Source organism: Microcystis sp. M20BS1 (assembly GCF_020245305.1).
GTDB classification, from domain to species: domain Bacteria; phylum Cyanobacteriota; class Cyanobacteriia; order Cyanobacteriales; family Microcystaceae; genus Microcystis; species Microcystis ichthyoblabe_A.
On sequence record NZ_JADBUZ010000031.1, the window covers coordinates 1 to 42,925 of the forward strand.

Below are 42,925 nucleotides of genomic sequence, written 5' to 3' on the forward strand. Positions count from 1 at the left end.
AAAGTGCCAGCCGTTGCGGGGATCGGGGGGAAAATTCAGGTACTTTTTCCCTGAAAATTAGGTAATTGACTACCTCAAAATCGGTAAAACCCCACACCCCACACCCCACACCCCACACCCTGCCCCCAGGAAAAGCTTTTTGCCGCAAACGCTATTTAACGATTTCTGCCAAAAAGATTGACTAAATCTCGCAATCTATCGCTATATTCTCCGGTTAAAGCTTCCTGACGATAGCGCCATGACCAATTCCCTTCTGCGACACTGGGGGTATTCATCCGCGCATCCGATCCTAAACCTAACACATCCTGTAACGGTACGATCGCCTGATTAGCCACGGAACTATAGGCCAGTCGAATCAGATCCCAAGCCACTCCCTGACCACTGGGAGCGCCAAGATATTGATATAGTCGCGCTTTTTCGTAGTCATTGGCGTTATCCTGAAACCAGCCCACAGTAGTATTATTATCGTGAGTGCCGGTATAAATCACACAGTTGCGTTCGACGTTAAAAGGAAGATAGGGATTACCCGCATCACCCCCAAAAGCGAAGTGGAGAATCTTCATCCCCGGGAAGGCAAAGTGATCGCGAAAATCTAGGACTGCTTGGTCAATATCGCCCAAATCTTCGGCAATAATCGGCAATTTACCTAAACGAGCGCCAATAGTATTAAAGAGATCATAACCTGGGGCCTTGAGCCAATGACCATTAATAGCGTTTTCCTGGCCAAAAGCCACGGCCCAATAGGACTCTAATCCGCGAAAATGATCGATACGGATAATATCGACTAGGGAAAGAACCCCTTTTAAACGGCGTACCCACCAGTCAAAGCCCGTATTTTTGAGATAATCCCAGTTATAGAGAGGATTGCCCCATAATTGCCCCGTTTCTGAGAAATAATCCGGGGGAACCCCGGCCACTTCCAAGGGATTACCGGTTTGGGTATCTAGTCGGAAAACCTGCGGATTTGCCCAAACATCGGCGCTATTATGGGAGACATAAATGGGGATATCACCGATAATCTCGATACCGAGGGAGTTAGCATAGCGTTTTAGGGCTAACCACTGCTCAAAAAACTCAAATTGCAGGAATTTGTGCAGAAAAATCTCCTCTTGTAACTCCTGTTTCGGTGTTTCCAACGCACCCCAATGACGTTCGCGAATTTCTGTCGGCCATTCCATCCATGCTTTACCCTGGTAAGCGTGGGATAAAGCCATAAATAGGGCGTAATCCTCCAACCAATCGGCATTGCCAGCACAAAAGCCGGCAAACTGTTTGTAAAGAATTGTGTCAGAACCCTTGACAAAATTGCTCGCCGCCTTTCTAAGTAGGGGAATTTTCCAAGCGATCAATCGCTCAAAATCCACTTGATCGAGGGGAAAATCGGGAATATCCTCGAAATCTGCGTCACTAAGCAGGTTTTTCTCCCGAAGAAGATCGAGACTAATCAGGAGATGATTGCCGGCAATGGCGCTAAAACTCATGTAGGGAGAGTTACCGTACCCTGTGGGGCCTAAAGGGAGAATTTGCCAGAGTTTTTGACCACTTTGAGCCAAAAAATCGATAAATTGATAGGCTTCCCTACCTAGTTCTCCAATCCCGTAACGGCCGGGGTGACTGGTGGGATGAAGCAAAATACCGCTAGAACGGCTAAAAGCCATGAAAAAACCCCCTTATCAGTGATTAGGTTAGCAGTTATTAAGTGTTTAAAGCTGAATGCTCACTGCTATCTCCAAGCTAACCCGATCTCGATCGATAAGGGCAATACTTAACAACTTTATTAGACCTATAGGACACAATCAGGCATTACAGCCGTACATTAACAGATCGTCTTTCCAGTTAAAAAGATTCCTTCGGATCACGTTCCACGTTACCCCGGAGGAAAAACCGATCGCTTGTCAGTTATTGCGCCAATGATAGGGGCGCATCGTGGTCAGTGAGTTGATCGAACTGCGTGCGCCCAAAATGTAATATAGATATTTCGACCAAATTGAAATGCAGCCGCCGAAAATTCAAGAGCGATTCACTTACTGTCAGTAAGTCCCACTTCTTGTAACCTCCTCTTCAACCCAGACCGGTTACTGTACTGCTCGTAAATCCGGTTCAGGCGCTCTTGAAAAACGGGCAACCGGTTTTGATATTCGGCTAAATCTCTTAATTTGACCAACAATTTAACAGCCTCATCGTAGGATTTAGACTGGGCTTTCTGAATTAGGGACTCGACTTGCTGCCAAACTTGCGCTTCCCGTTTAGCTAAAGTTTGTAGTTCCTCAATTCGCTTGGCTTCCGCTTCTTGTTGTCGCCGTTTTTCTGCCTTTTTTCCTTCCTCAGCAGCAGCCTCAAGAAGTTCTTGGATCGTGCGTCGAGGCTGGTTAGAAGCAGCAGAAGTAGGGATTAATTGAGACAGCTTTTGTTTTAATTTAGCAGATAAATTATGTTCTCCTTTAGCCAATCTTAATAGGAAATCTTGGCGTTCAGAAGCCGATAATTGGCTAATAGCTTGTTGCCAAGTTTGCTCCGAGATAGTTGTTAGTTTACCACTGGATGCACAAGCAACATTTAATAAGTGTTCGTCCAATTCAAAGATTTCCGTAAAAGCCTTTTGAGCGGCAGAAAGTTGCCCTAGTCCGGGGGGTAAAGGAGGTTCTAGTTGGGTCTTATCGATGTCTATATATCCCTCCGATAAGTCAATAGCTTTCAGCCAGGCTAAATATAATCCTCGATAATCTTGCTGGAGAATTTCTTGGCGTAATCCTATCAATTCCGATAGAATCCCTTCTCCTTCTATCCAGTCATTAAAACCCTCTTCTTGACTAAATTCCCAATCTAAAATTGCCCAATCTCCCGCAAAAGATAAGCTGATATAATTATCGATACAGTAAAGTTCAATTGCTTCTCGGTTGATCAGGGATGTGGGAAAACGAAACATTAATTGCTGTGTTCCCCAGTTGGTGATGTAGTACATGATATCGAAATACCGAGCCAGCACCTGTTTGGGATCCCCGCGAAAATTGCCGTAACTATAGTTGAAACTGGCAGTCGTTGCCGTCGGTTTGACGCGACTCGATAGCTCGCAGATGGCAGCCCTTTCCTCTTGGGTGAGGGGGCGATCGATAGCTTGGAATTCGTAATATTGGTATTCACTCATGGTGTGCAACCTATCTCAAGGTTTATGATCGATATGCTGATAATTGTACGGGGATAGTTAGGGTTTAAAGATAAATTCGACAGGACGGGCGCTCTCGGATGTATTAGGAATAGCAAGAATAGGCAAATCGCCCGATCTTTACCGATAAGGAAAAAGTTCGGGTGATCGATCGGTAATTTTCCCGCATCTGTTTTTTCGAGAAATCTAATCTATTCCTTTGGATAGTGGCACGGTCAAAATCGATAAGATTATAATTTCTTTTGTTAAGCACTTTAGCGATCGCTGGATATTTCTACGATTCGTTGTCGGCTAATCGTTAAATTTTGTGAAAAAAAACTCATTGGTTGAGATTATCGGAGATAGAATCAGAATAGTTGAATAAGGGGGAAATAATTAGAGCCTTTTGGCATGGTTTATCGATAGAAAATTCTATAGATAAAAAAGCACTGGGTCTGCTTTTCCCGACTATTACCGGAAGATCGGTTTGGCGGGTAGGGCGGTGGCGTGTTTTTGAATTTAAAGTGCGATCGCTGTTCTTAGGGAGCAGTATGCTGTGGGGACAGTGACGGCGAAGATTGTTCAACCGAAACCTTTTCAATGAGTTTAACTCCCCCTTTGATGAACGGTCTCATTACTGGTTTATCTGAGAGGAATACAAGCCAAAAGGTCGCTGCCCGCAGATTGCTAAAAACCAGTTTTAGGGACAAGTATAAAAATGAGATGTTCCCAAGTTATAAGTTACTTAGAATCGGAAAGAAAAAAAGGGAGAGAGTAAGCGATTAGGAGTATCTAAACAAGTCTGTTTCTGATTAAGATCAAAATAATTGAGGAAATTATCTAATGACTAAAAATTCCAATAGTAAAAAAAATATTAGCAAACTAGAACTAATAGGATATTTATTTGCATTTTTTTCGTTTATGATGGCTATCTATACATTTTTCTTATGCAAAGAAAATGAGATAAGAAAACAGTCTATATTTTGGTTTTTTGGGTCTTTTGCCGCCGCTTCTATTTCTTATATCGATCAATTTAAAGTTGGAGATATTGAATTAAAACTCCAACAGCAAACAGAACAGATAGTCAATGAAGTGGGAGATAAACTTCAAGAACTTATCAGAGATAAACTGAGTCTAGTTGATTTACTGGAAGACTCAATAACCGAAGACCGCAGAAAAACAAGAGATGATCAGAATAGAAAGTATTTAGAATGGTTAAATAGTTTGCCAGAAGATAAAAAGTTAGCAACTCAAAAAATGAATACAATATTTCAGCTAACACAACGGAGTTTAAGAGTATCTGACTTAAAAAAAATGCTTGCCAAAGCATCCCTATATCAAGGAAATACTGAAAATGAAGAATTTGATAGAGAATTAACAAAAGCAATTGAAGAGTTCCAAAACAAATATGGATTGTCTCCTGATGGAACTTGTGGACAGATAACACTAAGCAAACTAAGTAAAGTTGTGAAGGGCTAAAAAACTAAATCTCAGGATTGGCAATTTTTCCTGCTTTCGCGTTCATCACTTAGTCAGTATTTAGGATTATCTCAACGACTCTTAGTGACAGATAATCGTACCAGTATGCCTGAACATTTAGAGGAATATTGGCAAAAAAATCAACAAATCTGGGGACTGTTTTGGATTCGTCCCACAACAACAATGGAAAAACTAGCCGAAGAATTAATTATGATTTGGGAAACTACCGAAGCAGAAGAATGGATCGATATTGTCGATTGGATTCCTTTTTAATTAATGATATAATAAGATTATTACCGTCCTTTTTATGCTTGATTATTAATTTGAATGACTCGCCAAATTCATGACCAATTTGCTAAGGAATATTTAGAGGAATTACTAACACCTCTAGGGACGATTAGAAAAAGTAAGAAAGTAAAAAGTGAGGTTCAAGAAATCGATGTCTGGTTTGAACCATTTAGCTCACCTACTCCCACTGAGTTACCTTTAGGGTTACTTGGAAAAATGGCGGCTACTTCCTGTTTGTTTGAACCTTTCCGCAATCCCCCGACCGAGGTAGAGATTCGCAGTTGTTTGTCAAAGTTATACGCGGTTCATGGGGATGTCTTGAGAAAAGCGAAACGGTCAAACAAAACTCTAACAGAAGCTGAACTACCAGTTCTCTGGATTCTAACGCCCACCTTTTCAGCTAGAATGATTGAAGATTTCGGGACTCACAGCGATGAGAGTAATTGGTTAACAGGGGTTTACTTTTTAGCGAAGTCTCTCAAAGCGGGTATCATCGTCATTCATCAATTACCAGTAAATGAAGACACCTTATGGTTAAGAGTATTAGGTAAAGGAGGAACTCAAAAACGAGCAGTAGAAGAGTTAGTTGAACTGCCAGAACGCAATCCTTTTCGAGAGAATTTATTAGAAATTCTGGCCAACTGGCGCAAAAACTTAGAATTGAGAGATAATTTAAGTACCGAAGAACAGGAGGACATCATGAATCTATCACCAGCTTATTTACAACAAAGGGAAGAGTGGAAGCAAGAAGGTACTTTAGAGGGACAACTTTCGCTGATAGCCAGTCTTCTGGAAGGACGCTTTGGCAGCCTAGATTCGGAATTATCTGGTCTGGTGGAACGGATCGCCCAACTTCCTATCTCGGAACGCACCGGATTGCTTCTTTCTTTGGCAAATTTATCCCGCGAGGAATTGTTGGAAAGATTGTAAATTTCGTTTCTCGCTCTTCTTACAGTCGTTCAACGATAACTGTTTTCCTTTTGTTTTTGCCGATAAGCTTCAAATTCGGGGTTACTGGCAAGAATTTGACGGACACGCTCGCGACTTATGCCGTATTTATCCCCTATTTGCTGATAGCTCAATCCTTGTCTATGGAGTTCTAAAAAATCGTAGCTTTTTTGCAGTTTTTCCTTTCTCTGTGCATCTCGTCTTGGGGTTGGACTCTTATCGCTAAGGTGTCCTACTATTTCCCTTCCCAACTCAGTCAAAGAATATTGAGAATCGTGGAAACTAACCAATCCTTGTTTTTCCAATTCTTTAAGTATTTTATGTACTCTGGTTAAATTATGAGCAGTTGTTGCCAATTGCCGAGATGGTTCCGAAAGTATCCGAATTGCCGAATCGATCTCAATCGGATAATCTAACATCCCTTTCAGAATCTGTTTCTGTTTTGCTTGGAGATTAGCGATCATCTCTTCTAAATGTTGAAAGTCTTCATTTTTATCCATCGGAATTATCGTTTCAATAGACCTTTCCCTAGTCTGATAAAATCACAATCAGGGGATATTGTCAACAACTAACCGTAGCTTACCCAGTCGTTTATGTCTTGCTGATGCACTTTTTTTAAAATGGTGATAAACTCAACTGTACTGGGTACACTCTCCCTATCGGATGAATTTGAGAAAAAATCGAGAGAAAAAAACGATGAACGAACGAGAAACATCCAACAAAATTGAGGCGGGCGGGGGTTTTCCCGTATTGCAATATTGGGCAGAAAAAACTCTCTCTCCTCAAGGGGTTAAACTCTGGCAAACCTTGAATCATAAAAGTGCCTGTTTAGCTTGCGCTTGGGGAACGGGAGGACAAAAGGGCGGTTTTGTCAACGAAGCGGGGGAAAGTCTGCAACGTTGTCTCAAAAGTGTCGAGGCAGTTACTTCCGAATTAATGCCAGGTATTAAAACCGATTTTTTTCAGACCTATCATCTCGCTCAATTACAGTCCTTAACCTCCCTAGAATGCGATCGCTTGGGTCGTTTCAGTTATCCCGTCCTCTTAAAAGCCGGAGAAAGTCACTATCAACGGATTAGTTGGGAAGAAGTGTATCGATTAGCCGAACAAGCTTTTCGTCAACCGTCCGAGACTATTGCCTCCTATAGTTCGGGACGTTCTTCTAATGAAGCCGCCTATCTCTTACAATTGTTTTTCCGGGCATTAGGAAGTAATAATTTAGCCGATTGTTCCGATCTCTGTCATGCCGCCTCGACCGTAGGCTTAAAACAGGTTTTCGGAACCGGAACTTCGATGGTCAGTCTGGAAAGTTTAAAACAAGCCGATTGTGTGGTGTTAATCGGTTCTAACGCTCCAGCTAATCATCCTCGCCTGATGAATGAATTAATTCAAATTCGTGATCGCGGCGGTAAAATTATTATTATTAACCCGCAAATTGAAGTCGGATTGGTCAAATTCTCCTCACCCGCTTTTCCGATTAAATCTTTATTGCGGGGCGGTTCCGATATTTCAACTCTCTACCTACAGCCGATTCCGGGTAGCGACACCGCCCTATTCGTCGGATTACAAAAATCTTTGATCGAACAAAATTTAGTGCGGTGGAATTATCTGGAATCCCATACAGAAAATTGGCAATCTGTTATAGATTATGCCCGACAAACACCATGGGAAACCATTACTAAAACCTGCGGTTTGTCCCGAGAAGAAATTGAAGCAGCCGCCGCCCTTTTCGGCAATTTAGAGCGTGTGGTTTTCGCTTGGGCAATGGGGGTTACACAACAGGAAAACGGGGTAGATAATATTATCAGTATTGCCAATACCGCTTTAATGACGGGAAATGCTGGCAAAATCGGAGCCGGAACCATGCCAATCAGAGGTCATTCTAATGTACAGGGCTTCGGTTCTATGGGCGTTACAGTGAGATTACGTCAGGAAATCGCCGAGGCACTTGCTCAACTTTTAGGAAAGCCATTAAATATAACCGGCGGTTATGATACCAGGGCATTAATTGAAGCTGCCGAACGGGGAAAAATTAACACTCTTTTCTGTTTAGGAGGTAATCTTTATGGAGCAAATCCAGATTTAACTCAAGCCAAAAAAGCCTTAGCTCAAATTGATACAATTTTTTATGTAGCTACTAAGCCAAATTTAGGACATTTTCAGGGATTAGCCCGACAAAATACGATAATTTTACCCGTATTCGCTCGTTTTGAAAATCCTCACCCGACAACCACCGAATCGGGCAATAATTTTGTCCGTTTTAACGAGCGGGGAAGCAGTCATCTACAGGGTTCCCATGTGGATATCATCTCGGAAGTAGAACTGTTAACAAATATTGCCGTCAAGGTTTTAGGCACAAACCCGATTGATTGGTCGAGATTACACGATACCGCCTATATTCGTCAGTTAATCGCCAAAACGATTCCTGGTTATGAAAAGATCGGGCAATTAGATCAAACCCAAACAGAATTTACCATTAGCGGACGGATTTTTACCGAACCCCATTTTCCAACATCGACTGGAAAAGCGCAAATGTCTGTCACGCTTTTACCCACTTTAAAAGCACCGCAAAAGCAAGATTTCAATCAACCAGAAAATGCACCCGGAATTGCTCTGATTCTCGGAACAGGACGCAGTTATGGACAACATAATACCGTCGTTTATCAAGTGGGCGATAAATATCGGGGAATGCCTCACCGTCATTGTTTATTGATCAACGCCGAAGATGCCAAAAAAGCGGGCTTTCAAGAACATCAACGAGTCACCGTTCAAGGAGATGCTGGCAAATTAGAGAATATCGAACTTATTTTCGGTCCGATTCGCGAAGGTGTTGGCTTTATGTTCTATCCCGAAACCAATGTTTTATTCAAAGCTAAAATCGATCCTCGCTGTGGGACTCCTGCTTATAAACGAGTTCCCGTCTGGGTTTTTTAGTTATCAACTCCTCTAATTTTCTTTTTTGGAAATAATGAAATAGAGTTAACCAAGCCAACCAACGAATCGAGCAGAATGAAAAAGCTATGCTCGATTTGATCGCATTTCTGCTATCCTATTCTTACCGTCATTAAAATAAGTAGGCATGGGCGAGTTTTTGCTAACCGTATTAAGCATAGCAAGTTTATTTGCCGTCGGGATGGCTACCCCTAGCATTGCCAGTCCCACATCTGCAGCGACAAACTTGCAACTAGCTCAACGTCCTAACTGTAACAATCCCCAGACTCAAAGCGAAATGAACATTTGTGCCAGCATCGCTTATCAAAACGCCGATCGCAAGTTAAATCAAGTTTATCGACAACTACTGCCAAAACTGTCAGCTGCTCGCAAACAAAAATTAATTAGCGCCCAACAAGCTTGGATTAAGTTTAGAGACAGCAGTTGCGAATTTGAAAGAAGTGCCTATGAGGGAGGCTCTCTAGCTCCCATGATTTACGGTTTTTGTTTGGCAAATGTCACCGAGCAGCGTACCAAAGATTTGCAAAGATATTTAGAAGATAGCGATCTCTAAGTCAGAATCGCCGTTGATATTACCGATAATTCCTTAGACGTTTACTGCACAACAGCCTAAGCGGGTGAGGGGAATCGAACCCCTATCATTAGCTTGGAAGGCTAGGGTTTTACCACTAAACTACACCCGCATTTTCTTAGCACTTTCGTTAGCATAACACGAATTGCCGATTTTTGCAAGTAGGGATTTTCGGTTTGTTAATCGCCTCTAGATGGTCATAGATTGCCTAAAAATCCCGATCGCTCCTTTGTATCCCCGATTTGGCTAAAAGTTTCCTCCACGCGATCGAGGTCTAGTTGGGAGAAATTATCGATCGCCCAGTTGGACACTCTCTGCATAAAATGGAAGGGGTAGGTATGAGCGATTCCCACCACCTGCATTCCCGCTCTTTTTGCCGCTTCGCAACCGACAAAAGTATCTTCAATCACCAGACATTCCCAGGGTTGCAACTGTAGATTAAAATTCCAACGATTGAATCTTTCTACGGCCAGTAAATAACCATCCGGTTGAGGTTTACTGGTGCTGATATCATCACCAGTGACAATGACACTAAAGTAATCCCCAAGGCCCGCCTGTTGCAAGATTGATTCTACTTCCGAGCGTATTGCTCCCGTCACCAAACCGATTTGTAGATCCCTGGCCTTAACTCGTTTTAAAAAAGAGTATATCTCTTCATAAATAGGAAGTTTCTCTAATTTTTCTAATCTTTCTCGGTATAAACTGGCTTTTTTGTTAATTAACTTAGTCAGATACTCCTCGGTCACTTGACGACCGCGACGGGTGAGAACATTACGCAAACAGACGCGATCGCTTCTTCCCAGACATAACTCCGCAAATTCCGACCCTAGGGGCAGCAAATTTTCCCCGAGCAAGATTTCATTGATTAACTCTTGATGGATTGGTTCATCATTGATGATCACCCCATTAAAATCGAACAGAACAGCCTTTAACATCAATCTTAGACAGAAAAGCTAATAAATACTCAGTGTTCTTGATTATACTAAAGTTTTTCGTCGAGGCTGGGGGGTCTTGTCCCTTACCCCATCTCAACAAACAATTTTAACCGGAAAATTGCCAAGGCCTTGACAAATTCCCAGATTTGTTCTATTATTTTGTTATAGTGGGAATCCGTGCTGCCCTGTAACCCCCCTATTTGGGGCTGAAATATTAGCCAAAAATATAACAAAAGAATTTAGGGACCTGCGTGGGAATAATATCCCAACCGATCGGAGGGCGCAAGCTTTGCGCCCCTACAGTAACGGATTTTGTCCACAATGTAGGGGCGAACTGCGTTCGCCCAAAAGGTACATTAATGTAGGGGCGAACTGCGTTCGCCCAAAAGGTACATTATTAAAGCGCAAGTCCCTTAGGCCATTGTTTCCGATACCCAACGACGGAATAATTCCACAGCAATCCGATAACGGCAGTCTTGGCATTCGATGACATGATGATTTTCAAGGGTTTTTAGGGCCCGGTCGAGAGTTGTGGCAGTTAATCCGGTGCTGGACAGTAAATCTGCCCGGGTTAATCCTTGCAGATGGGGAGAAAGAACTATTAAAATTTCCTGTTGTCCGGCCGCATCTTGTTTAGCCTGTTTCCAGACACCCGTAAAATAATAATTCCCCCTTTGGAAAAACTCAGCATCGATGGCTTTTTCCACATCTTCCACCTGAAAACGAATATCTTGGGGACGTTGCAACTCAAAGACCTGTTTATTATAAAAACGTACCAGATGAAAGCCGATCAGTTGTACTAGATAGGGTTGACCGTGGGTAAGTTGATAAATTTTGTCCAAAGCGGATGGGGTATAGTCTAGGGGAAAATCCTCGTCTTCCCCAACGGGATTAGCGAGGATAACGCGAGTGGACTCAGGAGAGAGGAAACTGACCGGAATCGGGTAAACACTGCCAAAAAAAGGATGAAAATAATCGGCAGTCATCTCCTCTAGGGTATGTAATCCGGCAAAAACAAAAGCTAGACGCGGACTACTCTGGACAAGGGAACGCAGATAGCCGAGGAAATTCCGGGGGAGGGTATTCGCTTCGATTAAATCCTCAATTATCTCGAACTCATCGAGGGCAATAATTAAACCGGTTTTAGCTTTTTCCGGCAGAATCTGGCGCATCAGACGGTCTAAATAACGATTAAAATACATTTCTGGATGTTGGGAGATTTTTTCCTCTTCTGGGGCATCAATTGCTAAAGTTTGGGCGATTTCCTCAGCCATAGTCAGGAGAACTTCGGCTAGGCTGGTTACTGTGGCCAAGCGCTGTAAATTAATGTAGATAACGGAGACATCTGGTGGGAGATATGCCTCCAGATTGCGTAGAATCGAAGTTTTACCCATGCGACGATGACCATAGAGAACCACGGAGGATAGGTTATCTCCGGACCACATTGACTGAAGTTCCCGCAGGATATCCTCACGACCAACAAAGCGTTGACCGATCACCGGATCACCGATAATGTAGGGATTAGGAATCGGTTGGGTAATAGTCACCGTTCCCACCGTTCCCGCGATGGATGCGCTAATGTCTGCCCATTTTAGGACGATGAAAAGGATTAATTCTTTTTCTGCTTGGGGTAAATTAGCCGCCTGTTGGTCGTTTATATCCTTTAATTCCCCGATAATCCGATTAAGAGCGAGGGATCTGGTCTGTTGGGAATAACTTCTCTGGACTAAAGCCATTTCTGTGATAACTAGATTTAAACTGCTGATAGCTTGCCAAGTTTGCGGACGTAATGACGGTTCTGCGGCAATGGGGGCAACCTTCAGGGAAGCGATACTATCGGGAGTTGCTGCCAGACTAAATCGGTGTAAAGTTTGGGCGAGGCTATACATTTCTTCCCCGTAGGCGAGGGAACGTACCACAGCAAAGGCTTTTTCGGCTTTTTCGGTGTCCAGTTGGCAAAGATACCAAAAACCGGCGGCGGCGGCGCGAGCAGGGGTATCGAGACGGATTTTGCTGTGAGGAAAAGAAAACGGTTTCGCGGACGCATATTTTAACAATTGCCAATCGGAGGGATTTTCTGCCAGACGGGAGACGCGATAGATAATTTCTGCCTCTGGGAATTGCGATAAAACGCGGTTAACGGCGACAAGGACAGGAATAAACTGGCGGCTGTACCGAAGGTATTGATTGAGGTTATTAATAGCCGTTTCCCAGTCTTGCTGTAACCATTGTTGTAGAGTCGAGGTTAACCCCGGCAGCGGTAGAGGGGTAATACGGGGAAAAAGTCGCCCTTGGGGGCCTGCCAAAAGCCCGATTAGCCAATTATCAGGACGGGGAAAGGTGAATATAAACCCCACGCCGAACCCCACGCCGGACACCACGCCCAACACCACGCCGAACCCCACGCCCAACACCACGCCCCACCCCACGCCGGACACCACGCCGGACACCACGCCGGACACCACGCCCAACACCACGCCGTACACCACGCCGAACCCCACGCCGAACACCACGCCGGACACCACGCCGAACACCACGCCGAACACCACGCCGGACACCACGCCGGACACCACGCCGTACACCACGCCGGACACCACGCCGAACACCACGCCGGACACCACGCCGTACACCACGCCCACCCAATTAACAGAAAGTCCTAAATTTGCCGCTATGCTACAGATAATGAGAGGGGTAATTACAGTTAAGAGAAGACCCTGAATCCCTAGACGCAATTGTACGGGATGGTCGCGGAGAAATTGTATTTTATCGCGCCATGTTTTCTGTTCTGTTAATTTATCGCCGCCGCCTCTCGTTTCCACATACCAGCGCACTGCTTGGGGAAAATAAAACACCCAGTACAACAGCAAAAGATAATCAAAGGGATTCCATAAAGATAAATCGCGTTTGAGTTTAGGAGCGAGATTAATTCTGGGGACGGTGCTTTCCTTCATAATTTCTATCTCTAGCTATTTACCCGGTGATGGTTTATTAAGTAGTTAGGTGTTACTCAAGGTAGGATCAAACCCCCCTTATCAAGGGGGGCAGGGTGGATCAAACCCAAAATTAAATCAACTTATTGTTTAGTTATAACCTAAGTTCGGGATGCTGAGTTATTGACTTTGGTTTGATAAAGTTTAAAACAATTTTGCATCACCTCTCGCGGCTTTCCTTGACTTTGCCTAACAAGAGAACTTATTTCCTCCTCAGTAAAAGTCACTCCAGTTTGACTTAGACGATGACTAATAAACTCTTTAATTTTAGCTTCATCCCATAATTTAATCGGAAATTGTTGACAAATTCCCTCGAAAGGTGAATCACCTCCTTTGTTATCAGGAAATAAAACATCAAGGGAACGATTAGCCGCTACTACTAATCTTAAAGGTGGATCGGGACGATTAGCCAACTCTCTTAATTGACTTCTAAGCTGATAGCTGAAATATTTTTGAGTCATATTATCTACCACATCCAATAATAACAGGATTTTGTGTTTTTCTAATTCCCTAGTTAATCTAGTTCCTTTGAGCGGTTTATCGTAATTCGCATCTATACCAATCTGATGACATAATTCATAATAAAAATCCTTATCTCCTGCTAATCCTTCTAAGTTTAGATACAAGGGTTGTCGCTGACTAAGTAAATACTCCCTTGCTTGATGGTAAATTCCCCAAAGCAGGGTGGTTTTTCCCGTTCCCCTTTCCCCGATAATAGCAGCACTACTGCCGGAATTTAAAACCTCAAAAATATCTTTAATTTCTTGTTCCCGGCCAAAAATCTGCTGAATTTCTTCAATACCTCCGGAAGTGGGTTTAAAAGGATTATGGGCATTTTTTTGGGGTTGTAATTGCGGAAAATATTTAAAAATAGTCTGAACTGGAATCGCTCTTCCTCCTAAATCACTGTACTCATCTCTGGTTTTATTCACCACTCCGCACACTTTCCCCGTGCGTAAATTTAACAGAGGTGAACCACTAAAACCGGGTTGTACTTGCCCTAATTTAAACTTGATTAAGGGGTTTTCATCCCCCGTTAAACCTATATACTCAAAGTCACTAGGATCACCGTTCGGATACTCGTTGGTATAGCCGAAAGTGTATAATTTATCTGTTAATTGTAAATCGTGATCAAAATCGACATATTTGTGATCTAAAGACGAGTTTAATTGTAAAAGAGCCAGATCGATCCCATCTAGATTCGGTAAGTTGATAATTTTAGCCCCAGAAATTTGACCTTGCCAAATTATCTCGATAGTCTCGCGATTATCCCGCACATCTTTCACCACATGAAGACAGGTCAAAATTAACCCTTGTCCCACAAAAAAGCCTGTTCCTGACCCATAGATTAACTTTAACCTGACAGTGTACGAGGGTAGAGATTCCGAGGTAAGCATTTAATCAATTTATCCCCCCCATTCCAGGGTAATTTTTAAATTTCCCTTTCCTTCACCTTCCACAATTAAAGCGGTTAGTTTACCGGATTTTACCCTGACTTCTACCCCAAATTCTACGGTGGCCTTTTTGGGCTGCACTTTACTTATCGTAGCAGCGATCAATTCAGTAACTGCCTCAATTGTATCAGCCACACTTTGAAAGTCAAATATTTGATCGGATACTTCCCGTTCACCACCGAAACTTCTCGCTTCCACTAACATGGTGACATTTTCTTTAACTTTAACTGAAATAATCTCAGATTTAGATTCTGGCATAAGGCTCCTCCAATGACCCGTTTATGGTTTTCTCGATTGGTTCTCGGACAAACTTATAGCGGAAGTAAAAATGCTTATATATATTTCGGCACGGATTCCCATTATGATAAAAAGTATAAGTCAAATCGAGGGATTTTGTCAAGTCTTTTTTGCCATTAATCTATATAATTGTCGGGCTGCTCACCAGTCATTGTCCTGAAAAAAATTATGCCCCGGTTTGTTAAACAAGCATATATGCAGCGTTTAATCAAGTCAGTCCCGATGAAAAAATTTTCACCCCCACAGATGAAAGAGGTTTCTTTCCCTACACCCCACACCCTACACCCTACACCCTCTTTCAAGTCAGGACGGGAGACAAAAACGAGTTATTGGACAGAAAGAGGCGATGGGATGTTATTATTTAAAGCCGATTCCCCGGAAGCAGCCGAATCGATCATCGGGCAGCATCCCCTGGCGAATAGTAGTGGAATAGGCTATTAAAGGAGTGAACCCTGTGCAAATATTCACAACAATCCCCGGTTTACGCACTTTTTTGGCTGATTATCGCCATGATCACAGTATTGCCCTCGTGCCAACCATGGGCGCCCTCCATAAAGGTCATGCTAGTCTAATTCGACGCGCAGTGACGGAAGCGGAGGTAACTGTGGTCAGTATTTTTGTTAATCCTCTACAATTTGGCCCCACAGAGGATTTTTCTCGCTATCCCCGCAGCCTTGACAGCGATCGCCAATTGTGTGAATCTTTGGGAGTTGCTGCTATTTTTGCTCCCAGTGCGGAAACTTTAGGAATTGGTGATTCTGAGGAGATAACCGCAGTTGTTCCCCCGATTTCTCTGACTAGCGGGTTATGTGGTGCTTTTCGTCCGGGACATTTTCAGGGAGTAGCCACAATTGTCGCGCGGTTGTTTAATATTATTGCACCGACGATCGCCTATTTTGGCGAAAAGGATGCCCAACAGTTAGCGATTATCCGGCAATTAGTCAGGGATTTAAATTTAGCGATCGAGATTCGCGCTTGTGCTACAGTGCGAGAAACATCGGGATTAGCAGTTAGTTCTCGCAATCAGTATCTATCGGTCACAGAAAGGGAAAAAGCGACAATTATCGCCCAAAGTTTGCAATTAGCCCTCGAAAGTTTTCGTTTAGGGGAAAGACAAAGGGAAAAACTACTGGCTATTGTGCAAAAAAATCTCGACAGAGTAGCAGAATTTCGCTGTCAGTATCTGGATTTAGTCCATCCCCAGAGTTTACAACCGATCGAGCAGATCGAGACAGGGGGACTGTTAGCGATCGCCGGATCGATCGGTCAAACCCGTTTAATTGATAATATTATCTTGCGTCAACGTCGGGCAGTTATCGCTATTGATGGACCTGCTGGAGCGGGAAAATCGACAGTAACGCGCTTAGTAGCGGAAAAATTGGGGTTAACCTATCTCGATACCGGTGCGATGTATCGCGCGGTGACATGGTTAGTGGTGAATTCCGGTCTGGATTTGTCCGCAGAAGCGGCCATCGCCGAGTTATTATCTTTAGCGAAGATAGAAATAATCCCGGCCGATAGTCCCGAAAATGTGACTATAGTGAAGATTAACGGGCAGGATGTGACTTTAGAGATTCGCTCTCCCGCAATTACCTCGCAAGTGTCCAGAATTGCCGCTCAAAAAGCGGTGAGACAGCAGTTAGTCACCCTGCAAAGACAGATGGGAATATCGGGGGGAATAGTTGTGGAAGGTCGGGATATTGGTACTAATGTTTTCCCAGAAGCGGAATTAAAGATTTTCTTGACAGCGACACCCGAAGAAAGAGCCAGAAGGAGATTAAAAGACTTAGAAGCGCAGGGAAATGGGGGTATTAGTCTCGCAGAATTAACCCAAGAGATTGAAAAAAGGGATTATTTGGATAGTAATCGCTCCCTAGCACCCCTGCGAAAAGCCACAGATGCGATCGAAGTTAATACCGATCATCTCACTATTACAGAAGTCACAGAAAAAATCATTGCTCTTTATCATCAAGGAGAAGAAAATCAATGGAGAAGCCTCTAGTTTTTTTAGATACTGATGTTTTGATTTCTTATCTACGAGGAGATCTTGCCAGTGTGCATTTATTTGATCGAGAAATACTCGATCGCGTTTGTCTTGCTATTAATGCGATCGTTTTACAAGAGTTATTATTTTTGGCAGAAGTTCGTAATCATCCTGAAATAGTCGATCGGATTCAAGAAAAGGTGACTATCTTGGATTTTGATTTAGTAAAACTTGATCAATATTGGCAAAATGCTAGAGATATTCGCAATATTTTGGTACACTCGAATGATGTTTTAATTTTAAGTAGTGCCGCTAATTGTGATTATTTAGTTACCTATGATCAAAAACTTAAAAAAGCCTCTAGTTATCTATATAACTCTAAACCGATGGTAGTAACACCTGAAGAATTATTAGAGGTTATCGATCAAAAAAATATAGTCCCTTCTAGCCTCTCTTGCCAAGGATATAAATCCTCAAATTTCCCCTTAAACAAGGTGATTTAGGGAGATATTTATGAAGTTAAATTATCTGAATTTATCATCTATCTGTTTAACGGTAACTTCCTTGATAATTATCGGCAGTCCAGCTATATCTTTAGCCGATCATAGATCACCAATAACTTTAGCTTCTCGGGATTTATCAAACCAGCAACAGGGAAAAAAAATTATTCTTAATGGTCGTTCTTTGCCCGTTTCTTGGCGACAGTGGACATCAGCAAATAGTACCAGAATCGCCATGGGTGACACGGGAGCAAGACAATTATTTGGCATGGATTTTCTTAGCACAAATGATCCAAAAAAGCAACCGATAAACTGGTTTAATTTACAAACTTTATCAGCTAATTTGCTCAATTCCGATCGCTGGCTGGATGTTACGGATATTTTACTAACAATGGGGGCAACAACCACTATTAATGGCGATAGTTTAACTATTAACTTTCCTGCTGCCCAGATTCAAGATATTCAGCTAGAAAATTATGGAGCAGTACAAAGGATTATTATTCAACTCGATCGCCCGACCTTTTGGCAAGTTAGTCAAGCAAAAAATGAAGCAGTGATTACCCTAGAAGGAAATGCCCAGCAATCGCTCATCTCTAGGTTTCAACCCCAAACTATCAGCAACAGTAACCAAAATAACGATGAAGATGATCTAGGCAACTCCAATAATAACTTACCCACTCAGATCACTTCCTTAGAAAATAATGGAGTGATCAGTCGTTTAAAAATTAACTTTCCCACTGCCTACGGATTACAGATCAGCAGTGTGGCTAATCCTCCCCGAATTATCATTGATTCTCGTCCCGATGCTATGGATGAAAAGCGCATTGTTTGGCAAACAGGGTTAATCTGGAATCAAAAATATATCCAGTTAGACAAAGATTGGTTTCCCGTGACTTGGTTAGAAATCGATCCCAGAAATCCTCAGATAACTATTAAACCAATTACCGCTAATTCCACCTCAATGCGCGGCACTAATCCCCTGATCACGATTAATAGCGAAAGTAACGCAGTAGCGATGATTAATGGCGGCTTTTTTAATCGTAATAATCAGTTACCTTTGGGAGCAATTCGTGTGGATGGCAAATGGTTATCTGGACCAATTTTAAACCGAGGAGCGATCGCATGGGATAATCGTGGTAAAATCAGGATCGATCGCCTCAGTTTAGAGGAAACCCTCATTACTGCCACCGGACAACGTTTTCCCCTAACCCATTTAAATAGTGCCTTCCTAACAGCCGGCTGCAGTCGTTATACTCGCGATTGGGGGAGTAATTATCATCCCCTCACCGAGCGGGAAACCGGGTTAGTCGTCCAAGGCGATCGCGTAACGGAGAAATTAAATAATCTTTCCCCACAGGATAGTATAGAAGTACCAGAAAATGGCTATTTAGTCATCTGCCGAAAGACAGATATTAATTTAAATATTGGTGAGACAGTCAACCTCGATAGCGTCACCCTACCGGGAGATTTTGCTAATTATCCTCAGATTTTAGGTGCTGGCCCCCTATTATTGCAGAATGGGCGCATAGTTTTGGATGGAAATGCCGAAAAATTTAGTCCTGCATTCCAAAATCAACAAGCTTCCCGCAGTGCGATCGCAGTTAGTCAAGAAGGAAAAATTTTGCTAGTTGCTATCCATAATCGCGTCGGGGGAAGGGGGGCAACTTTAGGCGAATTAGCCCGAATTTTGCTGTTAATGGCGGCAAAGGACGGTTTAAACCTAGATGGGGGTAGTTCCACTGGAATAACCTTAGGGGGTTATCTGCTCGATCGCTCTGCCGTTACCGCCGCAAAAGTCCATAATGGAATAGGAATATTTTTATCCCCGTCTCCTTGAAAGGTGTGAAAACAATGGATAATAGCGACTGGATTAAACAATTGCTGCTGATGGGTATTGGCACCACTTCCATGGTGGCAGAAAAGATCAAAGAAGTGAGCGACGAATTAGTCAAAGACGGTAAAATCAATTCTGATCAGGCTAAAAACTTTGTCGATGATCTGATGACACAGATGAAGTCTGAACAGGGGAGCTTCGAGAACAACTTAGAACGCTATATTCGCCAGATTTTGCAGGATTTAGGGGTTCCCCGACAATCGGAAATGGACGAACTGCGGGGAAGGATTGATAGATTAGAACGACAGGTGAGAGACTTAGAGAATAAACTCTGGCGTTAGGGAACTATGAAATCAATGCGCGAAATCTTGCTCAGTTTTGCTATCATTGCGGTTTGTGGCTTATTTTTAATCCTTGCTTCCCTCTTTGGTGGAGGGGAAAAAGCCAATGCGATCGCCGCAGAAATAGATCCACCCGCTATCACTCAAACTATTAATAAGGAAATCATCTCCATGGATTTAGATCAAGCAGTTACCACCGATTCGGGACTAAAATACATCGATATCGTGGAAGGAACTGGAGAAACTCCCCAAAAAGGTCAAAAAGTAACTGTTCACTACACGGGAACCCTGACAGACGGCAAAAAATTCGATAGCTCCAAGGATCGCAATCAACCTTTTACCTTTACCATTGGAGTGGGTCAAGTGATCAAAGGATGGGATGAAGGAGTCGCATCGATGAAAGTCGGTGGACAGCGTACCTTAATTATCCCCCCAGAATTGGGTTATGGTGCGCGGGGTGCCGGTGGGGTGATTCCTCCCAACGCGACTTTACTTTTCGATGTGGAATTGTTGGGAGTTAAATAGGTTTTTCCTCTGATTTTTCACTTCTACCCGCATCGATCCTGAATGCGGGTTTTTTGACAGATTGCTGGAAGCTAAAGGCCAAATCAGGAAGATTTAGTAAATTCTAGACCGTTTTCGCTACCGTAACGTTCCATAAAACGCATAAAACGATCCCACTCTGCGGGAGAATTAAAAATAACCGTAGCTTCGATCGCCGTGGGTTTACCGTTGATGAATTTGCCTTTTACTTCCCTGGTGACGATTTCTCCTTCTTCATCGACGAGATACATCCCCGTGATTTCCTCGGTTTGTTGATCTCCCAGGATAGTCGGTTGATCAAAATAAAATTTTGCCGATCCCTTCTCTCCCGTTTTAGTGCGACTTAAGCGGATATCGGGAACAACTGGTTCTTTTAACCCCCGGGAAAACTGAATTTCTGCCATTACTTTTCTTTATCCTTCTCATAAAATAGACATTTCTAGATCATCTCACACCAAGTCGCAAGTAAAAAGCAGATGGGACACCATAAACTTAAAGTATCCACGGTAAACTCGCGGGGGTGGGTTTGACTGATGAAAGATCACCTGTAAACCTCTCCCTTCCCACTGATAACCAATAACTGAGATGAGATGGTTTTATTAGAAGCAGCGGTTCATTCTTCCCTACGCGCTTTTTTACGCGAACAAGGACGCTTTTACTGGTCTCATCATCTCACTATGGGGCGACTGGTGGCTAGAGCTTTACGCTTAAAACGGTCCTCTCTCATACAAACTGGAACTACTCTGTCCCGTTATTGTCTCAGTTATCTCACCCCGGCTCTTTTGGGTGATACACCTGTTCTGATTGTTGCTCCAGAGTCGGAAGTAAACCTACTGTTAGAAGTGGAAATCCCCCATCTGCAAGCATGGTTACAAACTCAACGAGCTATCCTCAAAAGCGATCGCTTTCCCGCTAATTTTACCGGTTTACTCCTCACCACACCCCAACAATGGTTAGAGGATAAATTGGGCAATCTCGGTCATTTTCCCCAGAATATCCCCACTATAATCGATCGAGCCGAAGATTTAGAAACTTGTCTAGTAGATTATCTCACCGTCACCATTACTCCCGAACAATGGTCTGCTTTAGAGTCAGCATATCCCCAGCATAGAGAGTTTATAGACTTAATTAAAGCACAACTTAGCCAAAGTATTCTTGGTCATCCCATTAATCCCTATAATTGCTATCTTATTGATGCCAAGGAAAAAGAATATATAATTGCTCTCCTGCAACGCTTACATCAAGACTTAACCACTGATTCTGTTTGGCAACTTTTAGCGGCAAAAATCCCCGAGCATAATTATCTCCTCTGGACATCAGTAGATCGAGATCGAGAAGAATTTACCCTAAAAATCAGTCCTTTGGAGGTGGCTAGTTTTTTCAAACCAATTTGGCAGCAGCAACCCTTTGTTTTAATCGGCAGTTTTTTAGATAGCGAAAAATCCGCTAATTTATACCGTCAAAATCAAGGTATCGGAGAAATTTTAACTCTAAAGTTTGCAGCTGATCGCGAAAGTGAATATATTCATTTATATCTACCCGATCGCATCAGCGCCCCCAATACCCCCGAATTTCAACCGATGTTATTAAAGCAAGTGCGGGAATTAGTTAGTGCTAATCATACCAGTGAACAACCGATAGTAATTCTGATTGAAGATGTTCCCCTCAAAGCACAAATTGCCACCCAAATCGCAGCCGATTACGGTTCGCGAGTACAAGTGGAAAAAACTGGGATTAATAGTAATACTATTCTGGTTTCTGGTTGGCAATTCTGGCAAACCCATCAAGAAAAATTTCTCACCCCCAGTTTATTAATTATCGCTACTTTACCCTTACCTTCCCCCGAAAATCCTCTTGTTGCTGGCAAAATTGCCTACTATAAACGACAACATCTCGACTGGTTTCGTGCCTATCTTTTACCCACAGCAGTGAGAGAAATTCAGCAATCTGTTCAGTCTCTCCGGGAGTGTCAAGGTTGTGTGGCTGTCCTCGATAATCGTGTCAATGCTCGCAGTTATGGCCGACAAATTCTCTCCGCTTTAGAACCCTATGCTAAAGTTAATTATCTCGATCAACAATTTTTTCAAGATAAAGATTAAATCAGTTATCAGTTATCAGTTATCAGTTATCAGATGGGGTGCATCTCAATTTTGTAGAAATATCTATATTACATTTGGGCGCACGCAGTGCGCCCCTACCATTGACGCGATAATATTATTGTAGGGGCGAATTGCATTCGCCCTCTTGGAATAACTTCTGCTGCTCACCAATATGTGAGAGAATGTCACCAATAAGAGATGCACCCTATCAGTAATCAGTTCACTGTTCACTGTTTACTGATCACTGATCACTGATTACTGATAAAATCTCCCCCAGAGCCATATTTCCAACTGTCTAAATAACGATGATAAAGATATTTTTGCTTGTCGGGTAACTTTTCTAAAACAGGTTTTAAGCTGGTTGCTAAGGGATATAAACCACTATACAAAGCTAAACTAAAATAATGTCCTGTCCAATCAATAAAAGGACTGATACCCACTTGCGGAATCATCGGTAAAACTAATTGAGGATTAACCAAAGGCAAAGTTTTTGAGAGGGAAGAAAACTGCACCACATCCTGTAAAAACGGTTTTAAGACCTCATCTCCCAACTTATCCATTACCCGAAAAACTCCACTCATTAAGTCATTAATTTGATTGGGATTAGGGTTAGCAGACATGGCAACACTCATAGTTTTTTGAAATAGCCACGTTACCGATATATTCGGTTGATAGGGTTGTAAAAGGGCTAAATCTTCTCGGTTTAAAGCATCAATTTGTAAAGCTTCCTCGATGGCAAAAGTTAGCCTTTTTAAATGTCTGACCATTGCCCCAAAACCACCAAAACTGACCGGAGATTGACTACCGCTACTATCTCCCACTGCTAGAATTCTTGACCAAGGCATTTTTAAAGGACTTTGACGATAGGCCGGGAAAAAACCCGCTAGAAAACGCTGAAATTTTACCGCTTCTAAATCCACCTTTTGATACTCTGGCAGTAATCTTAAATACTCCTCCATCAAAAATTCTAAACTAAAGCGATCGGGATGGGTATCAAGATAGGTAAATAAATAAGTTGTCCGACCATCCTTAGCGGGAAATGCTTCCCAAAAGTATTGACATTGGTGCAAGATTGGGGTAAAAGAATAAATCAAATCACCAGTTTCATTACTGGGAAAACCCTGACCGCAACTACCCACCACTAAACAAACTCCATCGGGTTTTTCTCCTTTTCTGGCCTGTTTTGCAATTGGGGAAAAATGACCCATGGCATCGATTAATAAACGGGTTTTTAAAGTCATTTCTCCCGTTTTAACCATTACTCCATCGGGATGAATAATCCCCCCACTAAACCCCGAATTTTCTAATAACTTCCCTCCCGCTTGCAAAAACTTAGTTTTTAAAGTCTCTAGCAAATAAACCGGATTAACACCAATATTTAAAATATCTCTAACCCAAAGCTCATAACCTTGATAAAATCCCACCCTCCCAGGATTATATTCCGTCGCTATCGCTTGATTTAATTCTGCTTCGGTCAATAAATCTAACTCTAAAAAACTGCTTAATTCTAAACGTGAAATATTCCACTCCTGCTCACGACCGCGCAGAATACCTCTTTCTAATAATGCCACACGCCAGCCCCTAGTTTGTAAAGCAGCCCCGATAAAAATTCCCAAAGTTCCCCCCGCAATAACTAGATCAAAATCCGTCTCTCCTAAAGATTCTTGACTTTGATTAATTACCGTAGGAATAAGCGGATTTTCTAAACGCAAAGCTTGCCAAGTTCGATCGCTGGCTCGCAATTGTTGTAAACTCTGAGGAGATACTCGATCGAGTAAAGATGCAACTAAAGACATAATCTTATATCAGTTATCAGTTATCAGTTATCAGTTATCAGTTTTCAGTTTTCAGTTTTCAGTTCACTGTTTACTGACTGAACACTCAAAAAAGCACCCTTCTAGTCGTTTCCTAACAGTGGAGACTTGCTACCTCACCATTAAGATAACTGCTCTATACGAGAAACCTATTTAGATTGGAAAAACTTTTTCCCTTCTTCAATGAGTTTATTAATATCCTTGAGAGAAACTCCGAAAATTGCTAAAACTCCCGTAAAGACTAACAAAAAACCGATAAAACTATTTCGATCATAGAGAAATAACCCCACTAAAACGATAAAATAGGGAGAGAGAATTTTACTAATATTTTCAACTACAGTAACCACCTCTGGAGTAGGAGTCTCAACAAGATTAATATCAGTTTTATCCTGATCTGGTTCGAGATTTTGCTTAATTGAAAACATCACCTCCTGTAAGTCTTTTACCTCCGGTGGGTTCGGTTCCTTCGCTGGTTTGCCAAACATTGTTAACTCCCTCGCCAATTTATCTATATCCTCTATGGTAGCCAAAAAAAGGGCAAGCGGGAAAAGCGCGAGCAGGTCGAGAAATTCTCAGGGCAATTTTCCTTATAACCCCCTCGGCCTCGGCTGCTATAATCAGAGGAACAACTCCCAAGTTCGTTAACGGTACAAAAAAACTATGAATACCAGTCCAGACCGTGTGATTATCTTCGATACCACCCTTCGAGATGGGGAACAGTCCCCGGGTGCCGCTTTAAATGTGGATGAGAAGCTAACCATAGCGCGCGCACTGGCACGACTGGGAGTTGATGTCATTGAAGCAGGTTTTCCCCACGCTAGTCCGGGGGACTTTGATGCGGTGCAGAAAATTGCCGCCAGCGTCGGCAGCGAAGCTGATAGCCCGATTATTTGCGGATTAGCCCGGGCTACTCAAAAAGATATCAAATCAGCAGCCGATGCGCTCAGACCCGCCGCCAAGCCCAGAATTCACACCTTCCTAGCCACATCTGATATACATCTCCAATACAAACTTAAGAAGACTCGTCAGGAAGTTCTTGAGATTGTGCCGGAAATGGTGGCCTATGCCAAATCCTTCCTTAATGATGTGGAATTTTCCCCCGAAGATGCCGGCCGCAGCGATCCGGAATTTCTCTATCAAGTCCTCGAAAGAGCGATCGCCGCAGGAGCCACCACCGTTAATATTCCCGATACCGTCGGTTATACCACCCCTAGCGAATTTGGGGCTTTAATCCGGGGAATTAAGGAAAATGTCCCCAATATCGACCAAGCAATTATCTCCGTCCATGGTCACGACGATTTAGGGTTAGCGGTGGCTAATTTCCTCGAAGCAGTTAAAAATGGCGCTCGACAGTTGGAATGTACCATTAACGGTATCGGTGAGCGTGCCGGTAATGCTTCCCTAGAAGAATTGGTGATGGCTCTTCATGTGCGGCGCTCCTATTTTAATCCTTTCCTCGGTCGTCCCCCAGAGTCCACGGAACCTTTAACCAAGATCAACACCAAGGAAATCTATCGCACTTCTCGCCTAGTTTCTAATCTTACCGGCATGATCGTGCAACCGAATAAGGCGATCGTCGGTGCTAACGCTTTCGCACACGAGTCGGGAATCCATCAGGACGGGGTGTTAAAACATAAACTCACCTATGAGATTATGGATGCAGAATCGATCGGTTTGACCCATAATCAGATCGTCCTCGGTAAACTCTCCGGCCGCAACGCTTTTCGCTCTCGTTTACAGGAATTGGGTTTTGAGCTTTCGGAAACGGAACTTAATAACGCTTTCATCCAGTTTAAGGAAATGGCCGATCGCAAAAAGGAAATCACCGATCGCGATCTAGAAGCTATTGTTAACGATGAAATCGATACGGTTCCCGATCACTTCCGCCTTGAGCTAGTACAAGTGTCCTGTGGAAATAGTGCCAGACCCACGGCCACCGTAACGATTCGCACTCCCGACGGTAGCGAGTTATCCGATGCGGCCATTGGTACAGGACCAGTGGATGCTCTCTGCAAGGCGATCGATCGAGTGGTGCAGATTCCGAACGAATTAATCTCATTCTCGGTGCGGGAAGTTACCGAGGGAATCGATGCTTTGGGAGAAGTGACTATCCGTCTCCGTTACGAAGGACGCACCTATTCTGCTCGCGCGGCCGATACCGATATTATTGTCGCCTCCGCTCGTGCCTACGTCAGCGCCTTAAACCGTCTCCACGTCGCACTGCAGCAGAAGGAAAAAACCCCAGAAATGGTACAAGTCTAGATAGGGTTTTAGGGTGTTAGGGTTTTAGGGTTTTAGTTGAAATTCCCCCACTACCCCACCACCCCACTTCCCCACACCCCACACCCCACACCCCACTCCCCATCTCCCCACGGTGCTATTGGAGAAAATCTTAAATTTGTCTCGCAAATTTCTAAAATGTTGCTAAGTTAATATTATGAGCTTGCGCTCTAACAATTTTAATACACTTGTATTGAAATTGGATTCGCGTAAAAGCAATGAGGGATGAAATTTGTCCGTAAGAATCCGATCAAATTAAATACAATAGCTAAAGACTAAAGGAATTAGCAAGGGCCAATAGGGATTATGTTCCTCTTGCCAGTGGGAACAGTTAACCCATCCCATAATTCCTTTGATACTTAGCTATCTGGTCAACACCGCAGACAAACCGGCGATCGGATTCCAGTCCTCCAGCCATTTACCCAATTTTTGCAGGAGCCAGATTATGAGTTGACCGAGCTAAAACGGCATTCCGTGTCGCTAAAATCGCATCGACACAAGGAAATTTAAGCAAAAATCTTCTCCCATTTGTTGTAATTAAAGCTACAATCGGAAAAGTCTTTCCCCGTCTCGGATTTGAGACACAAATTTGTTCAGTATCACCTAGATTGAGATTCGATCTTCTAGTTTTGCACAGAAGGAGCAAGAGGAAAACGGCATGATGCAGGCCCACGATGTACTAACCCTTACCGAGCCGCCATTGGATTTAGATTTGATTGACCTAGACGAAGACTTCGATGATGAGGATATCGAGTTAGAGCTAGAAGAAACCAGCGATAGCAACGATGGCAAAAAAACCCGCCGCCTTGCCAGCGCTCGTCGTCGCGACGCCGCTAGAAAAAAACCCTATACAGAAGATTCGATTCGGATTTATCTGCAAGAGATCGGCAGGATTCGGTTATTGAGAGCGGAGGAGGAGATCGAATTAGCGAGAAAAATCGCCGATCTACTGAAATTAGAACGCATTCGCGAAGATTTTTGCCTCTATAGCGATGCTGAATGGGGAAAACAGGTTTTCCTGTTCGAGCGCATCGAAAAAATTATCGTTGAAAAATCGGAAAAAGAGCCGAAACTATCGGATATTAAGGCTTATTTAGGTAAGACGGAGCTAACGGCTCCCCTGCTGGAAGAATGGCTGGCCAAATCAAAGGAATACTTATCGGCCTTTAAGCGTCGTTTGTACCATGGTCGTCGCGCTAAGGAAAAAATGGTACAATCGAACCTGCGTTTAGTGGTTTCGATCGCCAAGAAATACATGAATCGCGGTCTTTCCTTCCAAGATTTAATTCAAGAAGGTTCCCTCGGTTTGATCCGTGCCGCCGAAAAATTCGACCACGAAAAGGGTTATAAATTCTCCACCTATGCCACTTGGTGGATTCGTCAAGCCATCACCCGCGCGATCGCTGATCAATCCCGCACCATTCGTCTTCCCGTCCACCTCTACGAAACCATCTCCCGGATCAAAAAAACCACCAAGATTCTTTCTCAGGAAATGCGTCGCAAACCCACCGAGGAAGAAATCGCCACCAAGATGGAGATGACCATCGAAAAACTGCGTTTTATTGCCAAATCTGCCCAATTACCGATTTCTCTAGAGACTCCTATCGGTAAAGAAGAAGATTCCCGTTTAGGAGACTTTATCGAAGCGGATGGGGAAACCCCAGAAGATGAAGTTTCTAAAAATTTATTACGCGAGGATTTAGAAAATGTCCTCGATACCCTTAGTCCTCGCGAACGCGATGTGCTGCGGCTGCGCTACGGTTTAGATGACGGCCGGATGAAAACACTCGAAGAAATCGGCCAGATTTTCAACGTCACTCGCGAGCGCATTCGTCAAATAGAAGCCAAGGCCCTGCGGAAACTGCGTCACCCCAACCGTAATAGTATTCTCAAAGAGTACATTCGTTAATTTCCTCCTCTTCAAAAACTAGAAACTGGGTCTCCTTGAGGCTCAGTTTTATTTTAATCTACACTTATCTCGATCGAAACCGGGTAGCGGTGAGATCGTTGCTTGCTATTCGGGCAAAATTCCTTTAAAATTGATTCGAGATATTTGTGCCGCTTCCCTGGCGATCATTCCCGAACATATCGGATATTTGGGGATAGAGTTGCAGAAAGCTAGGGAGTGTTTAAAGAGCGATCGAGTTTATATTCAGGATCGGTAAATATCTAACAATAGAGTAATACACAATGCTCAATAATAAAGATATACAAGATGAGTTAACTGCTTGGGCGAATAAACCTAAAGTCGATGGTTTAAATATAGACAATTTTGAACCTAATTCTTTAACACCAGTAGGCTATGATTTACGAGTAGGAGATGAAGGATTTTCATGGAAAAGAAAAAAAATCATAAATATACAAGAACAAAAATCAATAAAAATCGATCCTGATGATACTGTTGTTATTTACACTTTTGAGTCTATTAGTTTGTCCATGAATATATCAGGCACTATCCATTCAATAGTTAGAAGAGTTGTTATAGATGGTCTATCGCATATCTCTACAACAGTAGATCCAGGTTGGAACGGTCAATTATTGATTGCAATTCATAATTATCGTGATATACCTGTTGTTTTAAATTATAAAGATCGTTTATGTACTATATGTTTTTATAAGATGAGTAGTGAGGCAACAGATAATCGGCGTACAGAACCGAATAGAACAGAGATTTGGGAGCAGTTAATAGCAAAATCCGAAGAACGAAAACGCACAGACGAAAAAAATAAAATAATTCTGGGCTTATTAGGTTATGCTATTACTGCAACTGTTACTGTAGCTGTAATCTATTTATTTGTTGTAAAAAAAGATTATTCAAATCAAGTTATGGCGATCACGGCTACCTTAAGCTTTTCATATATTATATTCGATATTGTAAAAAAGCGTTTTTTTAAAGAATAATACAAGGCTTACTTATGACTAAAAATAGTATTGTTTATATCTCAGGTGCTTTAACTGGAATCACCGATCCAGAAGCGACAAAAGCATTTTACGAAAGTATCGGGCTACTCTGCGAGAAAATGGGATTTAACGCCTATGTACCGCATCTTCACACCGATCCAGTGAATAATCCTGATGTGACCCCGCAACAGGTTTTTGAAACCGATAAAAAAATGGTGAGTCAAGCAGATCTCGTGATCGTGTATATGGGTCAGCCTTCCTTCGGTGTGGGGATGGAAATCGCCTACGCGGAAATGAACCAAATTCCCATAATTCTCGTGTACGAAGAAGGGAAAACCATCTCTCGGTTTCCCCGCGGTATCCCTACAAAAATCGGTGAAGTGGTTTTTAAAACTCACGAAGATGCTTTACAGCAATTACGAGAGATATTAGAAACATCCTTGATTAACGTTCCCGTTCCTCGTTGATCTTCCTTACCGTAACTCAACCCACCATCTTCGAGAGATCTGTGCCGTTTCTTCGGTGATTCTTTCCCAACATAAAAGTCTATCTCTCCTCTGTCCTAACTCTATTCCTACCATGACGACACGAACCCCCCGCAAACCTGAAAACCGAACACTATTGACGGGAGTGCGATGGGGAACCTATCAGGCACTATCGATCTGGCGGAAAATCCGAGTCAACGATTAACCTACGATCGAGGTACGTTAGAGATTGTGACTCCCCTGCCAGAACATGAAATCAATATCCCTCTTCTGTCACTCTAGAGAACAGGAAGACAGAAATGACAGGGAAAAACGAATTCTAATAGAGAATTGATAAATCGATTAATTTGGGTATATAGAAAAGAAAAGTAGTGAATTAGTCGAGGAGTAAAGAAAACACAGAGCCAAGCTTTTAAACGATTTCACTATCCCCGCTGCGATTTCTGGTTTACTTTTATAGGTATCTCCTTCTTTTAATCTTTCTTTTGGTTTGTAGACCTCGCTTATTAACGGGATTGTCATGCCTTCAATCAACCCATAGGCGTTGACACTCACGATCCCGTTCTCTACTTTTCCGATATTTCCGATGTATTGTCTTTTCACATAATCCGTCGTTTTTCCTTTCTTATTATCCCCCGTTTCGTCTATTATTATGGTAATCTCTCTTCCCCCTAACACGGATAATATTAATTTCAATCTCCTTTCTTTTAGATCCTTGGCTAACCAGGGTGAACTCGTCAGAAAATGGTGTAATTCTTGTTCATTTTCTAATCCTACTCTCCCCCTCTGACAGAAGAGGGATATCCTCGACTTTAACCAACAAATCCAAGAACTATCTCTAGAACAATTAGAAACTTTAGCCGAAGCGCTGCTCGATTTTACCAGCTTGACAGATCTGACCACTTGGTTATCGGAGACAGAAAGCTAAATCCCCAGAGGATGTCTGCTCGTCCTGCGTTAAATTTTTAAATACCGGCTTTTTTTCCTGTATTTATTTAACCATGGCCACTAGCGATATCTCCAATTCTACCCACTCGTCCCCAAAATCCCTGCCAAAACTGGGACTTTTCACCATGTTTCGCTTAGGACTCTTTCAGATGGGACTAGGTATTATGTCCCTGCTGACTTTGGGGGTTCTCAATCGGATTATGATCGATGAGTTAAAAGTTTTACCCTTTCTCGCCGCTGCTGCGATCGCTATGCACCAGTTTGTTAGTCCAGCACGCATCTGGTTTGGGCAAAGATCCGACGGTAAAACTATTTTCGGTCATCATCGCAGCGGTTATGTCTGGATTGGGGCGGCAGTTTTTACCGCTTTAGCTTTTATTGCTTTGCAGGTAGTCTGGCAATTGGGACTTAGTATTCAAACTTCGGGATGGAATACCATTTCCTACGCTTGGATTGCCCTCTTAGCCTTAATTTTCGCCCTCTACGGACTAGCTTTAAGCGCCAGTTCCACCCCTTTTGCTGCCCTCTTGGTGGATGTGTCCGATGAAGATAATCGATCGCAATTAGTTGCTATAGTTTGGTCAATGCTGATGGTGGGAATTGTCGTCGGGGCGATCGTTAGTTCTCGTTTGCTGGATACTCCCAATATCTGCGGTACAAATATTTTGACCTATGATCCGACTCAATCAGCCCCCATAGCCAATATTCCGCAACTACAGGCGACAATTAACCCCGTGTTCACGATTATGCCCGCTATCGTTTTCGTTCTCTGTATTTTAGCGACTTTTGGCGTAGAAAAAAAATATTCTCGTTTTAGTAGTCGGTCCACTCTTGTGCAAAGAGAGGATCAAATTACCTTCAAGGATGCGTTACAGGTTCTCACCGCTAGTCGGCAAACCGGTTTATTTTTCACCTTTCTGCTGATGATGACTTTGAGTTTATTTATGCAGGATGCAATTATGGAACCGTTTGGGGGCGAGGTTTTTGGGATGTGTATCGCCCAAACCACCCAATTAAACGCTTTTTGGGGAACCGGAACCCTTTTTGGTATTGCTGCCACGGGATTTATGCTCATTCCCCGCGTCGGTAAACAAAAAACCACTAAATATGGCTGTATTTTTGCAACAATTTGTTTTATTCTCTTGATTTTTGCTGGCTTTTCTGCTGACCAAAGTTTATTAAAATCAAGCTTGCTCTTTTTCGGTTTAGCTTCGGGAATGATTACTGCTGGGGCTACCAGTTTAATGTTAGATTTAACCGCTGCCGAAACCGCAGGAACTTTTATCGGCGCTTGGGGATTATCCCAAGCGATCGCCCGGGGATTAGCCACGGTTTTAGGCGGTACGATTTTAAATATCGGTAAAGTTATCTTTTCTAGCCCGGTTTTAGCCTATGGCTTAGTTTTCCTCGTGCAAGCATTGGGAATGATCCTAGCAGTTTGGTTATTAAGTCGCGTCGATGTCAAGGAATTTAAGGAAAATGCCCGAGCAGCGATCGCTACGGTCATAAAAGGAGAGATCGACTAGCAAAAGCAAGCAAAAGTGAGATAACAGGAGAATTAGCCCGATCGGGGGAAGTTGATTAGCAGCTTTTTTCCTATCCTAAAAGTAGAGAAGAAAACGAAAGAGGAGGCTAAAACGATGAAAAGGACTTTAATGATTGCCCTAGGTTCCCTAGCTTCCTTACTGCTGATTAACCCCGTCGGTGCGGAAAATCCCCGACAGGTGCAACAATTATTGAATACGGGGGAATGTCCGGGGTGTGATCTCCGGGGTGCCGATTTAAGAGGGGCGCATCTAATCGGTGCAGATTTGAGAAAAGCGAATTTACAGGGAGCTAATTTAGAGGAAGCTAACTTAGAGGGCGCAGATTTGACCGATGCTAACCTAGAAGGCGCAAATTTAACCGCAGTTCTTCTGACTAATGCCAGTTTAAATCAAGCTAATCTCAATGGAGTTAATTTCACCAGTGCCATGATCTATGATGCTGATGTGACGGGTGCGTCAATGGGGGGAATTAACTTGACAAATGCTCAGATTTATGGTACTGGCATCGCTGTGGGTGGTGAAAATCCTTAGATGTTCTTGTCCTCAAAATATAGTTAATTTTGTAACAGATGCAGGTGTTGCGTCTGTTTTTTTATACACTTTTACTAAATAGTTTGAGTTATAAAATAACCGGCATGACTCAACCCACACCGCGCTCTAGTGTCTTAATTGTCGATGATTTGCCCAATAATGTGCGGCTATTGTCGATTATGCTCACCGAGAAGGGATATCAGGTACGCAAAGCGATTAATGGACAGATGGCCCTGAATACAGTGCGATCGCTAATTCCCGATCTGATCCTCCTCGATATTAATATGCCCGATCTCAATGGTTATCAAGTTTGTGAACAGTTAAAAGCTGATGAAAAAACCAGAGAAATTCCCGTGATTTTTATCAGCGCTCTTGATGATGTCTTAGATAAAGTCAAAGCTTTTCAAGTGGGAGGTGTTGATTATATTTCTAAACCTTTTCAAGGGGAAGAAGTCATGGCCCGCATTGAAAATCAATTAACTATTTCTCGTCAAAAAAAACAACTCCAAAACGAAATTAAAGAACGTCAAAAAACTGAGGAAACTTTAGAAATTTATCTTCATGCTGTCTCTCACGATCTCCGCAATCCCGTGATCGGGATGTCAATGATCTTAAATAATTTAATTAAAAATTCTCAGGGAGAAACTAAAGAAGTATCCCGGAAGATTTTACAACAGATGGCCAACAGTTGCGATCGACAATTAACTTTAATTGATTCTCTTGTCGAAACCCGACAAAATGATCTTTGGGGAGTTTCCCTAGCACTAAAGCCTTTATCTCTCTACGAAATCGGTCAACAGATCGGTCAGGAATGGGAGTTAAGATTAAAGGAAAATCAAGCAACTTTAATTAATAACTTTTCCCCCGATTTACCCTTAGTTAATGCCGATGCTCACCATCTCTGGCGAGTTTTTGAGAATTTATTAGCCAATGCCCTTAAACACAATCCCCAAGGAATAATTATCACTTTATCCGCTAGACTAGAGGGTAATTGTCTCTGGTGTAGCATTGCCGATAATGGGGTGGGAATTAGCGAAACCCAGAGAAAACAATTATTTGATCGCTATCAAAAAGGCAATAATAATAATCAGATTAGTTTAGGACTAGGTTTATATCTATGTCGTCAAATTATCCATGCTCACGGAGGCGAAATTGGCATTATGAATAATGATGAAAAAGGTTCACAATTTTGGTTTACTTTGCCCTACTAAGCTGTTGACTAAGTAGGTAGATGTTAAAAACTTTCAGACACCCCCCTTATCAAGGGGGGATCCCCCCGCCTATCGGCACCCCCCTTATCAAGGGGGGCAGGGGGGATCTATCTTCAATTTAATTATAACCAGCTACTTATCTACATTACTCGTTAAGACTGTCTATGAGCAGGGAGAGGCAGTTTAAACATTTGTTTTTTCCTGTTACCGGGGAAAGAAACAGCTAAGATCTATCTAGATCAACTATCTTCACTTGCCATGGCCGCTAATGCCGACTATTCTGCCCATTCTAGCCTTAACTTGCAACAACCTTGGCATACCTATCCGGTGGAAACCACCCTATCTATCCTCGGTAGTTCGGCTGTTAATGGCCTCAATAGGGAGCAAATCGCCCAAAGAATTAAATATTATGGCAAAAATGAACTAAAAGAACGTCCAGGGCGCAGTAATTGGCAAATTCTCCTAGATCAGTTTACCAATATTATGCTCCTCCTCTTAATTGCCGTGGCCATAATTTCCGGGGGACTAGATTTACTGGCATTACAGCGCGGTCATCTGGCTAAAATTGGTGTTCCCTTCAAAGATACGATCGCTATCTTAACAATTGTCATCCTCAATGGTATCCTCGGCTATCTGCAAGAAAGTCGTGCCGAAAAAGCTCTGGCCGCTTTAAAAAAACTCTCCTCTCCCCAAGTTAATGTTATCCGCGAGGGTCAACGCAGAGAAATAGATGCGGTTAATCTCGTCCCTGGGGACATCATGCTGATTGAAGCGGGAACCCAAATCAGCGCCGACGGCCAAATTATCGAAGCTTTTAACCTGCAAATTCGCGAATCGGCCTTGACAGGAGAGGCAAATAGTGTTAATAAATCCGCCTCCATTGACCCCTTAGACAGGGATACTCCCCTTGGCGATCGCTTAAATTTTGTCTTTACTGGAACAGAGGTACTGCAAGGCCGGGCTAAGGTCATCGTTACCAATACGGGGATGACCACGGAATTAGGCAAAATCGCTCAAATGTTAGCAACAGTCGGCAATGAACCCACTCCTCTCCAAAAAAGAATGACTCACTTGGGTAATGTCCTTGTTGCTGGTTCTCTCATTCTAGTGGCCCTGACTATTACCATCGGCCTGATCAATGCCGGTTGGTCGGCCCTAGAGGAATTAGTGGAAGTTTCCCTTAGTATGGCAGTAGCCGTCGTTCCCGAAGGATTACCCGCAGTTATCACCCTAACTCTCGCCCTAGGTACCCAACGCATGGTCAAACGTCAGGCCTTGATTCGTAAACTGCCGGCAGTAGAAACCCTTGGTTCCGTTAATGTGATCTGTTCCGACAAAACCGGGACGCTAACGGAAAATAAAATGACCGTGCGGGAGATAGAGACAATTAATCGCAATTTTTCGGTGACTGGAGAAGGATATAGCCCAAAAGGACAATTTTTAGACACCGAGCAACGGGCGATCGATCCCAAAACCGATCTAGAATTACATCATCTCTTAATTGCCAGTGTCCTCTGCAACGATGCCAGTTTAGACCTCGATAACGGTCAGGATAGCATTTTAGGCGATCCCACGGAAGGAGCCTTATTAGTTTTAGGGGCGAAAGCGGGATTAAATTTATCCCTAACCAAGCAAGAGTTCCCTAGAATCGCTGAAATCCCCTTTTCTTCTCAAAGAAAGCGAATGTCGGTCATTTGTCAAGGAGTCAATCCCGTACTATTTACCAAAGGTTCCCCAGAATTAATCCTTGAACAGTGTCTCTCCTATCAATCGGGATTAGAAAGTCTTCCTTTTGGGGATAGGGAAAAAGAAAAAGTCTTAGTCGCTAACAATGCTATGGCTAACAGGGGTTTACGAGTCTTAGGATTGGCCTATAAAAACCTTATTTATCCACCAGAATCAACTGAAATCAGCGAAGATGCCCTAATTTGGTTAGGAATGGTCGGTATGATTGACGCAGCGCGACCGGAGGTACAAATCGCCGTGGCTAGGTGTCGAGAAGCGGGAATCCGTCCGATTATGATCACCGGTGATCATCAATTAACCGCTCTAGCGGTGGCTAAAAGTCTTGGTATTGCCCAAGCGGGAGCTTTAGTGATCTCAGGGCGAGAATTAGATAAATTATCACCAATTCAGCTAGAAACCCTCATTGACAAAACTAACATCTATGCCCGTGTTTCCCCCGAACATAAATTAACTATTGTCCGCGCCTTGCAAAAAAAGGGTAAATTTGTCGCTATGACCGGAGATGGGGTGAATGATGCTCCAGCCCTGAAACAAGCAGATATAGGTATTGCCATGGGAATCGCCGGAACCGATGTCACCAAAGAGGCTAGTGATATGATTCTCCTTGATGATAATTTTGCCACTATCGTCGCTGCCACGGAAGAAGGGCGAGTGGTTTATAACAATATTCGCAGTTTTATTAAATATATTCTCGGCAGTAATATCGGGGAAGTGATTACTATCGCTGCTTCGCCTCTTTTGGGTTTAGCTACTCCTCTCACTCCCCTACAAATTCTCTGGATGAATTTAGTTACTGATGGTTTACCCGCGTTAGCTTTGGCAGTGGAACCCGCTTCTCCTAATATTATGCGTCGCCCTCCTTTTAGTCCCCAAGAAAGTATTTTTGCTCGCGGTTTGGGCAGTTATATTGTGAGAATTGGGATTATTTTTTCGATTATTAATATCACTCAAATGTTAATCGCTGTGCGCTTGGATCCGCTTTTTGGTAATACCGGTTCATGGAAAACTATGGTTTTTACTACTCTCTGTTTAGCTCAGATGGGTCATGCCATTTCTGTGCGATCGAGCGATCATCTTACCATAGAAATGAATCCTTTGACTAATCCCTATCTTTGGGTAGCAGTAACCCTGACGACAATTTTTCAACTGATGTTAATCTATGTTCCTGCCCTGCGGGATTTTTTCGGTACTCAATTTTTAACTAAAGAAGAATTATTAATCTGTTTGGGATTTAGTACCTTGTTATTCGTTTGGGTGGAGTTAGAAAAATTATTTACCCGTTGGTATCATCGGCGATAACCAGAGAGTTTTTTTCATTGTTCAGTAAACAGTGAATTGAAAACTCAAATCTCATAACTGATAAACCCCATCCACAGGGAAAAACCTTGTTTGGCTTTTTCAGCTACGATTCTTATATAGCAATACTTTTAAGGCTTAGTGGCTTGGCCGTAAAATTCCAGTTCTCTAGCTGATTGCGATTTGGCTTACTATTAAAAATTGTTTTGATCTAAGATTGAATCAGCAATATTTTATTGGGAGTATCAAACAATGGAACCAGTTTCTCTGATTATCGCCGCCTTGACTGCTGGTGCGGTTACTGCGGCTAAAGATACGGCGGAAAAAGGCGTTAAAGATACATATCAAGGTTTGAAAACCTTGATTAAGCGTAAGTTTGCTAATGATGCTTTAGCACAGGCAATGGTAGAGGCAAAACCAGAGGATATCAAGAAAGCTGAAGGTTTGTTAAAAGATAAAATTGTCGAAGCCGGGGTTGATAAAGATAATGAAATCACTAAATTAGCCCAAGATTTACTAGACAAGCTCCAAGAACAACCCGGTGGACAACAAATTATCACCCAAAATATCAGTAATGTTAAATATGCTGCTACCTCTGGCACGGGTAATGCTAGTATTAGCTGCATCACCGAGCATGGCACATCTAAGGATGACTGAGACTGTATTTTAATTAATCAGGATGGTTGATATGTCAGAACCAAGCGAAATTCAACAAAATATTACAGAAGCTCAATATGCTGCTGCCTCTGGGACTGGCAATGCAACCATCACGATTACCAATTACTATTATCGAGAAGAAGCAAGAATAGCCCCTGCTGATTCTGCCGATGTTGCCGATGATAAACTGCCCTGTCCCTATCGTGGCTTGTTTCATTTTGGGCCAGGAGATGCAGAATACTTTTTTGGGCGCAAAAGCTTTATTAAAACCCTATTTCAGGCAACCCAAACCCGTAATTTTATCCCCCTATTAGGTGCGTCGGGAAGTGGTAAATCCTCGGTAGTTTTTGCGGGATTAGTCCCCAAATTGCAACAAGAAAGTCACTGGCAGTTTACCCATTTTCGTCCCGGTTCTGACCCTTTTCATGCCCTAGCTTTAGCATTAGTTCCCCTTTATACAACTAATCTAAATGAGACAGAACGCCTCGCCCAAGCGCGTCAGTTAGCCAATTATTTGCGTGATGGCGACATTCCTCTAGCTGATGTTTTTGCCCAAATCAAACACAATTATCCCAGTGAACGGGTACTGCTAATTGCCGACCAATTTGAGGAACTTTATACCCTCTGTCCTGATGAAACAATCCGCCGTAATTTTCTCGATAAATTAACTACATTCCCCTTTGAAAGGGTAGGAATGGTGTTGGTATTAACTATGCGGGCGGATTTCTTGGGGAATGCTCTTTCCTATCGTCCCTTTGCCGATGTCTTACAAAATACTGACTTGAAATTGGGGCCGATGAACCGAGAAGAACTCACAGAAGTTATTGAAAAACCGGCGCAAAAATTGGGGGTGACATTTGAAGCGGGACTGGTGGAGCGCATCCTCGATGATGTGGAGAGTGAGCCGGGGAATTTGCCATTACTAGAGTTTGCCTTAACGGAATTGTGGCAGCGGCGACAGGGCAAAGAATTAACCCATCTGGCATATACAGAAATTGGCGAAGTGCAGGGTGCTTTGGCCCGCCATGCCAATGAAGAATATGACAAGCTGAGTGAGGCGCAACGGAAAGAGGTGCGGCGCATTTTCATCCAATTGGTACGCCCAGGGGAAGGCACAGAAGATACGCGGCGGCTGGCGACAAAAGCGGAATTGGGGGCGGTAAATTGGGCGCTGGTGAAACAATTGGCGGATGCGCGTTTAGTTGTCACCAGTCGCAGTGAAAAGGCACAGGTGGAGACGGTGGAAGTGGTGCATGAAGCACTGATTCGCAATTGGGGGGAATTGCGGGGCTGGATGGATACAGACAGGGTTTTTCGCGCTTGGCAAGAGCGATTAAGGGCAGGAATGTATCAATGGCAACAGATAGAAAATGGAGACGTAACTGGATGGGATGAAAGCAGATTGTTGCGGGGTACAGCGTTGGCGGAGGCAGAAGAGAAGCTGAAACAACGTCCAGAGGATTTGAGCGAAGGGGAGCTATTTTATATCCAAGTAAGTGTAAAACTGCGAGACAAAGAACAAAGGCGGCGAGAACGTGTAAGACGACAGACTGTTTATGTTTATGTACTAGCAGGAGGTTCGATTTTGATTTTAGCTTTGGGTATATTGATTCAATGGCAGAACGCCGAAAAGCGAAAAGAAATAAATAACCTTGAACGACAACTAGAGTACGAGATAGAGTCCGCGAAAGAACAAGTAGAGTCCGCGAAAGAACAAGGGAGGACAAGCAAAATTCATGAGAGAGGGAGAATGTGTTACCAACTCCTAAGAGATAGGAATTGGAAACAAGGTTATGGAACGGTTGAGGAGTATGAAGAAAACAAAAGAAGGTTTGATTATTGTGAGTCGGAATGGGGTAAATAAAAGTAACACCGTGTGCGACTTTTTCAAAACTCTGATTTCACAAGTATTTCAAAGATACGGACTTGGCACGTTATTAGTGTCAGTTTCAGTCCTGACGGCAAGACTTTGGTGAGCGGTAGTCGGGACAAAACTATCAAACTCTGGAATGTAAAAACAGGCAAAGAAATCCGCACCCTCAAGGGGCATGATAGCTATGTCTATAGCGTTAATTTTAGTCCCGACGGCAAGACTTTGGTGAGCGGTAGTTGGGACAAAACTATCAAACTCTGGAATGTAGAAACAGGCAAAGAAATCCGCACCCTCAAGGGGCATAATAGCCGTGTCAGAAGCGTTAATTTTAGTCCCGACGGCAAGACTTTGGTGAGCGGTAGTGAGGATAAGACAATCAAACTGTGGAATGTAGAAACAGGCCAAGAAATCGGCACTCTCAGAGGGCATAATGGAATTGTCTTAAGCGTGAGTTTTAGTAGCGACGGTAAGACCTTAGCTTCTAGTAGTTATGACAATACAATCAAACTGTGGAATGTCGAGGGAAAAGAAATCCGCACTCTCTCTGGGCATAATAGGGAAGTCAATAGCGTTAATTTTAGTCCCGACGGTAAGAAATTAGCGACCGGTAGTGGTATCTTGATATCTGTTAGAGACAACACAATCAAACTATGGAATGTAGAGACAGGTCAAGAAATCCGCACCCTTCCCTTGCAACTCTACGAGAACACTGGGCATGATAAAAGTGTCACTAGCGTGAGTTTTAGCCCTGACGGTAAGACATTAGCTTCTGGTAGTTATGACGAGACAATCAAACTGTGGAATGTAGAGACAGGTCAAGAAATCCGCACTCTCACTGGGCATAATAGTAATGTCAATAGCGTGAGTTTTAGCCCCGACGGTAAGACATTAGCGACCGGTAGTGATGACGGCACAATCAAACTGTGGAATGTAGAAACAGGGAAAGAAATTCGCACTCTCACAGGGCATAATAGCACTGTCACTAGCGTGAGTTTTAGCCCCGATGGTAAGACATTAGCGACCGGTAGTAGTGACGGAACTATCAAACTGTGGAATGGAGAATATGGTTGGGGTTTAGATGGTTTAATGGGGCGGAGTTGCGCTTGGGTACGGGCTTATTTGCACAATCCTAATTCTGGTGTTAAGGAGGAGGATAGGCATTTGTGTGATGGGATTGGGGGTAAATAGTCAGTATCAGGATTTTGAGGATTAGAGGATTTTCAGGATGCTCAACCTTAAAAGATTGTTGGGAGTTTCCAAGTAAATAATCCAGTTAATCCTAAAATCCCGTTAATCTTGGTTTAGACTTCTTTGTGAGGATACAGAAGGATTGTAGGACGATGCAGAAGCATTTTAGGGCGATGCAGAAAGATTGTAGGACAATGCAGGACTTAAACGCTTTAATGGGGCGTAGTTGCGATTGGGTGCGGGTTTATTTAGAGAATAATATTAATGTCAGGGAGGAAGATAGGCATTTGTGTGATGGGATTGGTACAAAGAATTATCGGACTAAGGAGATTTTGCCATGACTTCCACGAAAGAATAGAGCTAACCAGCTAGGGTAAAATTAGGGTTTCGGCTTATCCTCAACTCAGCTTACCTAGGAATAGGCCGATTTATTTTGCTAAGGCTATATTTTGAGCAACTTTTGTCAATTTAGCCACAAACAGAAACATAAATCGTAGGTGCGTTAGCCAAAGCGTAACGCAGCAATTTATAGCGTTTCCTGTTCGCAAGAGGTACATTATCGATGTTGAAAAGTTTAATTAGCAAAGGTTAACTTGTGCCACACAGGTGTGAGAACTGCTATAATGCTCTTCTGGGACTTTCGGAAATTCCTGACCGAATCCAGATTCTGAAACCCTTGGTTGACAAGTGATCGCTAACTTTTTTTCTAATAAAAACTCAAATTTCGGGTTTCTGTTAGTTAGCGATAGCTTGAAGGCTTACCCCATAAGAGAGCTAGAGTTTAGAGACTGTAAGACTTTTGCCAGAGTCCCAGAAGAGCTTTATACTAAATCCGGTTATTGAAAACTGATTATCTATTACCCGGATTTAGTATGAGATATTATAGAGAGGTCTCCAGAAGTCAAATCGTAATCAGGAGTTAGTATATGCAAGCAATCCTTTTAAGCCGTGAAGAAGTTGCTCAACGTGCAGAGAAACTGTACGAAAGCAGAATCCGCCAAGAGGTGGAAGTTGAAGAAAAAATTGGCAAGATGGTCATCATTGACATTGAAACAGGTGACTACAAAGTTGATGAAAATGGCTTACACGCTGCTGACTTATTGAGCGAGAAACACCCCCATGCTCGGCTCTTTGGGATCAAAATTGGCTACAACGTTGCTGCCGCTGGTAATGATTCGTTAGTAGTGGCGTAGCCCTCTTGCTTACCTGCTATGAATTATGTAAAATATTTATTAATAAAAATAATTGGAACCCGATCAGTCTTTAAACCTCTAGCTTGATCATGACTTTTCTGATAAATATCTTTTTCTGGCTCCTGTCTGGCTTACTCAAATATCAGCTCTGGTAGGGTGCGTTCCCTAATGCAAGTATAGTTATGGTTTTCAGCGAATTGTGGGATGCCATGTCGCAGTAAGGTTTTTGCCTTGTGGTGATAGGCTATTCTCCCTAACGACCGTACAGCCGGCTTGCTTTTTGCTTCGGTAATATGGAATAAGATGATAAAACTCCCAATCGAACTTTCAAAACCCACTCCCCTCCGACGGCTGGCAATGGCAAAACACAAAGCCTGCTTGACCCACAGCGTGCCGAATGCCTTTGGTTAGCTATGGCTGTAGCCACTCTCTGGACGGTTATGCTGGGTGGAGAAGCGGAAAATCAATCTCCTGAACCCAATTTAGAGCAACTTCCCCCCCAACATACTGTCTTTAGTAAAACTCTCCACCTCAAACCCTTACGTCAGCTTTCTTGTTTTCTTCTGGGTTCTATTACCCTAGTTGCTGATTTACTGAAAGGTTTGTCGATTCACCTTCATCGGAAATTTTGGGTCTGAAACCCCGCCGTTCTAGGTTGGCTTTACGTTAGAATTAAAAGGCCAGTCTCGAAAACCAAGTGGACGGCGCAGCACCTTGAAAACTCGGCTTAGGGGGTTCCGACCGGAAAAGCTTGGCTGGGTAAAAAGTCGCGCGCAACAAGTACAAGAAGCTATAGGCGGTCAACGTACCGTGGGACACACGGAATCGGGCTTCTGAAATGGGGCGAAAGTCTGTGGACTCTGTGTAAGACAGTACATGGTTTTTTAACTGTGGTATG

Annotated in this window: 37 protein-coding genes, 1 tRNA gene and 2 pseudogenes; 28 read left to right on the plus strand and 12 right to left on the minus strand. The window is 43.0% G+C overall.

The window, feature by feature from the left end; genetic code table 11:
* Window positions 1-155: 155 nt before the first annotated feature.
* Together malQ and IM507_RS03210 are read right to left on the minus strand one after the other, a co-directional pair.
* The gene (gene malQ / locus IM507_RS03205; protein WP_287636573.1) at window positions 156-1,658 is read right to left on the minus strand and encodes a 4-alpha-glucanotransferase; all 1,503 of its coding nucleotides are present in this window, start codon (window positions 1,656-1,658) and stop codon (window positions 156-158) included.
* Between the two features lie 362 nt (window positions 1,659-2,020).
* The gene (locus tag IM507_RS03210) at window positions 2,021-3,145 is read right to left on the minus strand and encodes a hypothetical protein (RefSeq protein ID WP_287636575.1); all 1,125 of its coding nucleotides are present in this window, start codon (window positions 3,143-3,145) and stop codon (window positions 2,021-2,023) included.
* Between the two features lie 840 nt (window positions 3,146-3,985).
* Between IM507_RS03210 and IM507_RS03215 the strand changes: the two genes are divergently transcribed.
* From IM507_RS03215 to IM507_RS03225, 3 genes are all read left to right on the plus strand, one after another.
* Window positions 3,986-4,621, plus strand: coding sequence for a peptidoglycan-binding domain-containing protein (locus IM507_RS03215; protein WP_287636577.1), 636 nt, complete (start codon window positions 3,986-3,988; stop codon window positions 4,619-4,621).
* 84 nt (window positions 4,622-4,705) lie between these two features.
* Window positions 4,706-4,894, plus strand: coding sequence for a hypothetical protein (locus tag IM507_RS03220; RefSeq protein ID WP_287636579.1), 189 nt, complete (start codon window positions 4,706-4,708; stop codon window positions 4,892-4,894).
* 54 nt (window positions 4,895-4,948) lie between these two features.
* Entirely contained in the window at window positions 4,949-5,839 is an 891-nt protein-coding gene (locus IM507_RS03225) for a hypothetical protein (protein WP_069475148.1), read from the plus strand.
* Between the two features lie 29 nt (window positions 5,840-5,868).
* On the opposite strand, the gene IM507_RS03230 is transcribed toward IM507_RS03225, so the two are convergent.
* A complete protein-coding gene (locus IM507_RS03230) occupies window positions 5,869-6,357 on the minus strand; it encodes a sigma factor-like helix-turn-helix DNA-binding protein (RefSeq protein WP_002736581.1) in 489 nt (162 codons plus the stop codon).
* Window positions 6,358-6,553: 196 nt separating this feature from the next.
* Between IM507_RS03230 and IM507_RS03235 the strand changes: the two genes are divergently transcribed.
* Entirely contained in the window at window positions 6,554-8,791 is a 2,238-nt protein-coding gene (locus tag IM507_RS03235; protein ID WP_002738088.1) for an FdhF/YdeP family oxidoreductase, read from the plus strand.
* A 145-nt stretch (window positions 8,792-8,936) separates the two neighbouring features.
* Window positions 8,937-9,362 (plus strand): lysozyme inhibitor LprI family protein, encoded by a 426-nt coding sequence (locus tag IM507_RS03240; protein ID WP_069475149.1) that lies wholly within the window; start codon window positions 8,937-8,939, stop codon window positions 9,360-9,362.
* Between the two features lie 59 nt (window positions 9,363-9,421).
* Here IM507_RS03240 and IM507_RS03245 read toward each other — a convergent pair.
* The 5 genes from IM507_RS03245 to IM507_RS03265 form a co-directional block, all read right to left on the minus strand.
* Window positions 9,422-9,492, minus strand: a tRNA-Gly gene (locus IM507_RS03245).
* An 85-nt stretch (window positions 9,493-9,577) separates the two neighbouring features.
* Window positions 9,578-10,315: an HAD family hydrolase gene (locus tag IM507_RS03250; RefSeq protein ID WP_287636583.1), complete on the minus strand. Its 738-nt coding sequence runs from the start codon at window positions 10,313-10,315 to the stop codon at window positions 9,578-9,580.
* Between the two features lie 413 nt (window positions 10,316-10,728).
* Complete coding sequence (locus tag IM507_RS03255; protein ID WP_287636585.1) at window positions 10,729-13,266, minus strand: AAA family ATPase; 2,538 nt, start codon at window positions 13,264-13,266, stop codon at window positions 10,729-10,731.
* 140 nt (window positions 13,267-13,406) lie between these two features.
* Window positions 13,407-14,702 (minus strand): S1 family peptidase, encoded by a 1,296-nt coding sequence (locus IM507_RS03260; RefSeq protein ID WP_042790807.1) that lies wholly within the window; start codon window positions 14,700-14,702, stop codon window positions 13,407-13,409.
* 9 nt (window positions 14,703-14,711) lie between these two features.
* Window positions 14,712-15,017, minus strand: a complete 306-nt coding sequence (locus IM507_RS03265; protein WP_002737524.1) for a CU044_2847 family protein — start codon at window positions 15,015-15,017, stop codon at window positions 14,712-14,714.
* Between the two features lie 207 nt (window positions 15,018-15,224).
* Between IM507_RS03265 and IM507_RS03270 the strand changes: the two genes are divergently transcribed.
* The 6 genes from IM507_RS03270 to IM507_RS03295 are packed head-to-tail and all read left to right on the plus strand — an operon-like array spanning window position 15,225 to window position 20,240.
* Window positions 15,225-15,497 (plus strand): hypothetical protein, encoded by a 273-nt coding sequence (locus IM507_RS03270; protein ID WP_103112380.1) that lies wholly within the window; start codon window positions 15,225-15,227, stop codon window positions 15,495-15,497.
* Between the two features lie 13 nt (window positions 15,498-15,510).
* Window positions 15,511-17,058: a bifunctional pantoate--beta-alanine ligase/(d)CMP kinase gene (locus tag IM507_RS03275; RefSeq protein ID WP_287636590.1), complete on the plus strand. Its 1,548-nt coding sequence runs from the start codon at window positions 15,511-15,513 to the stop codon at window positions 17,056-17,058.
* Window positions 17,043-17,543 carry a type II toxin-antitoxin system VapC family toxin gene (locus tag IM507_RS03280; RefSeq protein ID WP_002803933.1) on the plus strand — a complete coding sequence of 167 codons (501 nt, stop codon included), beginning with the start codon at window positions 17,043-17,045 and terminating at the stop codon, window positions 17,541-17,543. Before IM507_RS03275 ends, IM507_RS03280 begins: the two co-directional genes overlap by 16 nt.
* Before the next feature lie 10 nt (window positions 17,544-17,553).
* Window positions 17,554-19,377: a phosphodiester glycosidase family protein gene (locus IM507_RS03285; protein ID WP_287636592.1), complete on the plus strand. Its 1,824-nt coding sequence runs from the start codon at window positions 17,554-17,556 to the stop codon at window positions 19,375-19,377.
* A gap of 14 nt (window positions 19,378-19,391) precedes the next feature.
* Entirely contained in the window at window positions 19,392-19,715 is a 324-nt protein-coding gene (locus tag IM507_RS03290) for a phasin family protein (protein ID WP_002746237.1), read from the plus strand.
* A 6-nt stretch (window positions 19,716-19,721) separates the two neighbouring features.
* A complete protein-coding gene (locus IM507_RS03295) occupies window positions 19,722-20,240 on the plus strand; it encodes an FKBP-type peptidyl-prolyl cis-trans isomerase (protein WP_287636594.1) in 519 nt (172 codons plus the stop codon).
* An 83-nt stretch (window positions 20,241-20,323) separates the two neighbouring features.
* Here the strand turns inward: IM507_RS03295 and psb28 are convergent, their stop codons facing one another.
* Window positions 20,324-20,662, minus strand: coding sequence for a photosystem II reaction center protein Psb28 (gene psb28, locus IM507_RS03300; RefSeq protein ID WP_002755988.1), 339 nt, complete (start codon window positions 20,660-20,662; stop codon window positions 20,324-20,326).
* Between the two features lie 186 nt (window positions 20,663-20,848).
* On the opposite strand from psb28, the gene IM507_RS03305 reads away from it, so the two are divergent.
* Window positions 20,849-22,357: a helicase C-terminal domain-containing protein gene (locus tag IM507_RS03305; protein WP_287636596.1), complete on the plus strand. Its 1,509-nt coding sequence runs from the start codon at window positions 20,849-20,851 to the stop codon at window positions 22,355-22,357.
* A 248-nt stretch (window positions 22,358-22,605) separates the two neighbouring features.
* On the opposite strand, the gene IM507_RS03310 is transcribed toward IM507_RS03305, so the two are convergent.
* Both IM507_RS03310 and IM507_RS03315 read right to left on the minus strand, forming a co-directional pair.
* On the minus strand, window positions 22,606-24,153 hold the full coding sequence (locus IM507_RS03310) for an FAD-dependent oxidoreductase (protein WP_287636598.1): 1,548 nt from the start codon (window positions 24,151-24,153) through the stop codon (window positions 22,606-22,608).
* A 167-nt stretch (window positions 24,154-24,320) separates the two neighbouring features.
* A complete protein-coding gene (locus IM507_RS03315; protein WP_002738082.1) occupies window positions 24,321-24,656 on the minus strand; it encodes a hypothetical protein in 336 nt (111 codons plus the stop codon).
* Between the two features lie 175 nt (window positions 24,657-24,831).
* On the opposite strand from IM507_RS03315, the gene IM507_RS03320 reads away from it, so the two are divergent.
* The 5 genes from IM507_RS03320 (at window position 24,832) to IM507_RS03335 (ending at window position 29,819) form a co-directional block, all read left to right on the plus strand.
* Complete coding sequence (locus IM507_RS03320) at window positions 24,832-26,433, plus strand: 2-isopropylmalate synthase (protein ID WP_002736592.1); 1,602 nt, start codon at window positions 24,832-24,834, stop codon at window positions 26,431-26,433.
* Window positions 26,434-27,109: 676 nt separating this feature from the next.
* On the plus strand, window positions 27,110-28,360 hold the full coding sequence (gene rpoD / locus IM507_RS03325; protein ID WP_002755984.1) for an RNA polymerase sigma factor RpoD: 1,251 nt from the start codon (window positions 27,110-27,112) through the stop codon (window positions 28,358-28,360).
* A gap of 25 nt (window positions 28,361-28,385) precedes the next feature.
* Complete coding sequence (locus tag IM507_RS23640) at window positions 28,386-28,616, plus strand: DUF4346 domain-containing protein (RefSeq protein ID WP_420372227.1); 231 nt, start codon at window positions 28,386-28,388, stop codon at window positions 28,614-28,616.
* A gap of 25 nt (window positions 28,617-28,641) precedes the next feature.
* The gene (locus IM507_RS03330; RefSeq protein WP_069475159.1) at window positions 28,642-29,352 is read left to right on the plus strand and encodes a dCTP deaminase; all 711 of its coding nucleotides are present in this window, start codon (window positions 28,642-28,644) and stop codon (window positions 29,350-29,352) included.
* A gap of 14 nt (window positions 29,353-29,366) precedes the next feature.
* Window positions 29,367-29,819, plus strand: coding sequence for a nucleoside 2-deoxyribosyltransferase (locus IM507_RS03335; protein WP_069475160.1), 453 nt, complete (start codon window positions 29,367-29,369; stop codon window positions 29,817-29,819).
* A gap of 423 nt (window positions 29,820-30,242) precedes the next feature.
* On the opposite strand, the pseudogene IM507_RS03340 reads toward IM507_RS03335, so the two are convergent.
* Window positions 30,243-30,614: pseudogene (locus IM507_RS03340) on the minus strand (transposase); the annotation flags it as partial.
* Window positions 30,615-30,651: 37 nt separating this feature from the next.
* Between IM507_RS03340 and IM507_RS03345 the strand changes: the two are divergent.
* The 11 genes and pseudogenes from IM507_RS03345 to IM507_RS03395 form a co-directional block, all read left to right on the plus strand.
* Window positions 30,652-30,765 (plus strand): annotated as a pseudogene (locus tag IM507_RS03345) (DUF4351 domain-containing protein); the annotation flags it as partial.
* 73 nt (window positions 30,766-30,838) lie between these two features.
* The gene (locus IM507_RS03350; protein ID WP_287636600.1) at window positions 30,839-32,311 is read left to right on the plus strand and encodes a BCD family MFS transporter; all 1,473 of its coding nucleotides are present in this window, start codon (window positions 30,839-30,841) and stop codon (window positions 32,309-32,311) included.
* Window positions 32,312-32,425: 114 nt separating this feature from the next.
* Window positions 32,426-32,863, plus strand: coding sequence for a pentapeptide repeat-containing protein (locus tag IM507_RS03355; RefSeq protein ID WP_002735631.1), 438 nt, complete (start codon window positions 32,426-32,428; stop codon window positions 32,861-32,863).
* Window positions 32,864-32,967: 104 nt separating this feature from the next.
* Entirely contained in the window at window positions 32,968-34,074 is a 1,107-nt protein-coding gene (locus IM507_RS03360) for a hybrid sensor histidine kinase/response regulator (RefSeq protein ID WP_002737755.1), read from the plus strand.
* Window positions 34,075-34,332: 258 nt separating this feature from the next.
* A complete protein-coding gene (locus IM507_RS03365) occupies window positions 34,333-37,119 on the plus strand; it encodes a cation-translocating P-type ATPase (protein ID WP_287636602.1) in 2,787 nt (928 codons plus the stop codon).
* A gap of 249 nt (window positions 37,120-37,368) precedes the next feature.
* Window positions 37,369-37,773 carry a hypothetical protein gene (locus IM507_RS03370; protein WP_287636604.1) on the plus strand — a complete coding sequence of 135 codons (405 nt, stop codon included), beginning with the start codon at window positions 37,369-37,371 and terminating at the stop codon, window positions 37,771-37,773.
* A 31-nt stretch (window positions 37,774-37,804) separates the two neighbouring features.
* A complete protein-coding gene (locus tag IM507_RS03375; protein ID WP_002737134.1) occupies window positions 37,805-39,637 on the plus strand; it encodes an nSTAND1 domain-containing NTPase in 1,833 nt (610 codons plus the stop codon).
* A gap of 12 nt (window positions 39,638-39,649) precedes the next feature.
* Window positions 39,650-40,834: a WD40 repeat domain-containing protein gene (locus tag IM507_RS03380; RefSeq protein ID WP_069475163.1), complete on the plus strand. Its 1,185-nt coding sequence runs from the start codon at window positions 39,650-39,652 to the stop codon at window positions 40,832-40,834.
* A gap of 152 nt (window positions 40,835-40,986) precedes the next feature.
* On the plus strand, window positions 40,987-41,175 hold the full coding sequence (locus IM507_RS03385) for a hypothetical protein (RefSeq protein ID WP_042790804.1): 189 nt from the start codon (window positions 40,987-40,989) through the stop codon (window positions 41,173-41,175).
* Between the two features lie 585 nt (window positions 41,176-41,760).
* Entirely contained in the window at window positions 41,761-42,027 is a 267-nt protein-coding gene (locus IM507_RS03390; protein WP_069475164.1) for a hypothetical protein, read from the plus strand.
* 413 nt (window positions 42,028-42,440) lie between these two features.
* Window positions 42,441-42,665, plus strand: a complete 225-nt coding sequence (locus IM507_RS03395) for a hypothetical protein (protein ID WP_002736478.1) — start codon at window positions 42,441-42,443, stop codon at window positions 42,663-42,665.
* Window positions 42,666-42,925 lie beyond the last annotated feature (260 nt).

Excerpts from the sequence above, each read along its gene's own strand:
- IM507_RS03240 (WP_069475149.1), top strand. The coding sequence starts at position 8,937 with ATGGGCGAGTTTTTGCTAACCGTATTAAGCATAGCAAGTTTATTTGCC.
- IM507_RS03365 (WP_287636602.1), top strand. The coding sequence starts at position 34,333 with ATGGCCGCTAATGCCGACTATTCTGCCCATTCTAGCCTTAACTTGCAA.
- IM507_RS03355 (WP_002735631.1), top strand. The coding sequence starts at position 32,426 with ATGAAAAGGACTTTAATGATTGCCCTAGGTTCCCTAGCTTCCTTACTG.
- malQ (WP_287636573.1), bottom strand. The coding sequence starts at position 1,658 with ATGGCTTTTAGCCGTTCTAGCGGTATTTTGCTTCATCCCACCAGTCAC.
- IM507_RS03305 (WP_287636596.1), top strand. The coding sequence starts at position 20,849 with ATGGTTTTATTAGAAGCAGCGGTTCATTCTTCCCTACGCGCTTTTTTA.
- IM507_RS03290 (WP_002746237.1), top strand. The coding sequence starts at position 19,392 with ATGGATAATAGCGACTGGATTAAACAATTGCTGCTGATGGGTATTGGC.
- IM507_RS03255 (WP_287636585.1), bottom strand. The coding sequence starts at position 13,266 with ATGAAGGAAAGCACCGTCCCCAGAATTAATCTCGCTCCTAAACTCAAA.
- IM507_RS03375 (WP_002737134.1), top strand. The coding sequence starts at position 37,805 with ATGTCAGAACCAAGCGAAATTCAACAAAATATTACAGAAGCTCAATAT.
- IM507_RS03230 (WP_002736581.1), bottom strand. The coding sequence starts at position 6,357 with ATGGATAAAAATGAAGACTTTCAACATTTAGAAGAGATGATCGCTAAT.
- rpoD (WP_002755984.1), top strand. The coding sequence starts at position 27,110 with ATGATGCAGGCCCACGATGTACTAACCCTTACCGAGCCGCCATTGGAT.
- IM507_RS03335 (WP_069475160.1), top strand. The coding sequence starts at position 29,367 with ATGACTAAAAATAGTATTGTTTATATCTCAGGTGCTTTAACTGGAATC.
- IM507_RS03210 (WP_287636575.1), bottom strand. The coding sequence starts at position 3,145 with ATGAGTGAATACCAATATTACGAATTCCAAGCTATCGATCGCCCCCTC.
- IM507_RS03235 (WP_002738088.1), top strand. The coding sequence starts at position 6,554 with ATGAACGAACGAGAAACATCCAACAAAATTGAGGCGGGCGGGGGTTTT.
- IM507_RS03385 (WP_042790804.1), top strand. The coding sequence starts at position 40,987 with ATGCAGAAGCATTTTAGGGCGATGCAGAAAGATTGTAGGACAATGCAG.
- IM507_RS03395 (WP_002736478.1), top strand. The coding sequence starts at position 42,441 with ATGGCTGTAGCCACTCTCTGGACGGTTATGCTGGGTGGAGAAGCGGAA.
- IM507_RS03370 (WP_287636604.1), top strand. The coding sequence starts at position 37,369 with ATGGAACCAGTTTCTCTGATTATCGCCGCCTTGACTGCTGGTGCGGTT.
- psb28 (WP_002755988.1), bottom strand. The coding sequence starts at position 20,662 with ATGGCAGAAATTCAGTTTTCCCGGGGGTTAAAAGAACCAGTTGTTCCC.
- IM507_RS03330 (WP_069475159.1), top strand. The coding sequence starts at position 28,642 with ATGCTCAATAATAAAGATATACAAGATGAGTTAACTGCTTGGGCGAAT.
- IM507_RS03270 (WP_103112380.1), top strand. The coding sequence starts at position 15,225 with ATGCCCCGGTTTGTTAAACAAGCATATATGCAGCGTTTAATCAAGTCA.
- IM507_RS03265 (WP_002737524.1), bottom strand. The coding sequence starts at position 15,017 with ATGCCAGAATCTAAATCTGAGATTATTTCAGTTAAAGTTAAAGAAAAT.
- IM507_RS03225 (WP_069475148.1), top strand. The coding sequence starts at position 4,949 with ATGACTCGCCAAATTCATGACCAATTTGCTAAGGAATATTTAGAGGAA.
- IM507_RS03315 (WP_002738082.1), bottom strand. The coding sequence starts at position 24,656 with ATGTTTGGCAAACCAGCGAAGGAACCGAACCCACCGGAGGTAAAAGAC.
- IM507_RS03310 (WP_287636598.1), bottom strand. The coding sequence starts at position 24,153 with ATGTCTTTAGTTGCATCTTTACTCGATCGAGTATCTCCTCAGAGTTTA.
- IM507_RS03215 (WP_287636577.1), top strand. The coding sequence starts at position 3,986 with ATGACTAAAAATTCCAATAGTAAAAAAAATATTAGCAAACTAGAACTA.
- IM507_RS03360 (WP_002737755.1), top strand. The coding sequence starts at position 32,968 with ATGACTCAACCCACACCGCGCTCTAGTGTCTTAATTGTCGATGATTTG.
- IM507_RS03320 (WP_002736592.1), top strand. The coding sequence starts at position 24,832 with ATGAATACCAGTCCAGACCGTGTGATTATCTTCGATACCACCCTTCGA.
- IM507_RS03250 (WP_287636583.1), bottom strand. The coding sequence starts at position 10,315 with ATGTTAAAGGCTGTTCTGTTCGATTTTAATGGGGTGATCATCAATGAT.
- IM507_RS03390 (WP_069475164.1), top strand. The coding sequence starts at position 41,761 with ATGCAAGCAATCCTTTTAAGCCGTGAAGAAGTTGCTCAACGTGCAGAG.
- IM507_RS03280 (WP_002803933.1), top strand. The coding sequence starts at position 17,043 with ATGGAGAAGCCTCTAGTTTTTTTAGATACTGATGTTTTGATTTCTTAT.
- IM507_RS03260 (WP_042790807.1), bottom strand. The coding sequence starts at position 14,702 with ATGCTTACCTCGGAATCTCTACCCTCGTACACTGTCAGGTTAAAGTTA.
- IM507_RS03285 (WP_287636592.1), top strand. The coding sequence starts at position 17,554 with ATGAAGTTAAATTATCTGAATTTATCATCTATCTGTTTAACGGTAACT.
- IM507_RS03350 (WP_287636600.1), top strand. The coding sequence starts at position 30,839 with ATGGCCACTAGCGATATCTCCAATTCTACCCACTCGTCCCCAAAATCC.
- IM507_RS03295 (WP_287636594.1), top strand. The coding sequence starts at position 19,722 with ATGAAATCAATGCGCGAAATCTTGCTCAGTTTTGCTATCATTGCGGTT.